Origin of the sequence: Gordonia sp. 852002-50395_SCH5434458, assembly GCF_001665905.1 — a bacterium.
Classification (GTDB): domain Bacteria; phylum Actinomycetota; class Actinomycetes; order Mycobacteriales; family Mycobacteriaceae; genus Gordonia; species Gordonia jacobaea.
In genome coordinates this window covers 1-57,671 of the sequence record NZ_LZTC01000078.1, presented here as the reverse complement: position 1 = coordinate 57,671, position 57,671 = coordinate 1, and the positions used below count along the sequence as shown (strand labels likewise).

The following is a 57,671-nucleotide window of genomic DNA, read 5'->3' as shown; positions in this document are numbered from 1 at the left end:
CGGACGCGTGCTGCAGATAGACCATGCGCGAGTAGTCCCACGGTGCGTCGGGCCGGTCGAGATCTTTCTCGTCGGCGATGAAGCGCACCTGCCTGCCGTTGTTGTAGATCGGCAGCCACTGCGGTGATCCCTTGTCGCGGCCCGCGGTGGCATCGTTCCAGAGCGTGTTGCTGAACGTCGGCCCGGAGAGCAGCGCGCCGTCGGTCCGCGCGGTGACGGTCGGGACCGTACCGAAAGCCGCTTCGGCGCCGAAGGATCCGAGACTTTCGCCGAAGACGACGAGCTTCGGACGCTCCGCTTCGGGAAGCTCGCGCACCTTGGCGTCGACCGCCTCGAACAGTGACGCACCCGCCTGGCGGGCTCGCTCCTTGTCGACGATGAACGAAATCCAGCTCGGCAGATACGAATACTGCATCGCCACGGTGGCGACGTCGCCGTTGTACATGTATTCGAGCGAGTCGATGGTCGCCTTGTTGAGCCAACCGGATCCGGTCGTCGACCCGATCGCGATCACCTTGCGCTTCAAGCCACCCGCGCGCACGAGTTCGTCGGCAGCCAACTGCGCGTTGGCGCGCAGATTGTCGCCGGAACCCAGTCCGACGAACGCTCGGATCGGTTCCATCGCCGGTTGCTGGTTGAACTCCGACAGCTTCGCGATGTCCGGTCCGTTGGAGACGATCACACGACCCTCACGCCCGAGCGACTCCCACGTCACCAGCGACCCGGGGCCGCCCGATCGGAGCCCGGACGTCGGGGGAGCGGTGTTCGGCCGGACCTCGTCGTTGGCGGAGGCGAATGTGCTGTTGAGCGCCTTCATCGAGTACTTCGCGACAACACCGTTGAGGATGAATACGGTCACCAGCGCGACCACGAGGAGTCCCGCGACCGCGGCAACGCGTGGCGGAGCGATCTTTCTGAGCTGTCGCACAAGCCATGTCACGAGACTCGCCCATGCTTGCCCGATCACCATCAACAGCACGAAGACGAGCACGGCGAAGATCGCGATGATCGGATACGCCGTCCAGGTGAGGTTCTCGACACCCATCAGATTGCGAATCTCGGTCTGCCACCGCGAATACCAGTACAGCATCACGACCGTGCCGATGATCGCGATCAAACCCAACGCAATCCAATAGTTTCGCTTCGGCGACGGCCAGCGCTCCGAGCGAGACAGCATGTACCGCACCAGCCAGGCGATGAACACACCGACGCAATAGCCGACTGCCGCAGCGCCACCCGACACGACGCCCTGGAACAACGGGCCGCGCGGCAGCAATGAGGGCGTCGTCGACAACCAGAGGAAGACCGTCCCGAACATGAGCCCGGCGAAACTGATGCGATGCGCATAGGCCAGCGCCGCGTGCCGCAGCTTCGACGACCAGCTCGACGACGACCTGCCGTGCTCGTCTTCGGCGTCGGGCTTGCTGTCTTGGTCCGCCTTGCTGTCTTGGCCCGCCTTGTTCTCGACGGCGGGCTTGGTGTCGGCTGCCGCTTTGCTGTCGACAGTGCTGGGCTCGGCGAGTTGGCCGTCACCGTCGGGTGTAGGACCCGAGGTACTGGTCTTCGACGACGCATCGTGCTCGGAGCCGGTCGCTGGCTTGTCTGGCACCTGGGCACCCTTCGTGGTCATCGGACATCGATGTGACTCGTGAATCCTAAACCTGTGCGACGCTACCGTGGTGAGCCGCAACGACAATGTCTCATCCGCGAGCTCACGCTTGCCCGATTCTCGAAAGCGTCGTCGACTGTGGTTGGTGCCAATTGTTGGTGCCGCGTTAATGCTGACCGCGCAGATGTGCGCTCATTTTCTGCACTTTCCGGGCGTCGAATGGTTGGTGACGGTCGCCGCGGTGGTTGCAGTGTCCATCGCGCTCGCCGCGGGGCTCACTCACGAGGACCTGGGCCTCGGCGGTGCGGGCCTGCGCAGCGGCGGACGATACGCGTTGGTCATCGTCCTTGCGGTCGTTGTTGTGGTCGTTGTCGGCGTCGCCATTCCGCCGACACGCGAGCTGTTTCAGAACGACGCCTATCGCGACCTCGGACACGCGCTACTGGCTGCGTTCGTCGTGATTCCGTTCCAGACGGTGCTGCCCGAGGAGTTGTTCTTCCGTGGTGTGCTGTTCGGCTCGCTGCGTCGACTCACGACGCCCACCCGCGCCCTGCTGATCCAAGCCGTGCTCTTCGGCTGTTGGCATGTGGTCACGTCACTCGGACTCACCGCGGGCAACGCGGGCCTGTCAGACCTCTTCGGACAGACCGTGTTCGCACAGTTCATCGGTGTCGTGGTGGCTGTCGCCGTCACGGCAGCAGCAGGTGTGCTTCTCGGATGGCTCCGCGTGCGCAGCGACAGTCTGCTCGCTCCCATAGCCTTGCACTGGGCCGCCAATGGCATCGGTGCCGTCGGCGCCGCGCTGGCTTGGCGGTTCGGGGGATAGGCGGTCCGAATAGGCGCTCGAACCGGACAGTACACGCGACGATCCGACAACCCCGGTTCGCGCGGCACAGACGAGGTCCGGCCGAATTCGGCGCGATGGCTGGGGCCCGTGTCCGCCGGCGCGGAAAGCAGGGGAAGGGTCCGCGCGGCATCCAGCCGTGCAGAAACTAGGGGAAGTATTCTTTTCCCGGCTTGTGTACGTTTCCGTGAGTTGTTTCTTGGGGAACGGTCAGGGACTCGAGGAAGAGTTCGACAAGGCACCTTAGAGCCGCGTCGCTCGGCCGGGAAAGCAGTAATGAAAGCCACGATTGCGATCCCGATCTTCGATATCTAGGCCGACGCCGGAACTCCCAAGCGGTATAGAGCACATGCCGCCCGCACTCTCCCTTTACGCGACCTGTCGGTGAAACGAGGGTCAATCACGGTGCGCCAATTTCCACGACTTCGCCCATAACTCGAGTGGCCCCAGGCTGACCAGAAGCGCTGCGCCGTGCGTCGTCAACCGGTAGCCCGAGCGCCCTTTGGTGACGATCTTCGCGTCGACCAGCTCGTCGAGCCGCTGAGACATCGTTGTCGGAGACGCCTCGGGAATTCGGCGACGAAGGTCGGAGAATCGCACCGCTCCGAAGCGGAGTTCCCAGAGTATCCGCAACATCCATCGACGGCCCAAGAGGTCGAATGCGGCCATGATCGGCCGACCAGTCTCCGAGCCGCGGACAGCGTTCCCAGGGATGGGAGCTGACTCGTCGTCGGACATGGTTTCGAGAATACCGGGCGACTTCAGCCCCTGAGCGCTGCCACACCCTTGCATCTTTGGTCCAATTAGTGGACTATCGATCGGTATGTCAGTCGGCATAGTTTTATGGCTAGCCCGCGCGGGGAACGGCCCCGAAACCCGTCTGTACTGGCAAACTGTCGTTGACAGCAGTCGCCCGGCGGAGCGACAGCTAGATGATCGATGCATCCGAGCAACCCGAAGTGGTTCATAGATTGGATTACACCGTGTATCAACAGAGACTTCGCGAACCAGATCGTCGACCAGGGCAGCCCGCGTGAACGACCGCATATCGACCGCCGCGGCCGCAGCCATCGTGCAGGTCGCACTCCCATTGGCCGACCGGCGAATCGACGCATCGCAGAAGCCCTATGCGGGCAGCCCGGAACTGATCCCGCACGAGGCATCGCGGCGGTGGGGCTTCACGCATTTCGGAGTCTTCGTGCCACGGTTGCCGGACCCGCATCGATACCTGAATACGATGACCCTGATCGGTGCGACCGGAACCGAGTTGTTCGACAATGACGGGTTCGTCGTCGAGCCCGATGCCCGACGCACGACGACAGTCTTGTCGTCGACAGCACACGGAGATCAGTACCACTACCAGCGCTACGACGCGCGCCGCGATTGTGACTTGGCCGCAGACGGCTCGAAGCTGGCGTGGGGTCAGGACCTCGAGATCGAGGTCGCACTGCCGAAAGTGGCGGTGCGAGGGCGGTATTCGACGTTTTCTGTCGATCTGAATCTGGAGGTCACCGACAATGTCGCCTACTTCACCAAGTCCCCGGTCTATGACCATCTGAGTCTGCTGGCACCGTACACGGGCACGATCACAGACGATGCCGGCGCGACCTCCGTGGAGGGGCTGGGGACCTTTGAATACTGCCGCGCGATGACGCCGCAGAACTTCTCCGCGTCCCCGTTGCCACCACGACTCAAACTGCCGTCGGACTATTTCACCTACCAGATTCTCCAACTCGATGACGTCACCCAGGTGCTTCTCACTGAGGTGCAGGCACGCGGCCAATCGGCGTGCCTGATGGCGCATCTACGGACCGCCTACGGTGATCGACAGGTCTTCGACGACATCGAATTCGAGGTGATCGAGTGGGGTCGCGACCAGGTCGATCCGTGGGGACGCGGTATGCCTGTGCCGCAAAGACTTCGGTGGCTGGTTCGCGACAGCCAAGGTCACGAGGTCCTCGTAATCGACGGCGAGGTCGATGCGCCGTGGCGGTTCGGCCACGGCCGTGGCTACGTCGGCGCTTATCACTACACGGGCACCTTTCGCGCAGCGTCCATCGCCGACACCGGATACATCGAATGGATTGATCTGCGCCGCAAGCAGAGTCGGTCGTAAGCAGACCGGCGGACTGCACTCAGCACAGACGACACCCAGCACTGATCGACTATCAACCAAAGGAGCGCCCATGGCCATCTGGACCACCCTTGACCCCGTCGACCTCAGCTACTTCGACACCGCACAGCACAGCTTCAGCTACGACGTCGACGTTCCGGGCGCTGATCCCGACACCGTCTGGGCAGATATCGTTGCGCCGCAGCCGTTACCGTGGGTGCGCGCGCTGCGCGGGCACTACCTGAGTCCCGAGCCCCTCGGCGTCGGCAGTCGCCGCGAAGTAGCCGTGCTTCGGGGCGTGATGACCTTGCGTGAGCATTTCTTTCTGTGGGACAACACCATTCACCGGCACAGTTTCTATGCCACCGAGGCGAGTGTTCCGCTGTTCCGATCCTTCGCGGAGGACTACCACGTCACAGCGTTGGGATCGGGGAGTAGGTTCACATGGCGTTTCGCGTTCGACGCCCACCGCGGCTTCGGCCCCATCGTCGCCGCAGGTGTCCCTCTCAATCGCCGCCTGTTCGCATCGATCATCGGGGATACCCAGCGCCACTTCGATACCCAGTACCCGGCCCGAGGAGGAGTGCTATGAGTTCCGCGCAGTGTGCAAGGCCATCCGCACGTCCGGTTCACTACACCAGCACCGATCGGTCCGGCGGCCTCAAGCGTCTCGGGATCTCAGCGGTCGCTCGAGTGATGCGTACCTCGAACCACAACTCTGCCGTCCGTGACGACCTCCCCAAAGATCTGACGTTCCCCCCGAGTTCGACGCGCGTGCTGACCAAAGGTGCCGCGCACTACGGCATCATGATCCCCGACCTACCGGAGCCGCATCGATTCCTTGCCCACATGATCGTGATCGGCGGCACCGGATTCCGCGCCTGGGACGACAACGGCGCCATCCCCGGTCGGCCGCGCGGGGTCACGCAACTTGGCTGGGGCACAGCGCAATCCGATCCGACCCGCTCCTTCCACGTCTTCGGCGTCGACGGAACGGAACTGGCCGACGACGGGAGTGTTCTCCGCTTCGGACAGAATCACACTTTGAGCGTCGACTACCCCTCGGTGCACCTACGCAGCACCCTCGACGACCTGAATGTCGCACTCGATCTGCACTGCACAGACGACATCAGCTGGGTCGCCGATAGCGAAATCTACCGCCACTACAGTCTCCTGTGTCAGTACGAGGGCACGATCGCATCCAAAGACTCTGCCGCGCAACAGGTCAGCGGAACCTGCACCTTCGAGTACGGCATCGGCTACGCGCCGTTCATGGACCTGCCGCGGATGCTTCCCACGCCGCTGAAGATCCCCGCCGATTTCTTCACCTACCACGTCCTCGATCTCGGGCCCGGAGAGCAGATCGTTGCGTGCGCGCTTGGCGCCTTCGGCCGCCATACCGCCCTCATGGGCGCAGATATCAGGCAGGTGGGCACGGGCGTACGACGGATCGGAGTCGAGGCAGAGTTCACCGTGACCGAGTTCGCCTCCGTACCAACCAGTTACGACGGCCGCGCCGAGATGGTACTGCCGACCGCGTTCACCTGGCGTTTCACCCATGACGACGGCACGACCTCCTACATCGACGGAACTGTCGATACTCATTGGCTCTACGCGGGCATGGGCTATATCGCCGGATACCAGTGGCATGGCGAGATCGAAGGACGAACGCGTACGGGGCAGGGATACCTCGAATACTCGGACCGACGGGCAGGAGCACTGCGATGACCGCGACGAGAGCATTGACGGCTACGAGCCTGCTCCAGCGGATGGGCACCAACAAGGCTGTGTCGCAGGTCATGCGGCGCTCGGTTCCGCTTGATCGTTCGATCGCCCGACTCACCGGCGGACGGCTCCATCTCGTACCCCGCGCACTTCTGCCCCAGCTGATCCTCACCACGACGGGACGTCGAAGCGGCCAGCCACGAACGACGCCTCTCATCTACATAGAGGACGGCAACGACTACGTCGTCGTCGCATCAAATTTCGGCCAAAACCGCCGGCCCGCATGGTCATACAACCTCGAAGCAACACCAAGCGCCACCATCACCATAGGTCGCCAGACAAAGTCGGTACACGTCCAGCGCCTGACGGAATCGGAGCGAACCGCCATCTGGCCCAAGGCAATTGCGACGTGACCCGCCCACCGATCATCGACGTCGAGGGCCAAGCAGTGATCGTCACCTGCGCGGACGATACTTGTGCGTGTCTTCGAAGACCACTTCGAAGGTTCCCGCCTCCGCGGACTCGATGAAGTCGTCGATGCTATCGGCCTGAACGATGGTGTCCTCCCAATCACGATGGCCCGGGAACATCATGACGACAGGGCTTGCGTCGCCGACACGAGTGTCCAACTGCAGTCGGCTCGATCCACCGTCGTTGCCGATCATCGCAGCGCCGATGCGCGGTGACCACTCATAGAACGCGTTCGTCACGTCGGCAATATCGGCGGGTGTGAAGAGTTCGAAATACTCTGGGCCCTCGGCCTTATCGAGGACACTCGCGCCGGTGAGATATTCGACCCAACGCTGCGGAAGCCGAACACCAAGCGCTTCCTCGGCTGAGCGCACCTCGTCAAGCGAACTGCCCGGGCGGTAGGTGAACCGGCGAACCGCGTACACCGATGCCGCACCCACGCCTGTATCGCCGAGTGCGTCGGGCGCGACGAGCTCGTTCGGCGGTAGATGGTAGATGTCGCAACAGATTCCCGGCTCGACGCCTGCCCGTCCTCGTGTGACGACGTCGGTGAAATCATCCCCACTGACCGTCGACGTCGCGTGCGCCATCGCCTCTGCCAGCGTTCCGCGCTCGGGCATGTCCGCCGGTCGTAGCGCCGCCAGCCAGATCACGGCGGACCCTGCTGCAGGATGCGGTCCTCGCGCATCGCTGGCGTCGTGATCTCGTAGATCAGCCATTCGCCGTCGACCTTTTTCAGCGTGAACTCGATGTCGCTACCGAAGCTTGGTGAGGGCGTGCCCGTCGATGTCCCGTCGGTGCGCGTTTCGGCGTAGTCAGTGGTCAGCGTGGCAGTATCACCGGTGATCGTGAGATCCCGTCTGTTGGTGTACTGCGCATTGAAGTGCACTGCGTCGAGTTGCTTGCGCCGTCCGGCGAACGCCTCGTCCGATCCGCCGTAGTAGAAGCGCTCGGGGGCGTCCAGAGTAAGCGTCGCCAAGATGTCGCGACGCGAACCGTGAGACTTCGCGTGCTCGTAGCGATCCACCGCCGCGTATATCTGTGACTCTTGCGATGACATCGAGTTTCAAGAACCCTCTCTCTGTGATTCATTGGGCCGGTTGGGTTTTCACCCACAGTCGCGCGACAGACCGTGCGACACCCTGGTCGGGAAATCGACCTGAGACTCGCACTCGGTACGGCCCGGTGCGACTCCATACAACGATTTCGTGGATCTCATTGGTGTCGTCGAATCGAGTGACCAATTCGTACCCTTCGTCGCCGAGATTGTCGACCGGCCGAACCGTCGACGACGTCGTCCTGCCGTCGAACCGGGTACTGGGCGTTTGTGACTGCTCCTCGAGGATAGGGAGAACACTATCGCGGAGCTGACCGTTGTTCTTGAACGACAAGAGCGAGAATGCGTAGCTATGGGGAAACTCGACCAGGCACGACACCTCCGTGGCCCCTTGTTGACGTATGACGAGGGGCCACGACTCGGCGCCCACAAGGCTGCGTAGTTCGTCAGGTGAGGGACACTGGATGTCCTCGACGTCGTAGGCCATGTGTGCCTCCGTGATGGTTTCGGTGTGACCTTCTGGTTCATTACGTGAGACTCCGGGATCGGATCCAGACCGGTGTTCAATACAGGGATCCACGACGTTTGTGTCACCTATTGAGTTGGCTGCGTCCGCACCCAGAGCCGCGCGATTCTCAGCGCAGTGTCCTGGTCGGGGAAAGCGCCCGAAACCCGCACCCTGTATGGACCCGTGCGACTCCACACGGCGACTTCGAAGACCTCGTTGGTGTCGTCGAAGCGCGTGGTCATCTCGTACGCTTCATCCCCGAGATCGTTGATCGGCCGAATGGTCGACGACGTTGTCCTGCCGTCGGTCCGATCGCTAGGCTTCTGTGCCTGCTCCTCGAGCACCGGGAGGACGCTGTCACTCAATCGACCCTTGTTCTTCAACGACAGCATCGAAAACATGTAGCCGTGCGGAATCACAACCAGGCACGAGACCTGCGTCGCTCCTTGTTGGCGGGTGACGAGAGGTGGCGAGGTTATGTTGAGGGACTTACTCAGATCGTCGGGCGACGGGCACTGGATTTTTTCGATGGCGTAGGCCACGTGCGTCTCCGTGATCGAAGTGGTGTGCTCTTCTTCTGGTCTTCTGGTTCGGTGGTCGAACACGCTGAAACACCGCTGGCGACCGCGAACAGCGTCGCTACGAGTATCGCGCGCCGAACCCAACATTCTTTCATCTCCAGCGAGAGCTGCTAGATCGGCGACCGCTGATTGGAGAGACACCTCGATGCCTTGCTTCAACGTGATCTCGGGAATCGGATCGAGACCTGTATTCAATGCCGACCGCGCACGGCCGTCGTTCGACTCGCTGGGAAAGACATAGATGGTCTCCGGTGAGTACGGCACGACAATGATCGGAATGAGGACCTGGGGATCCACGACGCTGTCAGGCCACGAGTCTGGCGGGCACGACGCAAAGAAGATGTCGCGCAATTCGATCAGCTCGGCCCAGTCGGGACCGCCGATGTCCTCACACGACAACAGCGTGAAACGTCCGGCGAGCCCCACCCAACCGTTGGCCCTGCTGAGCAGCGCACGAGCGTCGGAATCCAGACGTGCCCCAATTCGAGCTTCAGCCGCGTCGATTTGCGCGGGCGTGGCCGGCGGTCGTGGCCCGGACGGCTCGGCGCCCGGCAACGGGACCTCAAGACCCTGCTCGACGAGTTGATGAGACACCTCGGCACACCGAATCACCAAGCTGTCCCAGCTATCTGAATCCGCCGCGTCGCCGATCGTCGTTTCTCCCACGGGTTGAGCATAGATACGGTGCCACCGCGCCTCGGCCGCTGCGAAGAACTCGCTGGGGTATCGAGTGGACTGTCTGCCAGAACCAGAGGAGCGTGAGTGGCCGTCCAGTGCCTACGTTTTGGCGGTCATGAGTTCGCAGAGCATGTCCTCGATCGCAAGCGCGAGGTCGCTGATCGGCTCCAGCGTGTCCGCACCGTCACCCCAACCAGTGTTATCGGCCTGGCGCTGATCCACTGCCCACGCCCGGTTCGATGTGCCTTCGGCGATCACCCGCAGCTGCGAAAAGTCGGGCCACTGATCCCGCGGCACAGCGGCTTGGTAGTCACCCTCGCGGTGCACGTAGATCATTTCCGCATCTGGGTCGACGTAGTCGATCCACAGCTCAGACATCGTGGGCATGTCCCGAACCGCCAGAAGTCCCTGGTCCCAGGAATCAAGCATCAAGCCATCGTGCAGCGTAGTCGCCAGGTCGCCCAGCACGGACCGAACCGACCCCCACCACGGAGGCAACTCCTGTCGGAACGGCTGTCGCCCGATCCAGGCGTTAAAGGGTGCGACGTGGTCGAGATCCCGCGTGATGTAGACCAGTGCGATCTCAGTGGTGTCATCATCGGCATGGTTTTCGCGTCGAAGATCGCGAACTGCGTGGTGCGGAGTCGTCATTCGTGACAGACCTACCTGAATCACGTTGTCCTCCAGGTAGTCCGCCACCCGGGGTAGTCGCGGGCATGCCTCGCGCCACAGCGCCGCAACACTTTCCGCAGCACACTCGCCCGCGGCGAGGAGGTCACGCCAGACTTGAGGCAGGCCACGCGACTCCTCCGGCGTCAAACCGTCCGCTTCCAGATATGTTGCGTGCCACGTGCCATAGAAGGACGCTCGAATCTCATCGGCGTTCACACGAACCCTCCCTCACCTGAGCATTTATGACGGTACTAGTTGCGCGATCGCACTTAACTTCTCTACCTCTTACCGTGGCAAAACGCAGTTAGCTAGATTGGCGATGAGTTCACCTGCCCATGAAAGGAAACACTGAGGGCACGGCCATTAACAAGCAGCCGGATGGATTCCGGTTCGTCGCAGACAAGCACCGGAATCTCGGTCAGATCAATTCGTGGACTCTGCCAGCGCGCGTCCGTCAGACGCTCATCGGAAATGATGACAAGCCCGGCTGCCCCCTCTCGTCGAGCAACGTCGTACTTCTGCTCAAAGCTACAGCCACCGCGGTAACCCACGACGAACTTGCCGCCAGTGTTTGCCCGGCCTGCCTGGCATCCGTCACCGGACACTGTTAGCGGCACTGAAACGCTATCGGTTCCGGTCGAGAACGGAAATGGCTTCAGGCTCACCGGCGTACCGTCAACGGACGCATCGACGGCAGACGCCACGTACGAAAACCTCGTCTTCAGCCCCGCTTCGGGCAGCGGAGAAAATGAGCCGTGCTCGGTCGAGTTCCGGCCGGGTTGAGCATCAGATCCAGTGAAGGAAGGTCCACTGAGAACGGTGGTACCGGCGATGCAGGCTGCGGCTAATCGTCTCAAGTGCTCTTCTGTGGATCCCTCAGTTGCCGCCTTAGTCAGCAGGCGCTCAAAGCGGGCCGGCATTTCAGAAGACCCGACGACACGCCAATGAATCGCGTCGTGCTCGGTTGAGAACGCGGTTGTATAGAGGTGAGGTTCCACCATCTCGTATTCATATATTTCGAAAGCGAGTTCTTCGACGTCGATAGGTTTTGCCAGACTGGCCGGATCGTAAACAATTCCTAATGCTCGGCGGGCATCCCACATCAGATTCGATCGGAAGACAATAAAGATCAGCCCTTGCTCGACCCAGCAAGCCAGCAACGAGATGTCGTCGGAGAACGCGGACCCGGCGACGGACGCTATACGCGTCAGATGTCCTGCCAGCCCATGGGTTTCGACTGTCACCACAACGTCCTTCTGTCTACATTCCCGTACCCAGCTTGGCCGCCAGCCTGATCACGGCGGACCCTGCTGCAGGATGCGGTTATTGCGCAATGCCGGCGTCGTGGTCTCGTAGATCAGCCATTCGCCGTAGACCCTATTCAGAGTGAACTCGATGTCTTGGCCGGTGAGTGTCCTCGGCGTGTCCGTCGGCGACCCGTCGCTGCGTGTTTCGACGTAGTCGGTGGTCAGCGTGGCGGAATCACCGGTGATCGTGAGATCCCTTCTGTTGGTGTACTTCTCGCTGTACTGGGCGGCGTCTAGTTGCTTTCGCCGTTCGGCGAACGCCTCGTCCGATCCGCTCAGGAATTCGCGCTCGGGGGAGTCCGCGGTGAGCGTCGCCAGGATGTCGCGCCGCGACCCGTGAGAGTTCGCGTGCTCGTAGCGATCCACTGCGGCGTGTACCTGCGACTCTTGCGCGGACGTAGGCATCGGCATCGAAGTCTCCTCATGTGTGCCGCAAGCTGCAATCAGAAGCAGGCTCATCGTCGTGGCAACAACGACGACAGCGCGCGCCCTCCTCAGAGGACTCGGCTGAGATCGAATGTGCATCGTCCACTGCTTTCGTTGCGGTATGGCAATAGACCCGGTGGCGCGATCGTACGGGGGATGCTCATCGCTCTTTCCCGCGGCGGGCGCTCTGCGCCACCCGATCCCCAGCCCGACCTCCCTCCACAGCCGACACGCCAACCCGACATACGCGACACCGCGCTGCACTAATCTCAACCCATGCCAGGGGGAACCAGCGACACACGCAGCGACGAGCACCTGCTCACCGCCCATATCAACGGCGACCTCCACGCCTTCTCCACCCTCATCCACCGCCACCAAGAACGCCTCTGGGCCGTCGCCTACCGCACCCTCAACAACCCCGACGATGCCGCCGACGCGCTCCAAGACGCACTCTTCAACGCACACCGAATGGCACACTCGTACCGGGCCGACGCTCGAGTTTCGACCTGGCTGCATCGCATCGTCGTCAATGCTTGCCTCGATCGGATACGACGAGATAAGTTGCGGCCCACAGTTTCTCTTCCTGAGTTCGAGATTCCAGCAATGGCTGCGCGCGAAGACCGCTATGCGGCGGTCGATCTGTCGATGACCATTGGCGACGCTCTCGCGCAACTCCCGGAAGAGCAGCGAGCCGTCGTCGTCGCGCTCGACGTCGAAGGCCTCAGCATCGCGGAAACGGCGCAGCGATTAGGAGTCGCTGAGGGAACCGTGAAGAGTCGTTCGTCGCGGGCGCGTCTCCGGTTGGCGAAGTTGCTCGGTCACCTCAAGGAAGACTCATGAAGACGAGATTCGAGGGAACCAATCCGCGTCGATCAACGTCGAATGTGGCAGTGGACGAGCCAGGCCGCGATCACGGCCACAACAGTCGGGGGAGCAGGACAGCGCAACGATGAACACGCCGTATCCCGAACCGCCCTATTCGGAGGATCTGCTCGCCGACCTCCACGCCGGCGCGCTACCCGACGATACCGCCGCCCACATGCGCGCGCGGATCGCCAACGACCCCGCAGCCCAGCGTGTACTGGCTGCCCTTGACCGCACCACCGACTCGCTGCGTTACCTCTCCGATGAATCGAAACCCGTTCCGCCAGAAGTCGATTCGCGGATCGCCGCGACACTGTCGGCCATTCAGAACGACTCCAGGGCGCGCCACGACGCGCAGCAGGCGTCGACGGCCCCCGTCGATCTCTCCGAACGTCGACGACGTTCGACGACCCGCGCCCCGCGTGCACGGTTCGCAGCCCTGCTGGTGGGTGCCGCGGCTGCGATCGCGATGCTCGTGGGAGTCGTCGCAGTCATCGCCACCAGGACCACGGACGAACCGGGCGCGGGAGTGCAAGCGCAACCATCAACCTCGGCCAACACGACGCAACCCGATACAACGCAGCTCGACGGCGTCGAGAAGGCTTCGGCGTTGTCCGTGCTCGGAAAGACCGCCCACGCGCCGTTCGAATCCGACGAAGCGCTGCGGCGGTGCACCGCGGCCAACGGTGTAGCGGCGTCAACTCCGGTCCTCGGTTCCGGCGAGATCACGGTGGGAGGGTCGGAGCGTGTGGTGATTTTGCTCGGGACCGGAGTCGCCGGGCGGTTCGACGCGCTCGTCGTCGAGCAGGGATGCGATACCGACAACCCGGCGACGGTGTCGCGCACCAGACTGGGTGGGTGAGCGCCACGGCATCAGCAGCGGGAACATCTGCCCTTAGGCTTGTGTTGAACGAGCCGACAACGCGCACCGGAGAACCAGCGGTACCGCGCGTCGCCACAAGCACGGAGGACGGATGAGCCAGACAGACAACCAGCAGATCCACGACCTGATCATCATCGGGTCCGGACCGGCCGGATACACCGCTGCCGTATACGCAGCCCGCGCCGAATTGGCACCGGTCGTCTTCGAGGGAACGCAGTTCGGCGGTGCGCTCATGACCACCACCGAGGTCGAGAACTACCCCGGATTCCAGAACGGCATCCAGGGTCCCGCGCTCATGGACGAGATGCGTGAGCAGGCCATCAGGTTCGGCGCCGATCTCCGCATGGAAGACGTCGAGGCAGTCCGCCTGACCGGCACGATCAAAGAGGTCGACGCCGGCGGCGAGACGCATCGCGCCTATGCGGTCATCCTCGCGATGGGTGCCGCTGCCCGCTACCTCGAGATCACCGGCGAGCAGGAACTCCTGGGCAGGGGAGTCTCGGCGTGTGCCACCTGCGACGGCTTCTTCTTCAAGGACCAAGACATCGCGGTCATCGGTGGCGGCGATTCGGCGATGGAGGAGGCCACCTTCCTCACCAAGTTCGCCCGCAGCGTGAAGCTGATCCACCGCCGTGATGAGTTCCGGGCGTCGAAGATCATGCTCGAGCGCGCTCGCGCCAACGACAAGATCGAGTTCGTCACCAACTCCGCCGTCACAGGCGTGCTGGGCAGCAACTCGGTGACGGGCCTCGAACTGACCGACACGCGGACCGGCGACAAGCAGAACATCGACGTCACCGGCATGTTCGTGGCCATCGGTCACGACCCGCGCAGTCAGCTCGTCCGCGGTCAGATCGACCTCGACGACGAGGGCTACGTCAAGGTCTCCGGCCGCACCACCTACACGTCGGTGCCCGGCGTGTTCGCTGCGGGCGACCTCGTCGACCACACCTACCGGCAGGCCATCACCGCCGCAGGCAGTGGATGTGCGGCCGCGATCGACGCCGAGCGGTGGCTCGCCGACCAGGGCGACATCGAGCCGATGCCGATCGAGGGTGACGTCGTCGCAACGGTCGCACCGACCGTCTGACCAGCTGTTTCATCCCCAACCCGATACCTTGCACCACGTCCAGAGGAGGACACATCATGGGAGCAAACACCGTGGCCGTCACTGACGCCACCTTCAAAGATCAGGTACTCGAGTCCAGCGGACCGGTCCTCGTCGACTTCTGGGCGACCTGGTGCGGCCCGTGCCGCATGATCGCACCGGTCCTCGAAGAGATCGCCCGTGACTACGGCGACAAGCTGACCGTCGCCAAGGTCGACGTCGACGAGAACCCCGGCGTTGCCCGTGACTACAAGATCATGTCGATCCCGACCATGATCCTGTTTCAGGACGGCAAGCCGACCAAGACGATCGTCGGCGTCAAGGGCAAGGCCGCGCTCCTGCGCGACCTCGACTCCGTCGTCGGGTCCAACGCCTAACCGACACCTCAGCAGTGACGTCGCTCACGTACCTTCGTGAGCCGACCAGGCCATCGTCGAACACCTCACCTGGCGTTCGACGGTGGCCTGTACTGCTAGTTTGGCATCACGAACTATCTGCTGCGTGTCGTCGGCGGCGAACGGTAGCCTCGGGGACGCGGCACAGAGTGGATCGGTTCAGCCGCGTGGATGAGTTTTGCTCACATGCCACGACCTGAGACAATTCACTTTGGTTCAATGTCGTCCGTGTCCCCTCACGGCGACATGTCCAATTGAGGAGATGAGATGCCAACGTTCCGACTGGGAGATCGTGGGTCGGCCGTAGCCGAGATTCGATCTATCCTCTCCGGACAGGGACTGCTCAGCTCCACTCCGGGCCGTCACGCGGCACCCGAGAGCGCAGGAACACCTACGCCGAACGGCCCTTCCAACGGGGAAGCGGCCCAGAACGGTGCGGTCATCCACAGCACCGAGGACGCCCTCTTCGACATCGATGTCGACCATGCCGTGCGCGCGTTCCAGCAGCAGCGCGGCCTGATCGTCGACGGCATCGTCGGCCAGGCGACGTATCGGTCGCTGCGCGAGGCGTCGTATCAACTCGGCGCGCGCGTGCTCCTCTACCGTCTGTCGGCTCCCATGGTCGGCGACGACGTCGCCACGCTCCAGAGCCGACTGCAGAACCTTGGCTACTACACCGGACTCGTCGACGGCGTCTTCGGGGAGAGCACCCACAACGCGGTGTGCCTCTACCAGAGCGAGTACGGACTCTCCGCCGACGGCATTTGCGGTCCGTCGACGCTGCGCGCACTCGACCGGCTCGGTACCCGTGTGACCGGCGGGTCGCCGTATGCGATCCGTCAAGAAGAGCATGTTCGACGCTCCGGCCCGCAACTGTCCGGTAAGCGGATCGTCATCGATCCGGGAACCGCTGGGATGCACGCACTTTCGACAGGAGCCGTCGCCGAGTTGGAATCCCGCGTGCTGTGGGATCTCGCCGCTCGCCTTGAAGGCAGGATGGCTGCTGCAGGAATGGAGACCTTCCTGTCGCACGACGGTCGCGGCCACGCATCCGACGACGAGCGTGCTCGGGTGGCCAATCTCGTCGACGCCGACATGATGATTTCGCTGCGATGCGGACACCACGAGACACCCGCCGCGAATGGCGTCGCGTCGTTCTACTTCGGTAACAACCGCGGGTCGTATTCGACCATCGGGCGCAACCTCGCCGACTTCATCCAGCGTGAGATCGCCGCGCGCACACCGCTGACCGACTGCCGCGTCCACGAACGCACCTGGGACATCCTTCGGCTCACCAGGATGCCGGTTGTCCTCATCGACGTCGGCTACATCACCAACCCTGACGACGCCAAGGTGCTCGACGATCCGCACTATCGCAACGTGATTACCGAGGCCATCCTCGTCGCGGTGAAGCGCCTGTACCTGCTCGGCGAGAACGACCGTCCGACAGGCACCTACACGTTCGCAGATCTCCTTGCGGCCGAACGTATTTCCGGATTCTGACCGGTAGGTATCCAGCTCTTCCCGCGAGCTCGGTCGCGGTTAGCTTTCGCGTGCCCGCTTAAACCGGTTTCGCGCTCCGCTACGACTACCGGCCGGAACGGTGAGCCGCTCTCTGCCGACGAGATCGATCGCGGCCATCACGACGAGCTTCTCCAAGGCGCTCTCGACCCCGACCTTCCAGCCGAGTCCTTCGTCGAGCTCCAGTCGAAAGCGGGGGAACCGCACATGCGACGCGACGACGTCGAACGCCGAGTCCTTCAGGACCTCGGCGTCGATCATGCATTGCCCGCACAGATCCTGACCCGGACCGTCGAGGATTTCACGCGCAATCTCGACGACGGCCTCATCCGACCACGTACTCAGGTCGCCGAAATCTGTTGTGCCGGAGCTCTTTCCATCATCTGCTGATTCGTCGTCACCGAAATACGCTGCGGGAGAATCATACTCACGCTCGAGTGCGTCGCGCGACGAACCGTGTCGGGAGCCCCCGTAGCGAGACCCACCGTGTCGAACGAAACCGAACGCTTCGACTGCGCGGACACCGCGTCGAATCAGATCACTGACCACGGCATCGACGAGTAGGTCGGCTGCTTCCTCGAAACCTGGCTCGGTGCGCACCGATGTCAGCAGCACCGCGTCGGCGCTCACCGGCGACGTCGGAAAACTTCGCGAGCGGGGGACGCGTCCGGGTGGAGCGTAGAGGGCTGCGCCGACGACCACGCCGGTCGACGAGTCGATCGCGATCTGGCCGCAGGTGCCCCATTCGAGGAGGACCGACGAGATCCACGCCTCCTTGTCGAACTCGCTCTCGAAGTTGGTGAGGCTCGCCGGTCCCGCCGGCACCTCGGTGGACGACGCGGAGCCGCGCACGGGGGAGGGGTCGTCGTCGGGAGGGGTGGGCGCCGCGTTGGTGAACGTCGGATCGACTTCCCAGAACACGCAACGACGGGTGTGCGGGGGCAGTGACTCGAATGCTTCGAGATCGAGGCTGGAAATCGTGAAGTTCATTGTGAATCCTCGTCCCGACGCATCGGTCGACCGTCCACGAACGTGAAATCTGATGTCCTGCAGGGTGTTTCACTGTTCATGTGCTCGGTGTGCTGCTCGACTGTCACTGTGACGAAACTTTCGGATGCGGTGGGTCACGAATTTTCGCGGGTGTCGGCGCCTCCGGTCGCTGTTATCTCCCCGAGGCGCCGATCGCTGCTACGTCTTCGGTTGGATCAACCCCACAATACGTTCGAGGTCGTCGACCGAGCCGAACTCGACGACGATCTTGCCCTTGCGCTTGCCGAGACTGACGGTCACGCGGGTGTCGAGGCCGTCGGAGAGCCGCTCGGCGAGATCCTGCAGACCCGGCATCTGCATCTGCCGACGCTTCGGGGATGGGGTGGGGGTCGACGGTCCGTCGCCACGATTGGCGAGAGTCACCGCTTCCTCGGTGGCCCGGACCGACAGTCCCTCAGCAACTATCCGCGCGGCGAGCGCTTCTTGCTGATCGCTTCCGGTCTCCAGTGACAGCAGTGCGCGTGCGTGGCCGGCCGACAGCACGCCCGCGGCAACTCGACGCTGCACTGGGATCGGGAGCTTCAGCAAACGGATCATGTTGGTGATCACCGGGCGCGAGCGTCCGAGGCGGCTGGCCAGTTCCTCGTGGGTGACGTCGAACTCCTCGAGAAGCTGCTGATATGCGGCCGCCTCTTCCAGAGGGTTGAGCTGTGCGCGGTGGATGTTTTCCAGCAGGGCGTCGCGCAGCATGTCGCCGTCTGGTGTCTCGCGCACGATCGAGGGGATCGCCTCGAGGCCTGCTTCCTGGCTCGCTCGCCAGCGTCGCTCGCCCATGACGATCTGATAGAGCACGCCGTCGGGTGTCGGAGTCGCGAGCTTGCGCACGACGATCGGCTGCATGAGCCCGAACTCTTTGATCGAGTGCACGAGTTCGGCCATCGCCTCTTCGTCGAAGACGCTGCGTGGCTGGTGCGGGTTCGGCTGAATGAGTGTGGGAGTCAGCTCGCGATAGACCGCTCCGGCCTCGTCGACAGTGACCACGGCAGACGCGTTTCCGTTAGTGCCCGATTGCGTTGCATCGGTCGGCGCCGTCGTGGTGCTCTGCGGACTTCCGTTCGCAGGGGAGGTGGGAGCGTCACTACCGCCTGCACTGCCCCCGGAATTTCCCTTTCCGATCACGACATCGGCAGCAGCCGAGCCGAGTCGGGGAGCGCTCGACTCGTTCTCCGAGGGGCCGGTCGGGATGAGGGCTGCCAGACCGCGGCCGAGTCCTCCGCGTCGTTGGGCGTCTCGTTGACTCACTGCTGTCCTCTCGAGAGGTCCGTGGTGGAGGGGAATTCGTCCTTGGCACGCATGGCGATTTCACGCGCAGCGTCGAGGTAACTCATTGCTCCACGTGAACCCGGGTCGTACTCGATGATCGTCATGCCGTACCCCGGTGCCTCGGACACCTTCACGCTGCGGGGGATCACGGTGCCGAGCACCTTGTCGCTGAAGTGGCGTCGCACCTCGTCGGCGACCTGATCCGCGAGTTTGGTTCGGCCGTCGTACATCGTCAACAGAATCGTCGAGACGTGGAGATTCGGGTTCAGGTGCGCTTGGACCAGTTCGATGTTCCGTAGGAGCTGGCCGACACCTTCGAGGGCGTAGTACTCGCACTGGATGGGGATGAGCACCTCTCGAGCCGCGACCATCGCGTTGACGGTCAGCAGACCCAGCGACGGTGGGCAGTCGATGAAGATGTAGTCGAAGCCGAACTCCGCGACCGATGGATCGTTGAGCGCATTGCGGAGTCGGTTCTCCCGAGCGACCAGCGAGACCAGTTCGATCTCGGCGCCAGCCAGATCGAGGGTCGCGGGTACGCAGTAGAGGTTCTCGTGACTCGGGCTCTGCTTCACCGCCTCCTTGAGCGTGACCTCGCCGAGGAGCAGCTCGTAGACCGATGCGATATCGGGCGCGCGATGGTCGATGCCCAGAGCTGTACTCGCATTGCCCTGCGGGTCGAGGTCGACGACCAGGACGCGCAGCCCGTGCAGCGCGAGCCCCGAGGCCAGGTTCACGGCCGTGGTCGTCTTCCCGACGCCGCCCTTCTGGTTCGCCACCGTCATCACGCGCGTGTGCGGGGGGCGGGGTAACTGGCCCGCGCCTCCAGGGGTCAGTACTTGACTGGCTCGGGCTGCGGCGGCGGCGATGGGAGTGTCGTCGAATTGCTCGGGCGTCGGCGTGGCCGTCGGAATCGTTTCACGTGAAACATCCGGCTGTTGGTCGGTCACGCTGTGGCTCCTCTGCGATATTTCGTAAGCATCGTCGGCGTCCAAGATTGTTCCGCCCCTCTATCGTGCAGCACGCACGATCCCTCGCCCACACTCCGATGTCTTGTCCATTTTGCTCCCTCAAGCCGTCGCAAACCAACTGCAGACGTCAGCAACTCAGGTCCTCGCATTCTCACCTCGTTCGACGACGTTTCGGTGCACCGCGCTTGTCTCCGATCACCAGTGTCGTCGGCTGCTCGACAACAGACTTCCCGACTAGTTCGACGCGGAGCCCACCGATTCCGTTCCGTTCCGCGACCTTCCGATCCCGTTCGATCTCGTCGGGCGCCGACGATCCCTTCAGTGCAACGAGACGACCTCCGTCACGAATCAGGGGAGCGGACCATCTGCTGAGTCGGTCCAGGGGCGCGAGCGCGCGTGACGTGACTACATCCGCCGGCTCCACCTCCGCGCGGACCGCCTTCTCTTCTGCACGCCCGCGGACCACACGGACTGGAAGTCCGAGCGCGTCAACCGTCCGCTGCAGGAAATCGCTTCGCCGCAGCAGTGGTTCGATCAACGTGATCGTGAGGTCGGGGCGTGCGATCGCGAGCGGTATCCCCGGCAGGCCCGCGCCACTACCGATATCGATGATCGACTGCCCGTCATCGATGACTTCTTGAACCACCGCGCAATTGAGGATGTGTCGATCCCAGAGACGTGGAACCTCCCGTGGACCCATGAGGCCGTGGTCGATCCCGTCGGTCGCAAGGATCCTGCAGTACTGCTGCGCGAGTTCGAGACGGTCGCCGAAGATCGCTGTTGCGGCTGGGGGAGGGGAGTCCGCGACAGCGGCACGGTCCGCTAGGTCACCGTCGTCGGCCGTCGAGTGATCGCCATTGTCTCCGTCGGACCCGTCGTGTTTCACGTGAAACAGTGCCTTTCCTCTGGCGCGGCTCGCGTTCATGTTTCACGTGAAACACCGAACTACACGCATGTCATTCCTACCGGTGAAACAACGAAGTCCCGGCCGGAACCGGGACTTCGTAGCGCGATCTACCGCCGCATCGGCGGGCGATCCTGTTCAGTTCTTGATGACGACGACGCGACGCTTCGGTTCCGCGCCTTCACTCTCGCTCATGACCCCGTCGACCGCAGCGACAGCGTCGTGCACGATCTTCCGCTCGAACGGTGTCATCGGATCGAGCTGCTCCCGCTCGCCCGACTCGAGTACACGCTCCGCGACCTCGCGGCCCAGTCGTGCGAGCCGCTCGCGACGGTCCGCACGCCACCGCGCGATGTCGAGCATCAACCGGCTGCGATCACCCGTCGCCTGCTGCACGGCGAGCCGGGTGAGTTCCTGGAGTGCGTCCAGCACCTCGCCCTTACGACCAACCAACTTGGTCAGATCATCCCCGCCGTCGATGCTCACGATCGCGCGGTCACCGTCGACATCCAGATCGATGTCGCCGTCGAAGTCCAGCACGTCCAGAAGCTGTTCGAGGTAGTCGCCCGCGATCTCGCCTTCTTCGACGAGACGCTCCTCTTCGTCTTCCTCGTCAGCTTCGTCATCCGCGTCGGCGTCCTCGTTTTCGGCGTCGTCGGCGTCCGCCGTCGCGGCATCATCGTCGTTGGCCGTGTCTGTGGCGTCGCCGTCGTTGCCATCGGTCGTCGACTCGACGGTTGCCGTGTCGGCGGCCTCCTGGCTCGCGCCCGCCTCGAGGGTCTCGTCGCGTTCGGTCGACTCGGCGTCTGCGTGTGTTGCAGTCTCGGCTGTCATATCAGTTGCACCTCGCTGTGTGTTCATCGGTGATGTCTGTGTTGGGGGAGGGGAGAGTCTCTAGACGGACTCGTGCCGCACCGGCTCCTGGCTGTGTTTCCGCGCGACGTCATCTGCGCCTCGCAAACACCGCCACTCGGATCGGCGGCCGATCATCGTCGACCCTTCTTCCCGCCCCTCTTGTTGCGCTGATTGGAAGTTCCCTGCTTCTTCGGACCCGAGCCCGAGTTACCCGAGCTCTTCGACGACGCCGCGCCCGCGGGTTTCGCACCGGGCTTCGGCTTGCTTCCGACGACGTGCTGCGTCGAGGAGCTGTCGTCTGTGCCGTTGGTGTTGTCACCGTCTGAGGCAGCGTCAAGCGCCGCCTCTTCGGGAGAGTCGTCGGACTTGTCGAGCGAGAGGGGAGCCTGCCCCGAACCGGAGCTCTTGTTCTTCTTCGCTCGGTCGGGCCGCGCGCCGGGCTTGGGAGCATTCGCCTTGAGTTTTTCCTGCTTCGCTTGGCGCGCTTCCTCTTCTTCCTTCTCGATACGACCGAACACGATGTGCTGCTGCCCGTATGTCCAGATGTTGTTACTCATCCAGTACAGGAGGATCGCGACGGGGAAGAACGGACCGGTGACGAGGATGCCGAGCGGGAAGACGTACAGCGCCAGCATGTTCATCATGCGGGTCTGCGGGTTCTCGAGTGCCGCCTCGGGCTGCCGCGCGACCGATGCGCGCGAATTCATGTGCGTGGCAATCGACGCGATGATCATCATCGGGATGACGACGATCGCGATGTTCAGACGTGTGAAGTCGATCGGCTGACCGGGCTGCACGAAGGCCTGGAACTCGGAGACAGGCTCGGTGATGTACGACGACAGCGGGACTCCGAAGAGACGGGCGTCGAGAAAGTTCTGGACCTGTTCGGGGTTGAACGCATAGTTTCCGGTGTTACGCGTCTGCTCCGCGGTCATGTGCAACTGGCCCATGCCTGTGGCCATTCGGTTGAACGAACGCAGCACGTGGAACAGACCGATGAACACCGGGATCTGCAGCAACATGGGCAAACAGCCGAGCAGGGGATTGAACCCGTGCTCCTTCTGCAGCTTCTGCATCTCCTCGGTCATCTTGACCCGATCCTTGGCGTACTTCTTCCGGATCGCCTGAAGCTGCGGGTTGATCTCCTGCATCTTCTTCGTGGTGCGGATCTGCTTCACGAAGGGCTTGTAGAGGATCGCGCGCAGCGTGAAGACGAGGAAGATCACCGACAGCGCCCAAGCGATGCCATTGCCGCCCGGCGTGTTCGGTGTGATGTGGTCGAACACCCAGTGCCAGACCCACATGATCCAGGAGACCGGCCAATAGATGAAGTTCAGCACGGGACAGTTACCCCTCACTCTTCGCGGAGACACCCACGCTGATCGTGGTGTCCTCCGTGATTACACGTCCGCGCACCGCCGGCCCGCCATCAGCGGATCCGTCGTGCGTCGATGGAAACTCTTGGTCTTGCTCGGCCTGCTCATCGTCGAGAGCCTGCTGACTGTCGAGAGCCGGGTCGGGCTTCGGCATCCACGGCCACCGGAACGACTCCTCGGGCACCGGGTCGTAGCCGGGCTTGTGCCACGGGCCGCATTTGAGCAGTCGGATCACCGACAGCACGCCGCCGTAGAAGAAGCCGTGGCGTGTGAGCGCCTCGACCGCGTAACCCGAGCAGGTCGGTTCGAAACGACAGGTCGGCAGACGCAACGGCGACACCCAGGTGCGGTACAGCTCGATCAGGAAGATCACCACTCGACGTGGCAGCAGGTGGCAGAACCGGATGAATGCCTGGGTCGACGACGCTGACATCACAACGCACCGTCAGCAGATTCGGTCGAGAACGAGCGCGGAGCGTCGAGCACCTCGGCGGCGAGTCGTCGAACCTTGGCGTTTCGCAATGCTTTCCGAAGCTGCTCGGCCAACTCGACGCTCGACGCCTCGCCGGCGCTGGGAAGTGCACGCACGACGACCGAGATATCGGTCGTCGGAAATTCATCCATCACCTCTGCGAACGCCGCCCTGATTCGACGCGCCACGAGATGTCGGGTCACGGCATTGCCGACTGACTTGCTCACTATCAACCCGAGCCAGGGTCCGCCCGACGTCGCGACGTCGACTCGACGCCCCGTGTCGTCGGGCCAGCGCGTTGGCAGGATCGACAAGGTCAGAAGGAGATCACGCGACGATACCCGCACGCCCTTCTTGAGCGTGCGGGAGAAGTCGGATCGTGTGGAGATCCGATGGATTGACGCCATCACCGACCCAATCGCCACCGGAGTGTTCCGACGACGGACGATGCCGCCGCCGGGACTCGCGGTGTTGTGCAGATCAGGCCGAGAGCTTTGCGCGGCCCTTGCTGCGACGGGTGTTGACGATCGAACGACCCGCGCGGGTACGCATACGCAACCGGAAACCATGCACGCGTGCACGACGACGGTTGTTCGGCTGGAAAGTCCGCTTGCCCTTGGCCACGGCTGGTACTCCTTGTGTTCGTACGTAGGCACGCCAACTGCACGCGCACCCACGATCTCCTGAGTGGTCTTCTTATCCAGGCAGCGGTGCCGGACTCGTGCCGGTTGGATGACCCCGTTTTCGCCGAACGGACCGCACGCGGTCAACCCTTTGAATGACGGGAACGCCACCACGTAAATCCGCATACCTGGATGACCAGTCGAGACTACTGGACCCGGTGTACTCAAATCAAACGAGCGGATCCTCACCAACGCCGTGACCAGCGGTGACGAGTGCCATACCGCCCGCGCTACCTGCATGTGCGACACGCTCGACGACGTCCTTGCCGCACGACTTGTGATCTGGCCGAGCGAATTCATGCCTTGCGTTGTCGGCTCCGTGGTCGTTCTGTTAGCGTCATTCCCCAGTGACGGCGACCGATACGCCACTCACATCACCACGACGCAATCGCGGCGTCGAACCCATCCCGACTTGGTTGTACACAACTGTGGATAAGTGTGTGGACAAGTCGGCTCCCGCACCGGCATCGTGAGTCCCCGATGACTGATGCTGGTAATTTTCTCGGGGTGGGAAGGCCTGACCGTGACTTCTGATCGCGACTCGTTTGGCGAGGTCTGGCAACAGGTCGTCGCAGAGCTCAACGACGACTCCGCCGGCGGCGACCACGAACCTCTCACCCGGCAGCAAAAAGCCTGGCTCTCGCTCGTGCAGCCACTCACCCTTGCCGAGGGATTCGCGCTGCTCACCGTGCCGACGCCGCTGGTCCAGGAGCAGATCGAACGCACCCTCCGAGACACGATCCGAAGCGCGCTCTCACGTCACCTCGGACAACCCGTCGACCTCGGTGTCCGTATCGCGACGCCGAATCCGATCATCGACGCTCCCGCCGAGCAGCCGACCCACTCCTCTGCACCCGGAGCCGGTTTCGGCCCGGCAGAGGTCACCGCAGCAGAGATCAGCAGTGCCAACGGATCTGGCTTCGGCGCTGATCACAGCGCGCCCGGCCAGGCTGCGGCCAGCACACAGTCAGCCATCGACCAGCTCGGCACCGACTCCTTCGGCGCCCAGCAGCCTCCACGACCGTCGACGACTGCTGCCAATGGGACCGAGTCGCGGGGTGGACCGGCCAACTGGCCGTCGTACTTCGCCGAACGCCCAACCGCGGCGCCCACTCCGTCGGGCGCCAACCTCAACCCCAAGTACACCTTCGACACTTTCGTGATCGGAGCGTCGAATCGCTTCGCGCACGCGTCGGCCGTCGCTGTCGCCGAAGCCCCGGCGCGCGCGTACAACCCGCTGTTCATCTGGGGTGAGTCCGGTCTCGGCAAGACGCACCTGCTGCACGCAGCAGGGCACTACGCCCAGCGACTGTTCCCGGGTATGAGGGTCAAGTACGTCTCCACCGAGGAATTCACCAACGACTTCATCAACTCGCTGCGTGACGACCGTCGGGTCGCGTTCAAGCGCCGCTACCGCGACGTCGACGTGTTGCTCGTCGACGACATCCAATTCCTGATCGGCAAGGAAGGTATCCAGGAAGAGTTCTTCCACACCTTCAACACGCTGCACAATTCGAGCAAGCAGATCGTGATTTCCTCCGATCGTCCGCCGAAACAGCTTGCGACACTTGAAGATAGGCTTCGCACACGATTCGAGTGGGGCCTGATCACCGACGTTCAGCCACCCGACCTCGAGACCCGCATCGCCATTCTGCGCAAGAAGGCGCAGATGGACAGCATCGCTGTTCCTGACGACGTCCTCGAATTGATCGCGTCGAAGATCGAGCGCAACATCCGCGAGCTCGAGGGCGCCCTGATCCGCGTCACCGCGTTCGCCTCCCTGAACAACACCGACCTCGACAAATCACTCGCCGAGGTGGTTCTTCAAGCGCTGCTACCGAATTCAGGCACGCTCGAGGTCAGCGCGGCGTCGATCCTCGCGATCACCGCGGAGTACTTCGACATCTCGGTCGACGAATTGCGGGGGCCTGGCAAGACCAGGGCCATCGCGCAGGCGCGTCAGATCTCCATGTACCTGTGCCGAGAGCTCACCGACCTCTCACTGCCGAAGATCGGCGAAACCTTCGACCGTGACCACACAACCGTCATGTATGCCGAACGCAAGATCCGCAAGGAGATGGCCGAGCGCCGCAAGGTCTACGACCACGTCCAGGAACTCACCGCGCGCATCAAACAGCGCGCCGTCGGCTGACAGAACCGCCAGGATCCCCCTTGAGACCCTCCGCTCCCGCCCGGGCGTGGAGGGTCTTGTCGTTCCGGGCCAAAACGACAAGTCTCAACCACAACCCAAGGGTCTCCGGCGATGGCTTCAGGCCGATTTACACCTCTTCCCGACGACGCTCTCGATATCTTCGCGGTCGCCGGATGGCTGTGGATCGACTGTGAGTAACGAAGGTGTTGATGTGTACAGAACGTGGACGATGCTCGAACGGATTCCAACATGTGCACAACCCGACCTACCCGCCCAGGATCCGTCCACCCGCCATCCACACCTCGTCAGTGCTCTGACATGGGATCCGGCGTGTTGTCCACAGTTTGCACAGTGCCTATGACTGTTATGGATCCCTCTCTTAAAAGAACTTCTTTTAAGAAGCTGTTGTGCACACCGCGACCGAACGTCGTCGTCGACTCGTCCGATCCCGAGACGGGCACGCGTCGGTCGCGGCGTGGCGACTTGACCCCAACGACTCCCCGTCACGCGATCGCGCTCTAGAGTGGGAACTCCTGGCGAGTACCGAGAGAAGGGCAACCACCGAGCATGAAGTTCCGTGTCGCGCGTGACGAGTTCGCCGATGCCGTCGCCTGGGTAGCGCGCAGTTTGCCGTCTCGCCCGCCCGTTCCCGTGCTCGGTTGTGTGGTTCTCCTGGCCGACGACGCCGGGTTGACCGTCTCCGGCTTCGACTACGAGGTCTCGGCACAGCAGCAGATCGGCGCCGAGGTCGCAGAACCGGGGCAGGTCCTGGTGTCCGGGCGCCTGCTGGCCGACATCACCAAAGCTCTCCCGAACAAGCCGGTCGACGTCTCGCTCGACGGCGCCCGCGTCGCCATCACCTGCGGCAGCGCGAAGTTCTCGCTGCCCACCATGCCCGTCGAGGACTACCCACAGCTTCCCGACGTCCCGGCCGTGACCGGACTGATCCCGGCGCAGGTGTTCGCCGAGGCCATCTCCCAGGTCGCCGTGGCCGCCGGCCGCGATGACACGCTCCCGATGCTCACCGGCGTGCGCGTCGAGATCGACGGCAAGACCGTCGTACTCGCAGCCACCGATCGCTTCCGCCTCGCGGTACGTGAATTGGAGTGGGAGCCAGCCGATTCCGGTGCTTCGGGTGCCGTTCTCGTCCCGGCGAAGACGCTGTCGGAGAGCGCACGGACCGCGAGTTCGGACTCCGGCGACGTGAAGCTGGCGTTCGGTAGCGGTTCAGCACTCGGTGGCGAGGGGATCCTGGGCATCGTCGGAGAGACCAAGCAGACGACCACCCGCCTGCTCGACGCCGAGTTCCCGAAGTTCCGCCAGCTCCTGCCCGCGAGCCACACCGCCATCGCGACCATCGAGAGCGCACCGCTCATCGAGGCCATCAAGCGTGTGGCGCTGGTTGCCGAGCGCGGCGCGCAGGTGCGTATGGAGTTCCGCGACGGATCCGTACTGCTCACGGCGGGCGGCGACGAAGCAGGCCGTGCTGAAGAAGAGTTGCCCGTGCAGTTCTACGGCGAGCCGCTGACCATCGCCTTCAACCCGACCTACCTGCAGGACGGACTGTCGGCGATCGGCGTCGCGACCGTCGACTTCGGATTCACGACGCCGAGCCGGCCCGCGGTGCTGCGTCCGGCGGGCGGCGACGAACCCATCGCCGACGAATCCGGAGCTTTCGTCGCACCCGACAGCGTCTTCACCTACCTGCTGATGCCGGTTCGCCTGCCCGGATAGCGGCTCATACGTTGAGTCCGAGTAACGAAACATCAAGGCAGCACTGATCTTTCACGCACGCGAAGGGGAAGCCATGCAGCTCGGACTGATCGGCCTCGGCAAGATGGGTGCCAACATGCGCACCCGTATCGAGCGCGGTGGCCATAAGGTCGTCGGCTACGACCCGCGTCCAGAGGTCTCCGATGTCGCGTCGATGGCAGACATGGTTTCCGCGCTCGACGCGCCTCGCGCGGTGTGGATCATGGTGCCCTCGGGCGAACCCACCCAGCAGTGCGTCGCACAGCTCGCCGGCCTGCTCGAGCCGGGCGACGTCGTCGTCGACGGTGGTAACTCCCGCTATACCGACGATGAGCCTCACGCAAAAACTCTGGGCGACAAGGGAATCGGATACCTGGACTGCGGTGTCTCCGGCGGTGTGTGGGGCTTGGAGAACGGGTACGGTCTGATGGTCGGCGGATCCGACGCCGACGTCGAGCGGCTGATGCCGATCTTCGACGCACTGCGGCCGCCGGGTGAGCGAGCCGACGGATTCGTTCATGCCGGACCCGTCGGAGCCGGGCACTACGCCAAGATGGTGCACAACGGCATCGAGTACGGCCTGATGCATGCGTACGGCGAGGGGTATGCACTGCTCAACGCCGAGCCGCTCATCGTCGACGTCGAGGGCACGATGCAAGCCTGGACCCAGGGCACGGTGATCCGGTCGTGGCTGCTCGATCTGTTGGTCCGGGCGTTGCAGGAAGATCCGGGTCTCACCGAAATCTCCGACTACACACCGGATTCCGGCGAAGGTCGATGGACCGTCGAGGAAGCGATTCGTCACGCCGTGCCGGCCAACGTGATCTCAGCCGCGTTGTTCGCGCGCTTCGCGTCGCGGGAGAAGGGCGGTTCGCCCGCGCTCAAGGCGGTGTCGGCGCTACGTAACCAGTTTGGTGGACACTCCATGCAGAACACCGCGGGCAAGAGCGTCGGCGAGACCGGAACGCCGGTGCAGAATCCGTCGAATACCGCTCCGCCCAACTGATTTCGACGTCCCGTGTTTGTTCGTGAACTACACCTGCGCGACTACAGATCGTGGCCGTCGGCAGACCTCACCCTTCGCCCCGAACCGACGATCTTCACCGGCCGCAACGGTTTTGGCAAGACGAATCTGCTCGAAGCGCTCTTCTACATCGCGACACTTCGCTCGCACCGGGTGAGCTCCGACGCCCCGCTGGTCCGATCCGGGGCGACGTCGGCGTCGGTCGGAGCCACCGTCGAGAACGCGGGTCGCGAACTCGCGGTCAGCCTGCAGATTGCTGCCGAAGGGTCAAATAAGGCCTGGCTCAACGGATCTCCGTGTCGACGCCCGCGCGAGATCCTCGGAGTGCTGCGTGCGGTGCTGTTCGCCCCCGAAGACCTGCTACTCATCCGCGGCGACCCTGGTGATCGTCGACGCTTCATCGATGAACTTGTCGCCCAGCGCGGACCGCGTTGGGCTGCAGCACGTTCCGACTACGACCGGGTGCTACGGCAACGGTCCGCTTTGCTCAAGACCGCGGGCGCCGCGCTGCGGCGAGGAGGATCCGATGCCGACTCGGTGATCAGCACCCTCGACGTATGGGACGGTCAGCTCGCCGATCTCGGTGGCCAGGTGACCGCTGCGCGGATCGAGGTGGTGCGCGATCTCGAACCGCACTTCGTCGCCTCGTACTCGTCGATCGCTCCGCATTCTCGTCCTGCGGCGTTGAGCTACCGGCCGTCGGCCGGTCCGGAGCTGGTGCCGCCGCGCGACGTCGAACCGGATCCGGACACCATCGCGGCCCAACTACTCGAGCGACTCGGCGAGACGCGTACCAGGGAGATCGAGCGCGGCGTCAGCCTTGTTGGTCCGCATCGCGACGACGTCGACATCATTCTCGGGCCCGAGGTGGCCAAGGGTTTCGCCTCGCACGGTGAATCGTGGTCGCTCGCGTTGGCGTTGCGACTCGGGTCGGTCGAGCTCGTGCGCAGCGAGGGGATCGAACCGGTCATCATGCTCGATGACGTGTTCGCTGAACTCGACGCCGCGCGGCGTCGCAAACTCGTGGAGTTCACCGCCGGTGCCGAACAGCTGCTGATCACCGCGGCCGTCGCTGAGGACATCCCCGAGGGTGTCGGTGGTAGGCGTATCGGAGTGGACGTCGTCGACGAGGCCGACGGCACGCGGCATTCCGAACTGATGTCCGAGGCAACTGAGAGCATGGACTCGTGAGCGACACCCCTGAAGAGCAGCCACGTACCGACTCGTCTGGTGGCGACGCGTCGAGCGGGTACGAGCGGGCACGCCGCGCCTTGGAGGAGGCACGGGCGTCGGCGCGTGCGGCGGGCAAGTCGGTGGGACACGGCCGGGCGTCGCCGATTCGACGTCCGCGCGGCTCGTCGAGTCGTCGTCGCTGGTCGGGCGCAGGCCCGGATTCGCGGGATCCGCAGCCCTTCTCCAGGCTCGTTGGCGGCCTGGCGCGCGACCGCGGGTGGGAGCCACAGATCGCCGAGGGCACGTTGTTCGGGCAGTGGTTGCAGATCGTCGGACCCGATATCGCCGCGCATGCCAAGCCAGAAGCGTTGCAGGACAAGGTACTTCACGTACAGGCCAAATCGACTGCGTGGGCTACGCAGCTGCGGTACGTGCAACGTCAGATCCTGGCGAAGATCGCCGCGGCCATCGGCGACGACATCGTGACGTCGCTGCGGATCACCGGCCCGAAGGCGCCGTCGTGGCAGAAGGGTAAACGTCACGTGCCCGGTCGGGGTCCCCGCGACACCTACGGCTGAGCCACATCGGCCGCCCGAGGCGACGCCTTACACCTCTACACCGACAAACCTCGTCCGACGCCGCTCTGAGCCGATTTTTATCCCCAGACCACCGCGGATCGCGCATGTTGTGCAGAAAATCGATCTGAGCGCGCGTTAGCGGCCCCGGATGGTGCTTCCTGAGCGATTGAGGCAGTACACTGGAGACAGTTGTCCCGGCAGGGGAGATCAGCAGCCGTGACCGACGGTCATATACGAGCGGGCGAGAGCCCGGCTTCTCGTCGTGTGCCCGTGGTCGGCGCTGACCACATCACCCCTGTCCAGCGTGACACGACTGGAGTGCCAGCCGTGAACGAGGCAGCGCGCACAAACACGAGCGCAGTCGAGAGCAGAAGAGGAGCGGACGCACCCCGTGGCCGACACGAATGACAAGAAGAGCCGGAAAAAGCCAGGTGAGTACGGTGCCGAGTCGATCAGCATCCTCGAAGGACTCGAAGCGGTCCGCAAGAGACCAGGTATGTACATCGGTTCTACCGGTGAGCGGGGCCTGCACCACCTGATCTGGGAGGTCGTCGACAACTCCGTCGACGAGGCGATGGCCGGCTACGCCAGCAAGGTCGACGTGACGTTGCTCGAGGACGGCGGCGTCGAGGTCGTCGATGACGGTCGCGGTATCCCGACCAGCATGCACGCGACCGGTGTCCCCACCGTCGAAGTTGTCATGACGCAGCTACACGCGGGCGGCAAGTTCGATTCCGACGCGTACGCCGTCTCCGGTGGTCTGCACGGTGTCGGTATCTCTGTGGTCAACGCGCTCTCGACCAAGGTCGAGTTGGAGATCAACTACGGCGGCTACCACTGGGAGCAGACGTACAACTACGCCAAGCCCGGTCCGCTGGTCCAGGGCGCGGCGACGCGCAAGACGGGCACGACGGTCAGGTTCTGGGCCGACCCGGAGATCTTCGAGACCACCACATACAGCGCCGAGACCGTTGCGCGCCGTCTGCAGGAGATGGCGTTCCTCAACAAGGGCCTCACCATCACGCTGACCGACCGGCGGCCGCAGACGGCTGCGGCCGATGCCGTCGTCGAAGGTGACGAAGACACCGCCGAGAAGCCGAAGACCGCCGAGGAAGAGGCGGTGGCTCCCGCAGTCACGAAGCCGCGCACGCGCACCTATCACTACCCCGACGGCCTGATCGACTACATCAAGCACCTCAACCGCACCAAGACGCCGATCCACCAGTCGGTCATCGGTTTCACGGCCAAGGGCACCGGTCACGAGGTCGAGATCGCGATGCAGTGGAACTCGGGATACTCCGAGTCGGTGCACACCTTCGCGAACACGATCAACACCCACGAGGGCGGTACGCACGAAGAAGGCTTCCGCGCGGCGCTGACCTCGACGGTCAACAAGTACGCGCTCGACAAGAAGCTTCTCAAGGAGAAGGACGGCAAACTCAGCGGCGACGATATCCGCGAGGGTTTGGCAGCTGTCATCTCCGTCAAGGTCGCCGATCCGCAGTTCGAGGGTCAGACCAAGACCAAGCTCGGTAACACCGAGGTCAAGAGCTTTGTGCAGAAGACGTGCAACGAGCATCTCGGTCACTGGTTCGAGGCCAACCCGGCTGAAGCCAAGATCATCGTGAAGAAGGCCGTCGACTCCGCGCAGGCCCGCCTCGCGGCTCGCAAGGCGCGAGAGTTGGTGCGCCGCAAGACCGCAACTGATATCGGTGGCCTGCCCGGCAAGCTTGCCGACTGTCGCAGCAACGACCCCACCAAGTGTGAGGTCTACATCGTGGAGGGCGACTCCGCCGGTGGCTCGGCCAAATCCGGCCGCGACTCGATGTACCAGGCGATCCTGCCGATCCGCGGCAAGATCATCAACGTCGAGAAGGCCCGCATCGACCGCGTCCTCAAGAACACCGAGGTCCAGTCGATCATCACCGCGTTCGGCACCGGTATTCACGACGAGTTCGACCTCGCCAAGCTGCGCTATCACAAGATCGTGCTGATGGCCGACGCCGACGTTGACGGCCAACACATTTCGACGCTGCTGCTGACGTTGCTGTTCCGCTTCATGAAGCCGCTGATCGAGAACGGTCACGTCTACCTGGCACAGCCGCCGCTCTACAAGCTCAAGTGGCAGAAGCGCGAACCCGAATTCGCATACTCCGACCGTGAACGCGACGGACTGCTCGAGGCTGGACGGGCCGCGGGCTGGAAGATCAACACCGACGACGGCATCCAGCGCTACAAGGGCCTCGGCGAGATGAACGCGAAGGAACTCTGGGAAACCACAATGGATCCCGCTGTTCGCGTGCTCCGCCAGGTGACCCTCGACGACGCCGCCGCGGCTGACGAACTCTTCTCCGTGTTGATGGGCGAGGATGTGGCCGCACGCCGCAGCTTCATCGCCCGCAACGCGAAAGACGTTCGCTTCCTTGACGTCTGATCTCTCACGAATCGAAAAGGATACTGATGACTGACACCACACTCCCGCCAAACGGGGGAGCGGGCGATCGCATCGAACCGGTCGATCTCGGCCAGGAGATGCAGAACAGCTACATCGACTACGCGATGAGCGTCATCGTCGGTCGTGCCCTCCCCGAGGTGCGCGACGGACTGAAGCCCGTGCACCGCCGACTTCTCTACGCGTCCTACGACGCCGGGTTCCGTCCCGACCGCGGCTACGTGAAATCCGCGAAACCCGTTGCGGAGACGATGGGTAACTACCATCCCCACGGCGACAGCGCGATCTACGACGCCCTGGTGCGCCTCGCGCAGCCGTGGTCGATGCGCTACCCGCTCATCGACGGTCAGGGCAACTTCGGTTCGCGCGGCAACGACGGCGCGGCCGCCATGCGTTACACCGAGGCACGCCTCACGCCGCTCGCAATGGAGATGCTGCGCGACATCGACGAGGAGACAGTCGATTTCACGCCCAACTACGACGGCAAGACCAACGAGCCGACGGTGCTGCCCGCGCGTATCCCCAACCTGTTGATCAACGGGTCGGGCGGTATCGCCGTCGGTATGGCCACCAACATCCCGCCGCACAATCTCAATGAGGTTGCCGACGCGGTGTTCTGGGCATTGGAGAATCCAGAGGCCGACGAGGAGACCATGCTCGCGGCGTGCATGGAGTTCGTGAAGGGACCCGACTTCCCCACGGCCGCACTGATTGTCGGCAGCCAGGGTATCCGCGATGCCTACACGACCGGCCGCGGCAGCATCCGTATGCGCAGCGTCGTCGACATCGAGGAGAACAAGGGCACCACCACCCTCGTCGTCACCGAACTGCCGTACCAGGTCAACCCCGACAACCTGATCGCGTCGATCGCCGAACAGGTCAATGAGGGAAAACTCAAGGGCATCAGTCGAATCGAGGACCAGTCCTCCGACCGCGACGGCATGCGCATCGTCGTCACACTGCGCCGCGACGCCGTCGCCAAGGTCGTGCTGAACAACCTCTACAAGCACAGCCAGTTGCAGACCAGTTTCGGCGCCAACATGCTCTCGATCGTCGACGGCGTGCCGCGCACCCTGCGGCTCGACCAGATGATCCGCTACTACGTCGCCCACCAGATCGACGTCATCGTGCGTCGTACGCGGTACCGGTTGCGCAAGGCCGAAGAGCGCGCACACATTCTGCGCGGTCTCGTGAAAGCCCTTGACGCACTTGACGAAGTGATCGCGTTGATCCGTGCGTCGGCCAACACCGACGCGGCGCGACAGGGCCTCATCGGTCTCCTCGACATCGACGAGATCCAGGCCGACGCCATTCTCGCGATGCAGCTGCGTCGCCTGTCTGCACTCGAGCGCCAGAAGATCGTCGACGAGTTGGCCGAGATCGAGCTGGAGATCGCCGACCTCAAGGACATCCTCGAGAAGCCTGAGCGTCAGCGCGCCATTGTGCGTGACGAGCTCAAGGTGGTCGTCGAGAAGTTCGGCGATGAGCGTCGAACGAAGATCATCGCGGCAGACGGCGACGTCGCCGACGAGGATCTCATCGCGCGCGAAGACGTCGTCGTCACCATCACCGAGACCGGATACGCCAAGCGCACGAAGACCGACCTCTACCGCAGTCAGCGGCGTGGCGGCAAGGGTGTGCAGGGTGCCGGGCTCAAGCAGGACGACATCGTCAAGCACTTCTTCGTGAGCTCCACCCACGACTGGATCCTGTTCTTCACGACCAAGGGCCGCGTCTACCGTGCCAAGGCGTACGAGCTTCCCGAGGCCAACCGCACCGCGCGGGGCCAGCACGTCGCCAACCTGCTGGCATTCCAGCCGGAGGAGCGGATCGCCCAGGTCATCCAGCTGAAGACCTATCAGGACGCGCCGTATCTGGTGCTCGCCACCCGCAACGGCCTGGTGAAGAAGTCCAAGCTCGAAGACTTCGACTCCAACCGGTCCGGCGGAATCGCGGCGATCAACCTTCGCGGCGAGGACGAACTGGTCGGCGCGCAGCTGTGCAGCTCCGACGACGACCTGCTGCTCGTCTCCCAGAAGGGCCAGTCGATCCGGTTCCACGCCGACGACGAGACGCTGCGCCCGATGGGACGCCAGACCTCCGGCGTCCAGGGCATGCGCTTCAACGGCGACGACGAGTTGCTGTCGCTCAACGTCGTGCGTGAGGGCACCTACCTCCTGGTCGCGACGTCGGGCGGCTACGCCAAGCGCACTCCGATGGACGACTACCCGGTTCAGGGTCGCGGCGGCAAGGGCGTGCTGACCATTCAGCACGACCGCAGGCGCGGCGAACTGATCGGCGCGATCATCGTCGACGACGATTCGGAGCTGTACGCGATCACCTCGGGCGGCGGAGTCATCCGCACGGCCGCCAAGCAGGTCCGCAAGGCGGGGCGCCAGACCAAGGGTGTCCGTCTGATGAACCTCGACGAGGGAACCACCCTGATCGCCATCGCACGCAACGCCGACGAGCCCGACGTCGAGGCTGCCGAGTAGCCCCAAGGGTCTCGGCGCAACAGTCCCGACCCCACGGCGGTCGCTTCAGCCAGTGGGAGCGGTTCAACCGTTAGTGTGGTGTGCAACGCCAGCCCGCGTCGTTGTGGCTGGGAGTGCACGCGTTATGGAGTGAGGGAACACGAGTGAGCACACCGAACGACCCGGACGACAAGAAGTCGACGACCGGCCGGCCCTCGGGCCCAACCGACTCCGGTAACTCCGGGGATCCGGCGCGGTCGTCCGGTCCGGGTCCTTCGGGTGCTCAAACTTCAGGGTCAGACCAGGTGACCCACCCGATGCAGCAGAAGAATCCGAACCCGGTCGGGGCTCCCAAGCAGGGTGGCCTCGTGCCGCCGTGGCAGCGCGGTGGCGTGCCGCCGCAGGCCCCTAACGGCCAGAACGGCCCGGCGCCTCAGGGCGGCCCGCAGCAGAACGGCAAAGCCGGTCCGCCGCCGAATGGGACCAGCGGCCCGCCGCCGAATGGGACGAGCGGTCCGCCGCCCAGCGGAAAGGGCGGCCCGCCGCCGCGGGGCATGGTGACGTCCGAACCGGCCGGGGGACAGGCGCCTGTCACCAAACTCGACAGTCCCGCCCGCCCTGACGGTCCATCTCGTTCATCCGCGTCGTCGACGCCTGTGGGAGGCGGCTCGGGTGCGCGTACCGGATTCGTCGAGTCACCTACGCGGACGATCGTGCGTGACCCCTCCGAGGACGAGCAACTGCCCGACCTCGACCAGATCCACCACACCGCAGAGGTCCGCCAGTCCGCTGAGGTGGCCCCTGTGGCGGCTCCGCGCTCGGCACCGGCTCAGGTCGGTCCTGCGACGGCGCTGCGTGCCGCTGTGCAGATCCGCCGGATCGATCCGTGGGCGACGTTCAAGATCTCCGCTGTACTCGCCGTCGTCGGATTCTTCATCTGGATGATCGCCGTCGCCGTCCTGTACCTGGTCCTCGACGGCATGGGCGTCTGGGACCAGATCAACAGTTCGTTCGGCACGCTCGTCACCGCTGACGGGTCGTCGAGTGAGGGCGACGTGATCGGCGCAGGCACGATCTTCGGCTACGCCGTGCTGCTCGGCGCGATCAACGCGATCCTCCTGACCGCCATCGCCACCATCGGCGCGTACATCTACAACCTCTGCGCCGACCTCGTCGGCGGCGCCGAGGTCACGCTGGGCGATCTGGACTAGCTGGTCGCGCCGACGGTCCGCTGGTCGAGCTTGTCGAGACCACTGTGGCAGGCTCTGCTCGCTGGTCGAGCCGCACCCGTTGGTCGAGTTGACCCCCGCTGGTCGAGCCGTCCGTCCGCTGGTCGAGCTCACCGCCGTTGGTCGAGCTTGTCGAGACCACTCCGGCGAGCCGCCCTCGCTGGTCGAGCCGAGCCGCACCCGCCGGTCGAGCCGCACCCGCTGGTCGAGTTGACCCCCGCTGGTCGAGTTGACTCCCGCTGGTCGAGCTTGTCGAGACCACCTCTGACCAGCCGTTTTGGTTGTTGACGACCTCGTCGGGTAACCTCAATCCTCGGTTCACGGGCCTATAGCTCAGGCGGTTAGAGCGCTTCGCTGATAACGAAGAGGTCGGAGGTTCAAGTCCTCCTAGGCCCACTGCGAGTGGTTGTTCGTCAGCCCGTTTCGCAACCCGTCGGTCGTGTTTCGACGCCCGGCACGGGGCCTTAGCTCAGTTGGTAGAGCGCTGCCTTTGCAAGGCAGATGTCAGGAGTTCGAATCTCCTAGGCTCCACAAGCAAGTACTTCACGGCCGCTCTTGTCCGCCACTCGGACCGCGCACAGCGCGTCGACCACATTCCCCCCGTAAGGCTCCGACGCCGTGTCCGGCAGTATGCGGTCTCTCGGCGCAGTTTCTCGCGGAAGAGTCCACCTGCCGCGCAGAAGCTAGGGGAAAGAATCTTTCCTCGGGTCCCGTACCTTTCCTCGAGTTGTTGCTGGGGGAAGGGCAAGAAGCGCGGGGAAGAGTTCCGCGAAGGCGCTGAAACTAGGGGAAGAAGCGCCGCGACGTGCAGAAACTAGGGGAAAAGTCCGCCTGCTGCACAGTTTCTCGCGGAAGAGTTCACCTGCCGCGCAATTTGTGGGGGAAGAGTCCGCCGGCCGCGCAGAACCTAGCGGAATGAACGCTTCCCCTAGTTTCGGTTTCTCGCGGACTGCCCGTCGGCCGCGGATACGGCGATAAGCCGCCCCGCCGCGTCGCGCAGAAACAACCGGAAGACGCCGAAGCACCCTGACCCAGGCCAACAACCGTAACGCGCACCCTCAGGCCCCAGGCCGACTCACGACCTACACCTCACAACACGCCTCGATGCGCCGTCGCGGCGACGCTGCGCTGCGTACTCTCTCCACATGCACATCGAGGATGTCTTCTCCGGGGTCGCAGTGGCGTTCGAGGCGATCGGTGCGCTGACGATGGTGCTCGGGTTCATCATGTCGCTGATACTGGCCGGTCGAGCGCTCCGACGCGGTGAGGGAGGCGAAACCGCCTACTCGACGCTGCGCAACACCCTCGGTGCCGCGATCCTGCTGGGCCTCGAGGTACTCGTGGCAGCGGACTTGATCCGCACGATCACGTCCAAGCCGTCGATCGAGGACGCGCTGATCCTCGGGATCATCGTCTTGATTCGAACTGTGCTGTCGATGTCGATTCAGATCGAGATCGAGGGCGTCGTCCCGTGGAAGCGTGCACTGCTGACGAGCGGCGCTTCCCTGGCCGGCAGAGAAATAGCGCGCGACGCGGCCGCACAGACCGCGTCACGCGCTACTAACAACGACTGATTAAAGCCGCGCTGCCGCGTACTGCGCGGCCTGGACGTTCATGCCGTTCACGGCGTACAGCACGTGCAGACCGTTCGGCTGACCCACTGGAGCGCCGTCGCACACGACGTCGCCCGGGATGCAGTAGGTGACGGTCTTGGGCTTGTACCGCGGTCCGACGTTCATCTCAGGTGCCCCGATGTCGCGGATCCAGCGGTCCGACGGGGGAGCGAAGAGCACGACGGCTTTGACGCGGGGTTCCACCTCGGCAGGCATGGCCTTGGGGGCCTGCGACGCGTACTCGGCATAGCGCGCGGGAACGGCGATTCCGCTGTTTGCTGCGTAGGCCGCAACCGCGCCGCCCTGGGAGTAGCCGCCGAGAACGATTCCTGTGTTCGGGCATCGCGCCGCGGTGGCCTTGATGTGATCCTGCGCATCTGTGATGCCTGCAACCACGTTGCGGACAAACGCCACGCGGTTGTTGAAGTTGTTGCTGGCGGGGTAGTCGACGCCATAAACCGCCACCGACTTGCCCGGCAGCTGCGCCCTCAGTGCCTGCGCAAAGGACAATCCCGTGAGCCCGACGGGCGGCGCGGTTTCTGCCGTTCCACGAGCGAACACCACCTCGACGTCGGGGCACGACGCCGCAGATGCGTGCGGTGCTGCAGCGAGGACACCGCCGGCAGCGACGACGAGCGAACCCGCCAGGAGCGCTATCCAACGGGCGGCACTGTTCAGAGGCGAGATGCGACGATCACGCCCGGAGCGTGGACGCGGAAAGGCGAGCTTCGGCATGGAGTTCCTTTGCGGAGTCGTGCGCCGGCAGACGTCGATCACAGCCGACTGTGGACGAGAGTACCCACGGTATTCGTCCATTGTGGCCACTCGGATGGGTCTCAGTTCACACCTATTCACAAATCCGCGGAATCAATTTGCGCGCCGGTAGGAGACCGACTGCGCCAACAGGCAGCCCGTCAGAAGACGAAGATGAACAAGTAGACCAGCAGCGCGACGATCGCCACTGCGACCCACACCCAGCCGAGGCGGATCGCTGCCGTCGCGAACGGCATGCCGTACTGGGGTCGGGAGCGGATCTCATCGCGTGCGCGGTAGCCGAGATAGATGCCGATCGGCGACGTGATACCTAGTAGCGACAACACGAATGCCCAGATCGCCGTGCGGTTCATCGTCGTCGTCGACGATGCCGGTGCTGCAGTCCGAGGCGGTGCCACGGGCTCCTCCTGGTCTTCGACGCGGGAACCGATGCCTTTTCGGTTCGACGGTTCTTTCACAGCCGAGTATGCCTGCGTCGCCGACGCCTCGGCCGGGCCCACCGGTTGAGCGTCGCGCGAAGGCGTGTTGGCGGGGACGTCGCGACGCGGCGGGACGAACACCCGTTCTCCGCTCCGTGCGTATTCGCTTGCGCCGGAAAGACTTTCGGTTGGTGGCGGCGTCGTGCCCGTTCTTCCGACTGGGTCACCGGCGCGCGGGGGAGGACCGCCCGGCGCGCCGATCGGAGCCCTACGTCCCGGCGGTGGCACCGGCGCCCCTGGGCGTTGCGGCGGCACGGGTCCCTGTCCTGGCGGCCTTCCCGACGACTGTCCGGTTCCCGGGCCGGGCTGCGCGCCGGGTGCTGGCGGGCGTTGCGGCGGGGCGCCGACCTGCCATCCCGGTCGCGGACCGGTGTTTGGTGGAAGCGGCCTGTTGCCCTGTGAGGGTGCCGGGCCGTTCCCCGTGGCTGGACGCGGGGGCGGCGGCCTGTTCCCGGTAAACGTAGGGTTGGCGCCGGCCGGGCCGGGACCCGTTCCGTGCTGGTCGTGCGGGTTGCTGCGCAGGGCAGGGCCCCCGTCACGAGGGCCGGTGCCGACATCGCGAGGGCCAGGCCCGACGTTCCGCGGAGCGGGTCCGGCATTCCGCGGCACTTGGCCGCTGTCGCGCGGTGCAGGGCCGTTCTCGCGCGGGGCAGGAGCGCTGTCGCGCTTAATAGGCCCGTTGTCGCGGCCCGAAGGCGCGCCGCCGCGTGCGTCCGGACGCACCGACCAGCCCGATGACGGTCCGTTCGCGCGCTCCCACGGCGCGGAGGCCGGGGCCACGCTGTCACGCGCGGGTCGTGATTCCGAGTCTGTTGTCGGCTGCGACGGCCTGTCGGCAGCCGCTGCGTCGTCCTTCGACAGGGGAAACCACCCCGATGCTCGGTTCACGCCCGACTCGCTGTCGGCGTCGTCGGATCGGGTGTCGTCGGAGTTCACGGGTCCAAATTACCTGCACCGGTGTCCCGAGACCGCATGGACCGTCGACTACGTGACCTTCCCGACGGGCTATCCGGCCTCGGGGCCAGCGGTGATCGTCGTCGGCAATTCATCGATCCGAGGAACCGTTGCCGAGATCGGCGGCGGCTCCTGCCGACTCCGACGGAGTACGACGACGACGGCTGCCGCGACGGCCGATACCAGCGCGAGTCCCCCTGCGATGGCGAGCACCTGCTTCTTCTGCATGTGCACAGCGTGCCAGTTCGCTGCGGGCGGATGCCACTTCTGACACCTACCGGCGCTGAGGTGGTTGTATGGAGGGCGTGAGTATTGAAACGCAGACCGCGACCATCCACACCAACCGCGGTGACATCGTTGTCGACCTGTTCGGAAATCACGCACCCAAGACCGTTGCCAACTTCACCGGCCTCGCCGATGGCAGCAAGGAGTACAGCGAGCCCAACGCTTCCGGAGGCAACTCCGGACCGTTCTTCGACGGCTCGGTGTTCCACCGCGTCATCGAGGGCTTCATGATCCAGGGCGGCGATCCGACGGGCACCGGCCGCGGTGGCCCCGGATACCGCTTCGAGGACGAGTTCCACCCGGAGCTCTCCTTCGACCGTCCGTACCTCCTCGCGATGGCAAACGCCGGACCGGGAACCAACGGATCACAGTTCTTCATCACCGTCGGACCGACGCCGCACCTCAACCGTCGCCACACCATTTTCGGTGAGGTGACCGATCCCGCATCGCAGCAGGTTGTCGACGCTATTGCGACGACCTCCACCGACCGCGCCGACCGTCCGCTCGACCCGGTCGTCATCGAGAAGATCGAGATCAACTGAACACACCGCAGCAACCGACGCGCGCGTCGCAGGTCTGCTACCGGCACCCCGATCGCCCGACCCTGCTCTCTTGCAGCAGGTGCGGGCGTTCGGCGTGTCCGGAGTGCCTCACCCCGGCCGCCGTCGGGCAACACTGCGTCGAATGTCGCGGCGACGACGGGTCGCGGCGCGCGGCGTCGAGCGTCGAAACCGCACAGATCTCGACGCCGACGGCCACGCGCAATACCCCGATCGGCACCTATGCGCTGATCGCCGTCAACGTCGTGATCTTCGCGCTCTGCGTGATCCAGGCAAAGTCGTTCGACGCCGGGCTCGCGCCTCTCTTCCAGCACGGCGACCTCGTCAGAGCCGACGTCGCCAACGGCGAGTACTGGCGACTTCTCACCGCGGGTTTTCTCCACTTCACCGTGATGCACATCGCGCTGAACATGATTTCGCTCTACATCCTCGGCCGTGACCTCGAGACAGCACTCGGACACAGTCGCTACCTGATGGTCTACTTCATCGCTCTTTTCGGCGGAAGCGCCGCGGTGATGCTGTTCGAGGCGGGCAACGTCCGCAGTGCCGGGGCCTCCGGCGCGATCTACGGACTCATGGGCGCAATGCTCGTGATCGTCCTCAAGGCCAGAATTTCCCCGACCGGAGTCATCACGATCATCGTGATCAACCTGGTCTTCTCGGTGACGATGCCCGGGATCTCGCTGGCCGCCCACATGGGTGGTCTTGTCTTCGGTGCCGCCGCGACGGCCGCTGTCATCTACCTTCCCGCTCGGCTTCTGCCGGACGAGTCGCGTACCCAGCACAACGCTTCGCGAGTGGGGTGGATCGCGCTGATCGTGCTGCTCATCGTTGCGATCGCGCTCGGCATCATCGCCGGAAGCTCGAGGTCGGGTCTGCTCTGAGCAGGCTTCCACGACACCCGCAATCGATAGCTCAGTTAGTTGTCCACAGGAGTTACCCACAGTGGGGATGAATTACACACATGTAATTCGGCCTCGCGACGTAGTTCGACGGTGTTCGAGACGAGTCAGCCGTCGACGTCGAACCCGGCCTGACGCAACTGCACCGCGACGTCGGAGGGTGCGGCGCCGAGATCCCAGCGGCCGAAGACGTAGAGCTTGGTGTCGAGTCTTAGACCGTCCGATTGATCTGTCGGGGCGGCGTCGTCGGGGATCACGTCGATCTCGAGCTGCCCGCTACGACGTCCGATGCGGCGGATGTTGAGCACCTTGATCTGATCGACCTGTGCGGGTGTGCAGTCACGCGTGCCCGATAGCGTCCGGATGTGGAGGACTGGGCCGGGACTGACTGCGAGGCGCGGTCGAATCGCCCACGCGTACGCGCCGAACGCCAGCAGCAGCACGCCTGCGACGACCATCAGGACCATGCCGGCGGGATCCGACGCCGCGATCACGCCAAGGATCACGAGAAGTAGGCCGCCGACCAGCAGTGCGGCGGCAGCAGGTCGCGGCGTCGACCATTCGCCTGTGGACAAGTCGGAACGGTTATCCACAGCAGTTACTCACAGTGGGGATGAATTACACACATGTGATTAACGGCTGTGGATGATTGTCCGAGCCTGTTGTCGCAGGTCAGCGCCATCTCATGGTCATCAGAAGGCCGACGACCATCAGGGCGAAGCCGATCAGGAAGTTCCACGATCCGAGGTTGGCCATCCAGTGGAGAACCTGGCCCTCGCCGCCGTAGGTGGTCGAGCTCGCAGCAAGGTAGTAGACGATCAGCCATGCGAGGCCGAGGAGCATCAGACCGAGCATGACGCCCACGTAGATGCTGCTGGAGGGACCGGTCTTGACCTTGACCGGCGTGCGCGACGCCGGGTTGATCGTGTAATCGGTCTTCTTCCGGACTTTAGACTTCGGCATGACTTCCTCTGTTGGGTGCAGATCACTCGCCTTACACGGTATCTCACCTGGTCGCCGCGTCCGACCCCGCTCGCTGGTCGAGCTGCCCCGCTGGTCGAGCTGCCCCGCTGGTCGAGCTGCCCCGCTGGTCGAGCTGCCCCGCTGGTCGAGCTGCACCCGCTGGTCGAGCTTGTCGAGACCCCGTTGGTGATTTCGACTCGGCTGCTCGCTCCGCTCGCGGCCGGCTCAATCAGCGGGAAGGGCCCATCCGCTGGTCGAGCCTGTCGAGACCACGGCGGCCGAGCTGCACCCGCTGGCCGAGCTGCACCCGCTGGTCGAGCTTGTCGAGACCACCCCGCGGCGCCCCGAGTAACCTGAGCCTGTGAATACGCCCGCCGTCGACGGATCCGCGCAGCCCCTGGGCCGCGTGCTCGTCATCGACAACTACGACAGCTTCGTCTACAACCTGGTCCAATACCTCGGTCAACTAGGCAGCCCAGCCGGCCTCGACGTCACGGTGTGGCGCAACGACGACCCGGTCCTCTCCGACGCCGACGGCGAGTTCACCACGGAATCACTGCGTCGAGCTGTCGAAGGATTCGACGCCGTGCTGCTCAGCCCAGGCCCCGGCACCCCGCAGCGCGCGGGCGCGACCATCCCGCTGGTGCGGCTCGCGGCGTCGGACGAAATCCCGCTGCTCGGGGTCTGCCTCGGACACCAGGCGATCGGCGCAGCTTTCGGCGCGACGGTCGACCGCGCACCGGAACTCCTGCACGGCAAGACGTCGCAGGTCATCCACGATGACGACGGAGTCCTGGCCGGACTGCCGGATCCGTTCACCGCGACGCGCTATCACTCGCTCACCGTGCTCCCCGAGACCATCCCCGACGAACTCGTCGTGACCGGGCGCACCGACACGGGCATCGTCATGGCCATGCGCCACCGCGACCTGCCCATCCACGGCGTCCAGTTCCACCCGGAAAGCGTTCTCACCCAGGGCGGACACCGGATGCTGGCCAACTGGCTCGCCGTCGCGGGCATCAAGGTCGACCCCGGTCTGGTCGACGCGCTCGAACAGGAGATGGCCGCCGCGCTGGGCTGACGGGCGAGCCTGGGCCGACCCCTGCAGGAACCGACCGCTCGAGCCCTAGTTCGGCAACAGGCTGAGCTGCCCGACGGTCACCGTGACGGCGTCGTTGCGGCTCAGTTGCGAGCCGGCGGCAGGCTGCTGGTCGATGATCTTGCCGATGTCCGGACTGCCCAGCGGCACGCCTTTCGTCGACTGTGTGAGCGTCGAATCCGACCATCCGCGCGACTGCAGCGTCGAGCGTGCCTGCTCGGGTGTTAGACCGCGCAGGTCGGGCATCGTGAACTGGTTGCCGCGCGAGACTGTCACCTGAACCGTGCTGCCCTCGTCAACCGATGTTCCGGCGGACGGGGACGAGCTGATGATCTCGCCGACAGGCCGATCAGAGTCACCCTGCACGACGACCATCTTCAGATTCGATTGCTCGAGCAGCGTGCGGGCCTGGTCCTCACGCATACCGACGACGTCGCGCACGGTCACCTGGCGAGGCCCGGACCCGACGTGCAGCACGACCGGGCTGTTGACCGCGGCGTTGGTTCCGGACGCGGGCGTCGTGCTCACGACCTTGCCGTCGAGTGCGGCCGTCGAATCGACCTCGTCGGTCCGGATGTTGGTGAATCCGAGCACCTTCAGCGCGTCGGTCGCCTCCTCCGGTGTCTTGCCCTGCATCGACGGCATCTGATGCCGTGGAGGCCCGGACGACACGTACAGCGTCACCTCGGAGCCGTCGGGTGCCAGTACGTTCGCGCCCGGCGCCGACCTGGTGGCCGTCCCGGCCTTGACGTCGAGGCTCGGTTCCTGGAGCTGTTTGACCTTGAACCCCGCACGCAGCAGGTTGCTCTCGGCGTCTTGCGACGACAAGCCGCTCACCGACGGCACCGCGATCTGCCGCGCACTCTCCGACGCCCACGGAGCCCACCACAGCAGCAGTCCTGCCAGCAGCAGCACCACGAGCGCGGCCGATCCCAGGACCAGTCCGCGGGACCGGCGTCGAATAGGGGTGTTGTCACTGGAGCGTCGAGGAGCGTTGCCGTCCGAACCGCCGGAGCCGTCGCCGCCGCCACCCCCGGTGCCGCCACCGTCCGAGCCGCGCGCCGCGCGTCGAGGACCGGTGTCGAGGAACTCCGTACGATCCTCGTCGGTCAGCAGCAGCGGAGCCGACGGGCGGCCACCCGCGAGCACGCGGATCAGGTCGGCGCGCAGTTCGGCGGCCGACTGATACCGGTTCTCCTTGTTCTTGCTCATCGCCTTGAGCACGACGGAGTCGAGCTCGCGCGGGATCTCCGGTCGGATCGACGACGGCCAGGGCGGGTCCTCGTGGACGTGTTGATGGGCGACGGCGACGGGCGAATCACCCGTGAACGGCGGCTCGCCGGTCATCAACTCGAACAGCACGCAGCCCATCGAGTAGATGTCACTGCGCGGATCGACCTTGATGCCGCGCGCCTGCTCCGGCGACAGGTACTGGGCGGTGCCCATCACGGTCGACGTCTGCGTCATCGTCGACGTCGAGTCGCTGATGGCTCTGGCGATGCCGAAGTCCATCACCTTGACCGCGCCGGCCTTGTCGATCATGACGTTGGCGGGCTTCATGTCGCGGTGCACGATCCCGTTGCGGTGGCTGAAGTCCATGGCCGCGGCGACGTCGGCCATCCACGTCATGGCCTGCCGCGGAGACACCGGACCGTTGGCGCGCAACACATCCCGCAGTGTCTCGCCGTCGACGTACTCCATCACGATGAACGGCAGCGGCCCGTCGGGTGTCTCGGATTCGCCGGTGTCGAAGACCTGGACGATCGTCGGGTGATTGAGCTTCGCGGCGTTCTGCGCCTCGCGTCGGAAGCGGAGGTAGAACGACGGATCACGTGCGAGGTCGGCACGCAGCACCTTGATCGCGACGTCCCTGTTGAGCAGGAGGTCGCGAGCGAAGTGCACCTCCGACATCCCTCCGAAACCGAGCGTCTCGCCCAGTTCGTAGCGGTCGGAGAGGTGGTGCGGGGTCGCTGTCATCGGCTCGGCAGACAGAAGGGCGGACAGAACTGTCCGGTCACGGTGGGTGCACCGGAGTCGCCATCGGTTGTGGTCGGCTCCTCGGTCTCCTGTTGGGTCGTCTCTTCTTCGGTCGTCGGTCGCTCGGTGGTGGTCGGACGACGCGTCGTCGTGGTCTGCTCGCGCGTCGTCGTCTCAGGTTCTTGCTGTTCGGCAGTGGTCGGGACAGCGGTCGTGGTCTGCGTGACCGTCGTCGACGGCGTCGGCGTCTCCGACGATCCCGAATCCAGGTTCGCCAGCCAGAAGCCGATCAGTCCGATGGCGCCGAGCAGCAGGACTCCCGCGATACCCGCGAGCACCTTTTGGCCGGTGGTCCACCCGTTGTTGTTGTTCGACGGAGGCGTCGACGACGTCTGCGGGTACGAGGTTTGACCGTACGAGGACTGCGGATATGAGGTCTGGCCGTACGCCGTCGGGGCCCGACCGGTTCCCTGCGTCGCGCTGCGTGCGGTCCCCGTGGGCGGCACACCGCTCGTCATCGCGCGGGTCGCGCCGGTGCCGCGTGCGAGCGCGGCTCCACCCGCGGCGCCCGCCGCAGCGGCTCCGGCAGCACCGATGGCTCCGGTGCCGCCAGGGGTAGGAGGTCGACGTCCCGCACGCACCGCGGCCACGGCGTCGGCGAACTCGCCACCGTTGGCATAGCGCTGCTTGGGATCCTTCGACAACGTGATGTCGATCAGCTCGCGCACCGACGCAGGCACGTTCGCAGGCAGAGGCGGCGGGGTCTCGCGGATGTGCTTCATGGCGACGGTGATCGCGCCATCACCAAGGAATGGTCGGCGCCCCGTCAGCGCCTCGTATCCGACGACGCCGAGCGAATAGACATCCGACGCCGCGGTCGCCTCGTCACCGGTGGCCTGTTCGGGCGAGATGTACTGGGCCGTGCCCATCACCATGCCGGTCTGGGTGACCGGTGCGGCGTCGACCGCCTTAGCGATGCCGAAGTCGGTGATCTTCACCTGGCCCGCGGGCGTGATGAGGATGTTGCCGGGCTTGACGTCGCGGTGCACGAGGCCTGCGGTGTGCGCGGCCTGCAGCGCGCGACCGGTCTGCTCGAGCATGTCGAGCGTGTTGGTCAGCGACAGCCGTCCGAGTCGTGAGATGACAGAGTTCAGCGGCTCGCCGTCGACGAGTTCCATCACCAGATAGGCCAGAGGGCCGCCACCTGCGCGGTCGGGCGTCTCGCCGTAGTCGAAGACGTTCGCGATGCCGGGGTTGTTCAGCTTGGCCGTCGTCTGCGCCTCGGTGCGGAAGCGAGCGGTGAACTCGGGGTCGTCGGAATACTCGGCCTTGAGCACCTTGACCGCGACACGACGGTTCAGTCGCGTGTCGACGGCCTCCCAGACCTGTCCCATGCCGCCGGTCGCGATGAGCCGGGTCAGGCGATAACGGTCGGCGATGATCGTGCCGTTCTGCAGGCTCATCGTCCACCTCCCACCAGTGAGTTGATCACAGCTCGTCCAATCGGTGCGGCGACGGTTCCGCCGACCGAGTTCACACCGTAGTCGCCGTTCTCCACGATCACGGCGACAGCGATCTGCGGATTCGACGACGGTCCGAACGCGATGTACCAGGAGTACGGGGTCTCCGAGTCGCCACCTGCGCTCGTGTCGGAGTGCTCGGCCGTGCCGGTCTTCGACGCGATCGACACCGGGCCGCCCGCTCCCGCGGTTGCCCGTTCCGACTCGACCATCATGCTTGTCAGCGTGGCCGCCTGGTCGGAGGTGATCGGTTCGTTAATCGTTGTCGGCTGAGTTGTGCTCAGCGTGCGCAGATCTGCCGATTGCAGTTTATCCACCAGATAGGGCTGCATCCGCACCCCACCGTTGGCGACGGTCGCTGCGATCATCGCGTTCTCCAGCGGGGTCAGGCGCACGTCACGCTGTCCGATCGCCGACTGCGCCAGCGCGGCGCGGTCGGGGATCTCGCCGACGGTCGATTGCGCGACCGGCATCGGAATCTCCGGTCCGGCTTCGTCGAGGCCGAAGCGTCGAGCGGTGTCTTTGAAATTCGACGTCGCGTTGGGCATCTTGTTCGTCACGAGGTCGGCGAAGGCGGTATTGCACGAGTACTTCAACGCCGTGACCATCGAGACAGTGCCGCCGGACGATTCCGGGCATGTCTCGCCGCCGTAGTTGGGTAGCGAGATCGTGGTGTCGGGCAGCGGGAACTGCGACGCCGCGGTGAGGCGCACGTCGGGCGACACCCCTGCCCGCAGCGCCGCCGCCGAGGTGACCACCTTGAACGTCGACCCCGGCGGGTAGAGCTGGTTGATCGCGCGGTTGAGCATCGGCTCCGAACCGTTGGGGTCGTTCCACGACGACCAGGCCGTCTCGCGCACCGACTGGTCGTGGCTGGCGAGCTTGTTCGGGTCGTAGCTGGGCGTCGACACCATCGCGAGGATCTTGCCGGTGTTCGGCGCGATCGCGACGACCGCACCGCGACAACCGCCGCTGCAGCCGTTGCGCATCTGGTTGTAGGCCACGCGCTGCAGACGGGGATTGATCGTCGTCACGACGTTGCCGCCACGCGGATCCCGCCCGGAGAACATGTCGGTGAAGCGCTGCCCGAAGAGCCGGTCGTCGCTTCCGGAGAGAAACGAGTTCTCGTAGCGCTCGACCTCGGTGCTGCCGTACTGGTACGAGAAGTAGCCGGTCACCGGCGCGAACGCCTCGGCACCCTCGGGTGGGTAGCTGCGCAGGAACTTCAGCCTGCTGTCCGTGGGCACCGACACCGCGACGACCTCGCCGCCTGCGGTGATCGCACCGCGCTGGCGCGAGTACTCGTCGAGCAGCACGCGGTTGTTGCGCGGGTCGGATTTCAGGGCGTCGGCCTTGAAGACCTGAACGTAGGTGGCGTTGGCGAGCAACACGATGATCATCACGATGACCACCATCGACACCCGGCGGATCGGAGCGTTCATGGTTGCCGCACCGCCTGTGTCGGCAGCGACTCGATGGGCTTCGGCGTGGGCCGACGCTTCGTCGGGTCGGGTTCGCGCGCGGCATTGGACACGCGGATCAGTAGCGCGAGAAGGATGTAGTTCGCCAGCAACGACGACCCGCCGTACGACACGAACGGCGTCGTGAGACCGGTCAGCGGGATGAGCTTGGTGACGCCACCGACGACGACGAAGATCTGCACGGCCATCGTGAATGAAAGGCCGGTTGCCAGCAGTTTGCCGAAGCTGTCGCGGACTGCGACGCCCGTGCGCAGACCGCGCATCACGAAGATCAGGTAGAGCATCATCACGGCGGTGAGCCCGACAAGGCCGAGCTCCTCACCGATGGTCGCGATGATGAAGTCGGTATTGGCGAACGGAACGATGTTGGGGCGCCCGGAGCCGAGTCCGGTGCCGAACAGCCCGCCGGTAGCGAGCCCGAAGAGGCTCTGTCCCACTTGATAACCGGTGGTGTCGAAGGTGGCGAAGGGGTCTTGCCACACCTGAACGCGCACCTGCAGATGCGGGAACAACTGGTACGCGAGTACCGCCCCCGCGACGAAAAGGGTGACACCGATCGCCACCCAGCCCGCTCTGCCGGTGGCCACGTAGAGCATCGCGAGGATCGTCGAGAAGATCAGTAGCGGCCCGCCGAGGTCGTTCTCGAGGGCGAAGATGCCGATGGTCACCAACCACGCGATCAGCAGTGGTCCGAGGTCGCGTGCGCGCGGTAGGTCCATGCCCAGGAAGTGCTTGCCCGCCGTCGTGAACAGGTCGCGCTTGGAGACCAGCAACGCCGCGGTGAAGATGATGATCAGGATCTTGGAAAACTCGCCGGGCTGAATGTTGAAGAGAGGGGTGCGAATCCAGTTCTTCGACCCGTTGATCTCCGACATCGACGACGGCAGGATCGCCGGGATCGCCAGGAAGATCACGCCGCCGAGGCCGAGTGTGTACGCGTAGCGCGAGAGCGTCCGGTGATCGCGGATGAAGATCAGGATCATTGCGAACGCGATGATGCCGAGCAGCGCCCATAACAGCTGCTGATCGGCGTTGTTGGTCTGCTCGGTCGGGCTGATCTCTTCGCCGCGCGGACCTGACCCGAGGTCGAGTCGATGGATCAGCACGAGCCCGATTCCGTTGAGCGCGGCCACAATTGGCAGCAGCACCGGATCGGCGTGGGGCGCGTACCGCCGCACGACGAGGTGTGCGATCGCGAACAGCACCGTGTAGGCGGCGACGTACTTGAGAAGATCCCACGTCAACGATTGACCCTGAGCGGCCTGCACGATGATCAAGGCGATCGTCACCACACCGATCGCGAAGATCAACAGGATCATCTCGACGGTGCGCCCGGTCTGGCGGGCCGGTTCACGCGGCGGCGCGTGCTGCGCTTGCGGATTCGACGGCTGCGACATCTACGGTTCCCGACACGGTCCGTCGTCGAACTGAGGCTGCGCAGGCGTCGAGGCGGAGGGGGCAGGCGTCGACGACGGCGCCGGACTCGACGGCTCGGCGACCGGCGGCAGTGTGAACCGCGCGGGGAGTGCGGTGTTCGGAGCGGGGCTCGCGGGAGGCGGAGTGCCGGGTGTCGGGGCTCCGGGTGTCGCGCCCGGTGCCGGTGTGGGCTCGGTGGTGCTCGGCGCGGGTTGGCACAGGGGCAGGAAGGTGAGTCGACGCACCCGGTTGCGGGCGTCGTCGAGGTCGACCTTGCTCACCCCGTACGTGCGCACGGTGTTCACGCTTGCCGAGTCGAGGTCGGAGAGGCTCAGCTGGCGGCACTCGTCCTTGCTGTCGACCGACTGGAAACTCACGGTCGGGGCGTCGGTCGCGACGTTGGTGACGCAGACCTTCTCCGACGCCTTGCTCGACGAGAAGAAGAGGATCTTGTCGGGCGAGCCCTGGAAGATGGTGACCTTGCCGTTGTCCTCACCGACGTAATACGTGCTGCGCAACAGTCCGCGCGTGAGGAAGAAACCAGCGATCAGCGCGGCGATGACCAGCGCCACAATGCCTGCGAATATCCAACGACCCCAACGACTTCGACGCTGCGCGGGTTCGTTGTCGTCATCGGTGAGGATCGTCGGGCGCTGGGGTGCGGCTGCCGGTGGACGCAGTGCTGCGGCTCTACCTGCTGCGGTCTTGGGGTCGGGCGTGTAGTTCTGCTCGGAGTCGTCGCCGGCCGCACCGCCGACGATGGGTCGCGACTCGCCGTACTGCGTGTCGACGACGTCGGCCAGCACGACGCTGACGTTGTCGGGGCCGCCGCCGCGCAGCGCGAGTTCGATGAGGCGGTCGGCGCACTCCTTCTCGTCGTCGATGGAGCCGAGCGTCTCGGAGATGGTCTCCTCGCTCACCACGTCGGAGAGTCCGTCGCTGCACAGCAGGTACCGATCGCCAGCGCGTGCCTCGCGGATCGTGAGAGTCGGCTCGACCTCGGTGCCGGTCAACGCGCGCATGATGAGCGAGCGTTGCGGATGGGTGTGTGCCTGTTCGGCGGTGATGCGACCTTCGTCGACCAGCGTCTGGACGAATGTGTCGTCGCGTGTGATCTGGGTCAGCTCGCCATCGCGGAAGAGGTAGCCGCGGGAGTCCCCGATGTGTGCGAGGCCGATCCTGCTGCCCGCGAACAGGATCGCGGTCAGCGTGGTGCCCATGCCGTCGAGGTCGGGGGAGCGTTCTACCTGTGCGGCGATGGCCGCGTTGCCGCGGTGGGTTGCGCGGTCGAGGGCGGCGAGCAGATCGCCGCCGGGCTCGTCGTCGTCGAGTGTGCGCAGCGCCTGGATGACCAACTGGCTGGCCACCTCGCCCGCCGCGTGTCCGCCCATGCCATCGGCGAGTGCGAGTAGTCGGGGACCGGCGTAGAACGAGTCTTCGTTGTTCGCGCGGACCAACCCACGATCGCTCCGCGCGATGTAGCGCAACACCAGTGTCACGGGCGCAACTCGATCACGGTCTTACCGATACGGATCGGCGTGCTCAACGGGACGCGCACGGCTGTGGTCACCTTCGAACGGTCGAGGTAGGTGCCGTTCGTCGATCCGAGGTCTTCGACGTACCAGTCGTCGCCGCGGCGCGAGAGCCGTGCGTGGCGTTCCGACGCGTAGTCGTCGGTGAGGACCAGCGTCGAATCGTCGGCTCGGCCGATCAGGACCGGCTGCTGACCCAGCGTGATGCGTGTATTCGCCAGAGCGCCGTGCGTGACGACCAGATAGCGCGCCGAGCCCTTGGCCGTCGCAGATTTTCGACGACGCCGGTCGGCTCCGGTGTAGCGGGAGAGGCGCGAGCCCGACGCAGTGGCGATATCGGCGCGCAGGGTGCGGATGACCGCGTAGACGAACAACCAGAGGAGGACCAGAAACCCGATACGGGTCAACTGCAGAACCAAGCCCTGCATCTAAGTCCTCACCTCCCCACGCATCCGTCACTACAAAGTACGTCCGTATGCCGACGCCTCGCGCGCGACAACGGATCCCGACTGCATCTTATGGGCCAGAGTCCCGATCACCGTCATTCGAAAGTGACAGTTGTGTATCGACGCCCGGCGTCATCAGACGATGCCACGGGCGTCGATCCGGCTAACTGGCAGGTGCAGCGGCCTTACTGGAACCGGACGGTGATGTCCGAATGACCGATGCGGATGCGGTCGCCGTCGGCGAGCTCCCAGCTGTTGACCTGGACGTCGTTGACGGTCGTTCCGTTGGTGGAGTTGAGATCGGTGAGCATCGCGGTGCTGCCGTCCCAGCGGATCTCGACGTGGCGACGCGACACGCCGGTGTCGGGCAGGCGGAACTGTGCGTCCTGGCCGCGACCGATGACGTTGGAGCCCTCACGCAACTGGAAGGTGCGGTTGCTGCCGTCCTCGAGGAGCAGCGTGATCGCGGCGGGTGCATAGCCACCGGGGTGTCCGTAGCCCTGGTCGTACCCATAGCCGGGCTGCTGTGCGTAACCCTGCTCATATCCCTGCTGGCCATAGCCCTGGTCGTAACCCTGCTGCGGGTAGCCCTGGGCGTAGTCGTAGTCCTGCTGGCCGTAGCCGGGCTGCTGTGCGTAGCCCTGGCCGTAGCCGGGCTGCTGTGCGTAGCCCTGGTCGTAGCCGGGCTGCTGGGCGTAACCCTGCTGCTCGTAGCCCTGCTCGTATCCGTAGCCGGGCTGCTGGCCCTGCGCCGGGTAGTAGCCGCCCTGCTGGCCGTAGCCCGGAGCCTGCTCGTAGCCCTGTCCGTATCCGCCCTGCTGGTAGTCGTAGCCCTGCTGGGCGTACTCCTGGCCGTGTTCCTGCTGGCCCTGGCCGTAGCCCCGGGCGTCGTCGTAAGCGGGTTCTGCGCCTCGCCGCTGGTCGTAACCGGGATTCTGCGTCATGGCTGGGACTCCTACTTGTTGTGGTGCGTGTGGTTGTGGGGGCGGACCGGAAGTCGGCGGCTGGGCTTGCGGCCCCGGGGGCCGACCACGTGCGGCCCGCGGTGGTTCTGAAGCATCGTTACCCGCGCCTGGAGCGGATCCGACCGGACGCGGGCTCGCATCCGGATCGACCCGACCACGGGCACGGAAGATACCGGTGTGCAACGACGGCGATTGGTCGAACTCTACGACGACCTTTCCATACGTCTGCCATCCGTTGTCGGCGATGAAGTTTTCCAGGTGCTTGGAGAACGTCTTGCGGTTCAACTCGTACTCAGTGGCGATGTGCTGGTGGTCGGTCGGGCTGAACAACAACGAGTAGCTGTTAGCCGCCAGCACCGTGCCGTCGCCGAGGCTCTCCAACGACTCCTCGGCCTCGCGCTGCAGGCCGTTCTCGATCTCCTGCGGAGCAACCTGACCACCGAAAACGCGCGCAAAGCCGTCGTCGACGGCCCCCTCGAGCTTGCGCTCGAATCGTTGCAGGATTCCCATCGTCGACCTCCCTTCGCAGCCATGGTGGCGTGTCGTCGTGCAAGTGACCTTGATTGATGATACCGATACTTACGGCTAACACCGTCTCAGATCAACCGCCGCAGCTTCAACTATGGCTTCAGGGTCGAGCCCACACCCGCTGGTCGAGCTTGTCGAGACCACTCGCTGCCCGAGCCCGCCCTCGCCGGTCGAGCCTCGCTCCGCTGGTCGAGCTTGTCGAGACCACCACGCGCGCTGGTCGAGCTTGATCTCGCTGGTCGAGCGCCACTGTCGCTGGTCGAGCTTGTCGAGACCACCTCGCACGCTGGTCGAGCCCCACCCCGCTGGTCGAGCCCGTCGAGACCACCCGCCCGCCCGGGTTTTACATCGGCGCCGCATTGTTGCTATCGTTCTCCAGTCGTCGAGCTACCCAGTTCGGCGGCATGCCCGCCGATTCCGGCGGCCACGGGCGAGTGGCGGAATGGCAGACGCGCTGGCTTCAGGTGCCAGTGTCCTTCGGGACGTGGGGGTTCAAGTCCCCCTTCGCCCACCAAAGAGCAGTTCGACACAAAACCACAGACTATAGGCCACAGTCGTTCCGACTGTGGCCTGGGATTTTGTGGTGGCAACGGCGCCTTGATTGCGACGGACCGTATCTGGGGACTCCGCTCTGATGAGTCCCCAACACGAGGTTGATCGCTGGCAGACGCAGGCCATTCGCGTCAAGAGGATCGCGATCGGATTGAACCGAGGTGCACGCGTAAGCGTCCGATAGGTATGAGCGACCAGTACCGCGCCAACACCTTGCCCTTCGACATCAACTTTCCGCATGGTCGGTCCGTCACGTGTGCGCGAGTCGCCTCTGACCGCTGCCCGCGGGGTTGTGCCCAGTGTGGAACTGTGCGGTCGGCAGTCCGAGCTGTCGATCTTGTGGCGCAGAACATCTCGAAACTGCCGACGGCACTCGACGAAGCGACGGTGACCCACCCTCGGTTCCGGTGAACCGGTCGAACATACTGACGGTAGCCATCCGGTGCGTTCCCTCCACTGGATGTCGAGTGGGACTTAACCCACAGAAGACCCCGCCGGCTGGGCGGCGGTCGATTCAGGCCCGGCCGACCGGTCACCGTCGGCCGTTGCTGACGCGGCTCGGGCCGCTACCCGGCGAATGCGAAGCGCTGCAACAGGATTCCTTCTATCGATGCTATGCCGCCTTGTCAGGCAGACGTGCGGGTTCGACAGAGTTGAGGAGCCACTGCTGGAAGGTGTCGTGACGAAACTGGTAGCCGACGCCACTGACTCGCAGTAGCCCGGCTCGCCGCGCCCAATCCAGAAACACCGCGGGGCAAGCAGCAGATACTCCTGTCACCCGGAATTCGATACACGTTGCTGCGTAATACCAGGTCGTACTAAGCGATGCGAGTCCGAGTGGGAGCCCGAAGGCGAGACCGAAGGCGAGCCCGAACGCGAACCCGAACACGAGCCAGCCCGTGAGCCCGATCACGAGCCCGAACACAATGTCGTCGTGGATAGTCCGCGTCTCGTCCTGACCAAGATGCAGGCGGTCGCGGTCGGTCGTGTCCAGCCCGATCACGAGCCCGAGCGCGAGCCCGAACGCGAGCCCGACCGCGAGTCCGACCGCGAGTCCGACCGCGAGCCCGACCGCGAGCCCGACCGCGAGCGCTCTCGGCCAGCGAGATCGTCCCGGTACCCGCCAGGCTATGCGTTTGGGCTCGCGTAAGGACCCGGCTGCGAGCCCGAACACGAGCCCGCCCGCGAGCCCGCCCGCGAGCCCGAACGCGAGCCCGAACGCGAGCCCGCCCGCGAGCCCGCCCGCGAGCCCGCCAGCGAGCCCAACGATGAGGTTGCGTTGTTTCTGGTGGGCGCCGATCGCGGCGACCTGGTCGAGGGTGAGTGTTGCTTCGGGGGTGCGGTTGAGGTGGTTGGCCAGGGTGGTGAGCCAAGTATGGACGGTGTCGGCTGTGTAGTGCGCGGTTTTCGTGTTGGTCTGGTCGATGTGGGCGACGGCGGTGGGAATGAGGGTGTCGAACAGGGTTGCACGGATCTTGTCTTGGGAGGCGCAGGTGAGAAGTTGGGTGGAGATGTCGGGGGTGTTGTGCAGGGCGTTGGCGGTGAGGGTGAGCAGCCACGGTGTGGACATGGCGTGAGCCAGAGGCCCGTCGGGCTGGTCGATGATGCGGTCGATCACCGCGTCCCAGGGGCCGGCGGGTGCGTTGATGTCGGCGCGGAAGTTGCTGAGGTGGTCGATGACGACCTCAGCGGGGAGCGGCTGCAGTGCGATGGTGGTGGATCCGTGGAGGCCGCCATCTCCGCGCCGGGTTTGCAGTTCGTTGAAGTGTTGGCTGCGGCCGGCGACTACGGCGGGCCGATTGCGCCACGGAGGGCTGTTGAGTGTGTCGAGGGCGGCGTTGGCGTTGGGTGTTGAGGGGTTGTGATGGTCCATTTCGTCGAGGCCGTCGAGGACCGGCAGTATTCGTCCGTCGTCGACGAGTTTGCGGATGACTTTGGCGTTTTGGGCGTAGTCGATCGATAGCCGGTAGGCCAGCCATGCCGTCAGGTCGGTGCCGTCCCAACCGGCGGCGTTGACCCATACCGGGATGGGGGTGCGTGCCCGGGCGGTACCGCGGAGTTGGGCGCGCTGCTCGAGTAGACCGAGGACAAGGTAGATGGATGCGACGGTTTTCCCGGCGCCAGGCGGGCCGAGAAGGACTGCGCGGGCGGGTGATCGGGCGGCGGTGACCGCGGCTGCGAGGTCTTCGAGCGCCGCCGGGTCGGGGGAGTTGTTGAGGCGGGCGTCGATGTTGATCGCGGTGGCTTCGCCAGCGGCGAGCTGGTCGAGGAGTCGTCGTTCGTGGCGATCGACGGCGTCGGCAAGGTCGTCGCCATACGCTTCGGATGAGATTCGGGACGTGTCAGGCCAGAATTTGCGGCGCAGCCAGGAACCACCGAGGGGGTGTCAGATGGTCTGTGTAAGTCCAGTGCTCATCAGTGAGAGGAAGATCTATGAGCATGGCGTTAGACGACA

At 64.6% G+C, this 57,671-nt stretch carries 52 protein-coding genes and 3 tRNA genes (1 of these 55 running past the window's edge); 26 read left to right on the top strand and 29 right to left on the bottom strand.

Annotated elements, in window-relative coordinates; all coding sequences use genetic code 11:
* Positions 1–1,609, bottom strand: the 5' portion of a protein-coding gene (locus A5785_RS17540) for an alpha/beta hydrolase (RefSeq protein ID WP_049699455.1). It extends 278 nt beyond the left edge of the window; only the first 1,609 of its 1,887 coding nucleotides appear in the window; the start codon lies at positions 1,607–1,609; its stop codon lies beyond the left edge, outside the window.
* Between the two features lie 169 nt (positions 1,610–1,778).
* Between A5785_RS17540 and A5785_RS17535 the strand changes: the two genes are divergently transcribed.
* Positions 1,779–2,435 (top strand): CPBP family intramembrane glutamic endopeptidase, encoded by a 657-nt coding sequence (locus tag A5785_RS17535; RefSeq protein ID WP_049699205.1) that lies wholly within the window; start codon positions 1,779–1,781, stop codon positions 2,433–2,435.
* Positions 2,436–2,849: 414 nt separating this feature from the next.
* On the opposite strand, the gene A5785_RS17530 is transcribed toward A5785_RS17535, so the two are convergent.
* Positions 2,850–3,191, bottom strand: a complete 342-nt coding sequence (locus tag A5785_RS17530; RefSeq protein WP_049699454.1) for a winged helix-turn-helix transcriptional regulator — start codon at positions 3,189–3,191, stop codon at positions 2,850–2,852.
* A 295-nt stretch (positions 3,192–3,486) separates the two neighbouring features.
* Between A5785_RS17530 and A5785_RS17525 the strand changes: the two genes are divergently transcribed.
* The 4 genes from A5785_RS17525 to A5785_RS17510 all read left to right on the top strand — a co-directional run bounded on the left by A5785_RS17525 (position 3,487) and on the right by A5785_RS17510 (position 6,704).
* Positions 3,487–4,569, top strand: a complete 1,083-nt coding sequence (locus A5785_RS17525; RefSeq protein WP_049699204.1) for a DUF6670 family protein — start codon at positions 3,487–3,489, stop codon at positions 4,567–4,569.
* A gap of 70 nt (positions 4,570–4,639) precedes the next feature.
* Positions 4,640–5,158: an SRPBCC family protein gene (locus A5785_RS17520; protein ID WP_049699203.1), complete on the top strand. Its 519-nt coding sequence runs from the start codon at positions 4,640–4,642 to the stop codon at positions 5,156–5,158.
* Positions 5,155–6,294 (top strand): DUF6670 family protein, encoded by a 1,140-nt coding sequence (locus A5785_RS17515; protein WP_049699202.1) that lies wholly within the window; start codon positions 5,155–5,157, stop codon positions 6,292–6,294. Before A5785_RS17520 ends, A5785_RS17515 begins: the two co-directional genes overlap by 4 nt.
* Positions 6,291–6,704 (top strand): nitroreductase/quinone reductase family protein, encoded by a 414-nt coding sequence (locus tag A5785_RS17510; RefSeq protein ID WP_082946598.1) that lies wholly within the window; start codon positions 6,291–6,293, stop codon positions 6,702–6,704. The genes A5785_RS17515 and A5785_RS17510 overlap by 4 nt, the downstream gene beginning before the upstream one ends.
* Positions 6,705–6,746: 42 nt before the next feature.
* Here the strand turns inward: A5785_RS17510 and A5785_RS17505 are convergent, their stop codons facing one another.
* The 6 genes from A5785_RS17505 to A5785_RS17475 form a co-directional block, all read right to left on the bottom strand.
* Positions 6,747–7,415, bottom strand: coding sequence for an SMI1/KNR4 family protein (locus A5785_RS17505; RefSeq protein ID WP_231895485.1), 669 nt, complete (start codon positions 7,413–7,415; stop codon positions 6,747–6,749).
* Entirely contained in the window at positions 7,412–7,822 is a 411-nt protein-coding gene (locus tag A5785_RS17500) for a hypothetical protein (protein WP_082937805.1), read from the bottom strand. The genes A5785_RS17505 and A5785_RS17500 overlap by 4 nt, the downstream gene beginning before the upstream one ends.
* A gap of 591 nt (positions 7,823–8,413) precedes the next feature.
* Positions 8,414–9,574 carry an SMI1/KNR4 family protein gene (locus A5785_RS17490; protein WP_231894048.1) on the bottom strand — a complete coding sequence of 387 codons (1,161 nt, stop codon included), beginning with the start codon at positions 9,572–9,574 and terminating at the stop codon, positions 8,414–8,416.
* A gap of 111 nt (positions 9,575–9,685) precedes the next feature.
* The gene (locus A5785_RS17485) at positions 9,686–10,474 is read right to left on the bottom strand and encodes a hypothetical protein (RefSeq protein WP_049699200.1); all 789 of its coding nucleotides are present in this window, start codon (positions 10,472–10,474) and stop codon (positions 9,686–9,688) included.
* A 92-nt stretch (positions 10,475–10,566) separates the two neighbouring features.
* Positions 10,567–11,502 (bottom strand): PA domain-containing protein, encoded by a 936-nt coding sequence (locus tag A5785_RS17480; RefSeq protein ID WP_049699199.1) that lies wholly within the window; start codon positions 11,500–11,502, stop codon positions 10,567–10,569.
* A gap of 51 nt (positions 11,503–11,553) precedes the next feature.
* Complete coding sequence (locus A5785_RS17475) at positions 11,554–11,976, bottom strand: hypothetical protein (RefSeq protein ID WP_082937806.1); 423 nt, start codon at positions 11,974–11,976, stop codon at positions 11,554–11,556.
* Positions 11,977–12,267: 291 nt separating this feature from the next.
* On the opposite strand from A5785_RS17475, the gene sigM reads away from it, so the two are divergent.
* From sigM to A5785_RS17450, 5 genes are all read left to right on the top strand, one after another.
* Positions 12,268–12,831 carry an RNA polymerase sigma factor SigM gene (gene sigM, locus A5785_RS17470; protein ID WP_049699197.1) on the top strand — a complete coding sequence of 188 codons (564 nt, stop codon included), beginning with the start codon at positions 12,268–12,270 and terminating at the stop codon, positions 12,829–12,831.
* A gap of 109 nt (positions 12,832–12,940) precedes the next feature.
* A complete protein-coding gene (locus A5785_RS17465; protein WP_049699196.1) occupies positions 12,941–13,717 on the top strand; it encodes an anti-sigma factor family protein in 777 nt (258 codons plus the stop codon).
* Between the two features lie 112 nt (positions 13,718–13,829).
* The gene (gene trxB, locus A5785_RS17460; RefSeq protein ID WP_049699195.1) at positions 13,830–14,828 is read left to right on the top strand and encodes a thioredoxin-disulfide reductase; all 999 of its coding nucleotides are present in this window, start codon (positions 13,830–13,832) and stop codon (positions 14,826–14,828) included.
* A gap of 56 nt (positions 14,829–14,884) precedes the next feature.
* Positions 14,885–15,223 carry a thioredoxin gene (trxA, locus tag A5785_RS17455; RefSeq protein ID WP_005205925.1) on the top strand — a complete coding sequence of 113 codons (339 nt, stop codon included), beginning with the start codon at positions 14,885–14,887 and terminating at the stop codon, positions 15,221–15,223.
* A gap of 285 nt (positions 15,224–15,508) precedes the next feature.
* Positions 15,509–16,744, top strand: a complete 1,236-nt coding sequence (locus tag A5785_RS17450) for an N-acetylmuramoyl-L-alanine amidase (protein ID WP_049699194.1) — start codon at positions 15,509–15,511, stop codon at positions 16,742–16,744.
* A 39-nt stretch (positions 16,745–16,783) separates the two neighbouring features.
* On the opposite strand, the gene A5785_RS17445 is transcribed toward A5785_RS17450, so the two are convergent.
* The 9 genes from A5785_RS17445 to rpmH form a co-directional block, all read right to left on the bottom strand.
* Entirely contained in the window at positions 16,784–17,752 is a 969-nt protein-coding gene (locus A5785_RS17445; RefSeq protein WP_049699193.1) for a hypothetical protein, read from the bottom strand.
* Positions 17,753–17,950: 198 nt separating this feature from the next.
* On the bottom strand, positions 17,951–19,054 hold the full coding sequence (locus A5785_RS17440; protein WP_049699192.1) for a ParB/RepB/Spo0J family partition protein: 1,104 nt from the start codon (positions 19,052–19,054) through the stop codon (positions 17,951–17,953).
* Positions 19,051–20,025: a ParA family protein gene (locus A5785_RS17435; protein WP_049699191.1), complete on the bottom strand. Its 975-nt coding sequence runs from the start codon at positions 20,023–20,025 to the stop codon at positions 19,051–19,053. The genes A5785_RS17440 and A5785_RS17435 overlap by 4 nt, the downstream gene beginning before the upstream one ends.
* Positions 20,026–20,197: 172 nt before the next feature.
* The gene (gene rsmG, locus A5785_RS17430; protein WP_049699449.1) at positions 20,198–20,932 is read right to left on the bottom strand and encodes a 16S rRNA (guanine(527)-N(7))-methyltransferase RsmG; all 735 of its coding nucleotides are present in this window, start codon (positions 20,930–20,932) and stop codon (positions 20,198–20,200) included.
* Positions 20,933–21,088: 156 nt separating this feature from the next.
* Complete coding sequence (locus A5785_RS17425) at positions 21,089–21,784, bottom strand: Jag family protein (RefSeq protein WP_049699190.1); 696 nt, start codon at positions 21,782–21,784, stop codon at positions 21,089–21,091.
* Positions 21,785–21,936: 152 nt separating this feature from the next.
* Positions 21,937–23,145, bottom strand: coding sequence for a membrane protein insertase YidC (gene yidC / locus A5785_RS17420; protein WP_049699189.1), 1,209 nt, complete (start codon positions 23,143–23,145; stop codon positions 21,937–21,939).
* 7 nt (positions 23,146–23,152) lie between these two features.
* The gene (yidD, locus tag A5785_RS17415) at positions 23,153–23,614 is read right to left on the bottom strand and encodes a membrane protein insertion efficiency factor YidD (protein ID WP_049699188.1); all 462 of its coding nucleotides are present in this window, start codon (positions 23,612–23,614) and stop codon (positions 23,153–23,155) included.
* Complete coding sequence (rnpA, locus tag A5785_RS17410; protein WP_082937803.1) at positions 23,614–24,060, bottom strand: ribonuclease P protein component; 447 nt, start codon at positions 24,058–24,060, stop codon at positions 23,614–23,616. The genes yidD and rnpA overlap by 1 nt, the downstream gene beginning before the upstream one ends.
* A 73-nt stretch (positions 24,061–24,133) precedes the next feature.
* Positions 24,134–24,277 carry a 50S ribosomal protein L34 gene (rpmH, locus tag A5785_RS23075; RefSeq protein ID WP_005205903.1) on the bottom strand — a complete coding sequence of 48 codons (144 nt, stop codon included), beginning with the start codon at positions 24,275–24,277 and terminating at the stop codon, positions 24,134–24,136.
* A gap of 582 nt (positions 24,278–24,859) precedes the next feature.
* Between rpmH and dnaA the strand changes: the two genes are divergently transcribed.
* From dnaA to A5785_RS17350, 11 genes are all read left to right on the top strand, one after another.
* Positions 24,860–26,488: a chromosomal replication initiator protein DnaA gene (gene dnaA, locus A5785_RS17400; protein WP_049699186.1), complete on the top strand. Its 1,629-nt coding sequence runs from the start codon at positions 24,860–24,862 to the stop codon at positions 26,486–26,488.
* A 567-nt stretch (positions 26,489–27,055) separates the two neighbouring features.
* Positions 27,056–28,222, top strand: coding sequence for a DNA polymerase III subunit beta (gene dnaN / locus A5785_RS17395; protein ID WP_064868006.1), 1,167 nt, complete (start codon positions 27,056–27,058; stop codon positions 28,220–28,222).
* A gap of 73 nt (positions 28,223–28,295) precedes the next feature.
* The gene (gnd, locus tag A5785_RS17390) at positions 28,296–29,246 is read left to right on the top strand and encodes a phosphogluconate dehydrogenase (NAD(+)-dependent, decarboxylating) (RefSeq protein WP_064868003.1); all 951 of its coding nucleotides are present in this window, start codon (positions 28,296–28,298) and stop codon (positions 29,244–29,246) included.
* Between the two features lie 12 nt (positions 29,247–29,258).
* Complete coding sequence (gene recF / locus A5785_RS17385) at positions 29,259–30,455, top strand: DNA replication/repair protein RecF (protein WP_064868000.1); 1,197 nt, start codon at positions 29,259–29,261, stop codon at positions 30,453–30,455.
* On the top strand, positions 30,452–31,015 hold the full coding sequence (locus A5785_RS17380; RefSeq protein WP_064867997.1) for a DUF721 family protein: 564 nt from the start codon (positions 30,452–30,454) through the stop codon (positions 31,013–31,015). The genes recF and A5785_RS17380 overlap by 4 nt, the downstream gene beginning before the upstream one ends.
* Positions 31,016–31,406: 391 nt before the next feature.
* Positions 31,407–33,449 carry a DNA topoisomerase (ATP-hydrolyzing) subunit B gene (gene gyrB, locus A5785_RS17375; protein ID WP_064867995.1) on the top strand — a complete coding sequence of 681 codons (2,043 nt, stop codon included), beginning with the start codon at positions 31,407–31,409 and terminating at the stop codon, positions 33,447–33,449.
* A gap of 26 nt (positions 33,450–33,475) precedes the next feature.
* Positions 33,476–35,962 (top strand): DNA gyrase subunit A, encoded by a 2,487-nt coding sequence (gene gyrA, locus A5785_RS17370; RefSeq protein WP_064867992.1) that lies wholly within the window; start codon positions 33,476–33,478, stop codon positions 35,960–35,962.
* A 143-nt stretch (positions 35,963–36,105) separates the two neighbouring features.
* Positions 36,106–37,152: a DUF3566 domain-containing protein gene (locus tag A5785_RS17365; protein WP_064867989.1), complete on the top strand. Its 1,047-nt coding sequence runs from the start codon at positions 36,106–36,108 to the stop codon at positions 37,150–37,152.
* A 340-nt stretch (positions 37,153–37,492) separates the two neighbouring features.
* Positions 37,493–37,566, top strand: a tRNA-Ile gene (locus A5785_RS17360).
* A gap of 62 nt (positions 37,567–37,628) precedes the next feature.
* Positions 37,629–37,701: transfer RNA gene (locus A5785_RS17355), tRNA-Ala, on the top strand.
* A 614-nt stretch (positions 37,702–38,315) separates the two neighbouring features.
* Positions 38,316–38,744 carry a DUF1622 domain-containing protein gene (locus A5785_RS17350; protein WP_064867985.1) on the top strand — a complete coding sequence of 143 codons (429 nt, stop codon included), beginning with the start codon at positions 38,316–38,318 and terminating at the stop codon, positions 38,742–38,744.
* Here A5785_RS17350 and A5785_RS17345 read toward each other — a convergent pair whose 3' ends face one another.
* Together A5785_RS17345 and A5785_RS23785 are read right to left on the bottom strand one after the other, a co-directional pair.
* The gene (locus A5785_RS17345) at positions 38,745–39,518 is read right to left on the bottom strand and encodes a cutinase family protein (RefSeq protein ID WP_197500836.1); all 774 of its coding nucleotides are present in this window, start codon (positions 39,516–39,518) and stop codon (positions 38,745–38,747) included.
* Between the two features lie 179 nt (positions 39,519–39,697).
* Positions 39,698–40,117, bottom strand: coding sequence for a DUF4190 domain-containing protein (locus A5785_RS23785; RefSeq protein WP_231894050.1), 420 nt, complete (start codon positions 40,115–40,117; stop codon positions 39,698–39,700).
* 466 nt (positions 40,118–40,583) lie between these two features.
* Here A5785_RS23785 and A5785_RS23355 point away from each other — a divergent pair, with 466 nt between their 5' ends.
* The 3 genes from A5785_RS23355 (at position 40,584) to A5785_RS17325 (ending at position 42,719) form a co-directional block, all read left to right on the top strand.
* The gene (locus A5785_RS23355; RefSeq protein ID WP_156528105.1) at positions 40,584–41,261 is read left to right on the top strand and encodes a hypothetical protein; all 678 of its coding nucleotides are present in this window, start codon (positions 40,584–40,586) and stop codon (positions 41,259–41,261) included.
* Between the two features lie 25 nt (positions 41,262–41,286).
* The gene (locus tag A5785_RS17330) at positions 41,287–41,817 is read left to right on the top strand and encodes a peptidylprolyl isomerase (protein ID WP_082937800.1); all 531 of its coding nucleotides are present in this window, start codon (positions 41,287–41,289) and stop codon (positions 41,815–41,817) included.
* Positions 41,818–42,014: 197 nt separating this feature from the next.
* Positions 42,015–42,719: a rhomboid family intramembrane serine protease gene (locus tag A5785_RS17325; RefSeq protein ID WP_064867979.1), complete on the top strand. Its 705-nt coding sequence runs from the start codon at positions 42,015–42,017 to the stop codon at positions 42,717–42,719.
* 125 nt (positions 42,720–42,844) lie between these two features.
* Here the strand turns inward: A5785_RS17325 and A5785_RS17320 are convergent, their stop codons facing one another.
* Positions 42,845–43,330, bottom strand: coding sequence for a hypothetical protein (locus A5785_RS17320; protein WP_064867976.1), 486 nt, complete (start codon positions 43,328–43,330; stop codon positions 42,845–42,847).
* A gap of 79 nt (positions 43,331–43,409) precedes the next feature.
* Complete coding sequence (gene crgA, locus A5785_RS17315) at positions 43,410–43,700, bottom strand: cell division protein CrgA (protein ID WP_005205869.1); 291 nt, start codon at positions 43,698–43,700, stop codon at positions 43,410–43,412.
* Between the two features lie 397 nt (positions 43,701–44,097).
* Here crgA and A5785_RS17310 point away from each other — a divergent pair, with 397 nt between their 5' ends.
* On the top strand, positions 44,098–44,781 hold the full coding sequence (locus A5785_RS17310) for an aminodeoxychorismate/anthranilate synthase component II (RefSeq protein WP_064868027.1): 684 nt from the start codon (positions 44,098–44,100) through the stop codon (positions 44,779–44,781).
* Between the two features lie 45 nt (positions 44,782–44,826).
* Here A5785_RS17310 and pknB read toward each other — a convergent pair whose 3' ends face one another.
* From pknB to A5785_RS17275, 7 genes are all read right to left on the bottom strand, one after another.
* Positions 44,827–46,776 (bottom strand): Stk1 family PASTA domain-containing Ser/Thr kinase, encoded by a 1,950-nt coding sequence (pknB, locus tag A5785_RS17305; RefSeq protein ID WP_064867973.1) that lies wholly within the window; start codon positions 46,774–46,776, stop codon positions 44,827–44,829.
* Complete coding sequence (locus A5785_RS17300; RefSeq protein WP_064867970.1) at positions 46,773–48,239, bottom strand: protein kinase domain-containing protein; 1,467 nt, start codon at positions 48,237–48,239, stop codon at positions 46,773–46,775. Before A5785_RS17300 ends, pknB begins: the two co-directional genes overlap by 4 nt.
* A complete protein-coding gene (locus tag A5785_RS17295; protein WP_049699173.1) occupies positions 48,236–49,738 on the bottom strand; it encodes a peptidoglycan D,D-transpeptidase FtsI family protein in 1,503 nt (500 codons plus the stop codon). The genes A5785_RS17300 and A5785_RS17295 overlap by 4 nt, the downstream gene beginning before the upstream one ends.
* Complete coding sequence (locus A5785_RS17290; protein ID WP_049699172.1) at positions 49,735–51,174, bottom strand: FtsW/RodA/SpoVE family cell cycle protein; 1,440 nt, start codon at positions 51,172–51,174, stop codon at positions 49,735–49,737. Before A5785_RS17290 ends, A5785_RS17295 begins: the two co-directional genes overlap by 4 nt.
* Positions 51,175–52,692, bottom strand: coding sequence for a PP2C family protein-serine/threonine phosphatase (locus A5785_RS17285; RefSeq protein ID WP_064867967.1), 1,518 nt, complete (start codon positions 52,690–52,692; stop codon positions 51,175–51,177).
* Positions 52,689–53,153, bottom strand: coding sequence for an FHA domain-containing protein FhaB/FipA (locus A5785_RS17280; protein ID WP_064867964.1), 465 nt, complete (start codon positions 53,151–53,153; stop codon positions 52,689–52,691). The genes A5785_RS17285 and A5785_RS17280 overlap by 4 nt, the downstream gene beginning before the upstream one ends.
* 203 nt (positions 53,154–53,356) lie before the next feature.
* Positions 53,357–54,646 carry an FhaA domain-containing protein gene (locus A5785_RS17275; protein WP_064867961.1) on the bottom strand — a complete coding sequence of 430 codons (1,290 nt, stop codon included), beginning with the start codon at positions 54,644–54,646 and terminating at the stop codon, positions 53,357–53,359.
* Positions 54,647–55,092: 446 nt separating this feature from the next.
* Here A5785_RS17275 and A5785_RS17270 point away from each other — a divergent pair.
* Positions 55,093–55,178, top strand: a tRNA-Leu gene (locus A5785_RS17270).
* A gap of 651 nt (positions 55,179–55,829) precedes the next feature.
* On the opposite strand, the gene A5785_RS23350 is transcribed toward A5785_RS17270, so the two are convergent.
* On the bottom strand, positions 55,830–57,089 hold the full coding sequence (locus tag A5785_RS23350) for a hypothetical protein (protein ID WP_064867955.1): 1,260 nt from the start codon (positions 57,087–57,089) through the stop codon (positions 55,830–55,832).
* Positions 57,090–57,671: the final 582 nt, after the last annotated feature.

What these genes read in the sequence shown, in the direction of transcription:
- A5785_RS17520 (WP_049699203.1), top strand. Translation starts at nt 4,640, where the DNA reads ATGGCCATCTGGACCACCCTTGACCCCGTCGACCTCAGCTACTTCGAC.
- A5785_RS17350 (WP_064867985.1), top strand. Translation starts at nt 38,316, where the DNA reads ATGCACATCGAGGATGTCTTCTCCGGGGTCGCAGTGGCGTTCGAGGCG.
- A5785_RS17280 (WP_064867964.1), bottom strand. Translation starts at nt 53,153, where the DNA reads ATGCAGGGCTTGGTTCTGCAGTTGACCCGTATCGGGTTTCTGGTCCTC.
- A5785_RS17465 (WP_049699196.1), top strand. Translation starts at nt 12,941, where the DNA reads ATGAACACGCCGTATCCCGAACCGCCCTATTCGGAGGATCTGCTCGCC.
- pknB (WP_064867973.1), bottom strand. Translation starts at nt 46,776, where the DNA reads ATGACAGCGACCCCGCACCACCTCTCCGACCGCTACGAACTGGGCGAG.
- A5785_RS17475 (WP_082937806.1), bottom strand. Translation starts at nt 11,976, where the DNA reads ATGCCGATGCCTACGTCCGCGCAAGAGTCGCAGGTACACGCCGCAGTG.
- A5785_RS17530 (WP_049699454.1), bottom strand. Translation starts at nt 3,191, where the DNA reads ATGTCCGACGACGAGTCAGCTCCCATCCCTGGGAACGCTGTCCGCGGC.
- sigM (WP_049699197.1), top strand. Translation starts at nt 12,268, where the DNA reads ATGCCAGGGGGAACCAGCGACACACGCAGCGACGAGCACCTGCTCACC.
- A5785_RS17535 (WP_049699205.1), top strand. Translation starts at nt 1,779, where the DNA reads ATGCTGACCGCGCAGATGTGCGCTCATTTTCTGCACTTTCCGGGCGTC.
- A5785_RS17345 (WP_197500836.1), bottom strand. Translation starts at nt 39,518, where the DNA reads ATGCCGAAGCTCGCCTTTCCGCGTCCACGCTCCGGGCGTGATCGTCGC.
- A5785_RS17445 (WP_049699193.1), bottom strand. Translation starts at nt 17,752, where the DNA reads ATGAACTTCACGATTTCCAGCCTCGATCTCGAAGCATTCGAGTCACTG.
- yidD (WP_049699188.1), bottom strand. Translation starts at nt 23,614, where the DNA reads ATGTCAGCGTCGTCGACCCAGGCATTCATCCGGTTCTGCCACCTGCTG.
- gyrA (WP_064867992.1), top strand. Translation starts at nt 33,476, where the DNA reads ATGACTGACACCACACTCCCGCCAAACGGGGGAGCGGGCGATCGCATC.
- trxA (WP_005205925.1), top strand. Translation starts at nt 14,885, where the DNA reads ATGGGAGCAAACACCGTGGCCGTCACTGACGCCACCTTCAAAGATCAG.
- dnaN (WP_064868006.1), top strand. Translation starts at nt 27,056, where the DNA reads ATGAAGTTCCGTGTCGCGCGTGACGAGTTCGCCGATGCCGTCGCCTGG.
- A5785_RS17450 (WP_049699194.1), top strand. Translation starts at nt 15,509, where the DNA reads ATGCCAACGTTCCGACTGGGAGATCGTGGGTCGGCCGTAGCCGAGATT.
- A5785_RS17290 (WP_049699172.1), bottom strand. Translation starts at nt 51,174, where the DNA reads ATGTCGCAGCCGTCGAATCCGCAAGCGCAGCACGCGCCGCCGCGTGAA.
- A5785_RS17275 (WP_064867961.1), bottom strand. Translation starts at nt 54,646, where the DNA reads ATGGGAATCCTGCAACGATTCGAGCGCAAGCTCGAGGGGGCCGTCGAC.
- trxB (WP_049699195.1), top strand. Translation starts at nt 13,830, where the DNA reads ATGAGCCAGACAGACAACCAGCAGATCCACGACCTGATCATCATCGGG.
- A5785_RS17500 (WP_082937805.1), bottom strand. Translation starts at nt 7,822, where the DNA reads ATGTCATCGCAAGAGTCACAGATATACGCGGCGGTGGATCGCTACGAG.
- A5785_RS17425 (WP_049699190.1), bottom strand. Translation starts at nt 21,784, where the DNA reads ATGACAGCCGAGACTGCAACACACGCAGACGCCGAGTCGACCGAACGC.
- A5785_RS17330 (WP_082937800.1), top strand. Translation starts at nt 41,287, where the DNA reads ATGGAGGGCGTGAGTATTGAAACGCAGACCGCGACCATCCACACCAAC.
- A5785_RS17295 (WP_049699173.1), bottom strand. Translation starts at nt 49,738, where the DNA reads ATGAACGCTCCGATCCGCCGGGTGTCGATGGTGGTCATCGTGATGATC.
- gnd (WP_064868003.1), top strand. Translation starts at nt 28,296, where the DNA reads ATGCAGCTCGGACTGATCGGCCTCGGCAAGATGGGTGCCAACATGCGC.
- A5785_RS23350 (WP_064867955.1), bottom strand. Translation starts at nt 57,089, where the DNA reads ATGGACCATCACAACCCCTCAACACCCAACGCCAACGCCGCCCTCGAC.
- A5785_RS17300 (WP_064867970.1), bottom strand. Translation starts at nt 48,239, where the DNA reads ATGAGCCTGCAGAACGGCACGATCATCGCCGACCGTTATCGCCTGACC.
- A5785_RS17510 (WP_082946598.1), top strand. Translation starts at nt 6,291, where the DNA reads ATGACCGCGACGAGAGCATTGACGGCTACGAGCCTGCTCCAGCGGATG.
- crgA (WP_005205869.1), bottom strand. Translation starts at nt 43,700, where the DNA reads ATGCCGAAGTCTAAAGTCCGGAAGAAGACCGATTACACGATCAACCCG.
- rnpA (WP_082937803.1), bottom strand. Translation starts at nt 24,060, where the DNA reads ATGGCGTCAATCCATCGGATCTCCACACGATCCGACTTCTCCCGCACG.
- A5785_RS17515 (WP_049699202.1), top strand. Translation starts at nt 5,155, where the DNA reads ATGAGTTCCGCGCAGTGTGCAAGGCCATCCGCACGTCCGGTTCACTAC.